Below are 57671 nucleotides of genomic sequence, written 5' to 3'. Positions count from 1 at the left end.
CTGTATTCATTCCGTATAGACGGCCATCTTCCAGCACTTTCACCATATTGACAGCGTTCATCATCCTTGCAGAAGTGTCAATTTCATCCAACAAATCGATAATAGCCGTCTTATGGGGAATTGTTACGTTCCATCCACTGCACCCTAATCTTTTTAAACTTTCGATCGCCTTGGATAGATCCTGCTCCCTTACATGAACAGGAATATAAGAAGCATCGATTCCGGCATCAGAAAACCACTCTTCATGCATTGCAGGCGACATCGATTGCGCAATCGGGTCTCCGATTACCGCATACCATTTTTTCATGAACGCTCCCCCTTAAATTAAAGATGGACGAAGAACGACATTCACCCCACGCGGCGCATGTACTGCGACGACTACATTAGGATGCTGAACTGTAATCCATCCTAATCCCGAAATGACGATATCCGTTTTCGGTTTTTTAATGGAAAACTCATGCCGGACGAGAGGAGGCAATTTTTCTAATGATTCACCGCTCGGCGGAGATAGAAGTTCTCCTAAATGGTTGTTATATAGGTCATCGGCATTTTCTAATTTTGTCCGATGGATTGGCAAAGCATTGGATACGTGGATAGTGAACGAAGAACGGTCACCTCGAATGAAATCAAAACGGGAGAGCCCTCCAATAAACAATGTTTGCTCTGCATTTAATTGGAACACTTTTGGCTTCAATTCTTTTTTCGGTGTAATTGCCTTCAAATCTTCTGTGTCCAAATAATGAGCAATTTGATGATCGTTAATAATTCCCGGTGTATCGTATATGGCTTTACCGTCCTCGAACGGAATTTCCACTAAATCTAAAGTCGTTCCTGGGAAATGGGATGTTGTAATAACATCGCCCACTCCGGTTGCACTTTTAATGATCCGATTAATGAAAGTTGATTTACCGACATTCGTGCACCCGACGACATAGACGTCTTTCCCTTTGCGATAAGCGTCGATCGCTTCCATTGCTTCGGGCATTCCCTGTCCTCTATGTGCAGATACTAATTTAACATCTACCGGCTTCAGCCCTAATTTTGCCGATTCGGCTTTCATCCAATGAACAAGTTTATTGCGATTTACAGATTTCGGAAGAATATCGGCTTTATTTCCAATTAGCAAAATGTCTTTATTGCCGACAAATCGATGAAGACCATTAATCCAGCTGCCATTAAAATCAAAAATATCAACGATTTTAATGATTAAACCTTCTTTCTCTCCAATACCATTCAAGATTGTCAGGAAATCATCGCCCGATAAAGAAACGGGCTGCAATTCGTTATAATTCCGAAGTCTAAAGCATCGCTGACATACGACATCCTCTTTTTCTAAAGAAGATGGAGGTGCGTATCCTTCTAATTTCGGATTATCCGTTTGGATTGGAATGCCGCAGCCGATGCATTTAAGTTGTTCCAAGCTTATTCCTCCCATTTGATCATGCCGCGTTTTTTCATTTTGCCCATGATCCTTCTTTCAATCATTCGGTTAAATTTCGTAACAAAACCGTCCGAGCTTGCGACAGGGACGACTAATATCGTGTGGAGGCCGAAACGGTTGCCTCCTAAAATATCAGTCATCAGTTGATCGCCCACCATGACGACCTCATTTTTTTGAAGTTTCATCATTTCCAGCGCCCGTTTGAACGACTTTTGAAGCGGCTTCCGCGCATCGCATATATATGGCGTATTCAGCGGGCCGCAAAACGTTTGTACACGTTCATTATTATTATTGGACAATATTGTCACTTGCAATCCCGCATCGTTCATCTGTTTCACCCATTCCGTTATTTCCGGCGTAGCCTCAGGGCGATCCCATTCAACGAGCGTATTGTCAAGATCGGTAATAATCCCTTTAATCCCTTTTTCTTTTAATTTTTCCGGTGAAATTTGAAATATATTTTTTACATACTCATCCGGCAAAAAATAATTATACACGACATCCACTCCGTTATCCGCTAATTCAAGATTGATTATAACATATCAGTATCCAATACACTCACTGTTCTCACTGATAGAAAATGGACAGCCTTTCGACCTTGTCCTCCGAAAAAACTAGTGATACGCCAAGCCCTGACCGCATATGCTGTCATACAACGACACAGGAGGTGGACCAATGAGCGGATTTGTTATGGCACTCGTCCAACTGTGGGTCGAAATTCCGGCAATGGTCGGTTACATCCGAGGGCAGGCTTTCCGGCGTCCGTTGTCCAAGGCAGAAGAAGCAGACTGCTTAAAACGACTATCTGAAGGCGATGAAAGTGCCAGAGATGAACTAATTGAGAGGAATATGCGCCTTGTCGCCCATGTTGTGAAAAAATTCCACCCTAAACACGAGCAGCTTGATGACTATATCTCCATTGGCACAATCGGACTCATGAAAGCAGTGAACAGCTTCACGCTTGATCGTAAAACAAAATTAGCTACGTATGCGGCTAGATGTATTGAAAACGAAATCTTAATGTATTTACGAACTCAAAAGAAAGTTCAAAAGGATGTATCCTTATTTGACCCAATCGGCACAGATAAAGACGGACAGTCCTTGCAAATTGCAGACCTTTTGCAAACCGAAGACGAAGCGCCGATTGAAACGGTTCAGCAAAAGGAACAAAAAGAGAGGCTTTATCGCCATTTAGGAAAATTGGACAGCAGAGAATTAGAAATTATTCAACGCCGTTATGGATTATTGGATGACCAGCCCATGACCCAGAAGGAAATTGCTAAGCAATTGAATATTTCAAGAAGTTATGTATCACGTATTGAGAAACGGGCAATTGTCAAACTGTACCAGCTTTTTAAACACGAATACAACGAATGATAGCCTCCTTACATTTTCCCCACCATTACTGCTCTCAAAACTGTTTGCAATTTCAAGTCGTTTACTAAATAAGAAAAAGGCGTCTCTGCCACAAGGTCAATCCCTGTGATAGATACGCCTTTTTGCTTGCATTTTAATCATCAAAAACATGCATATTGTATATAATGCATGTCCTTTGAATTCAATTTCATCATTATTCGCCAGCTACCTCGCGCGCAATAATCACCGCGATTACTGTCGTTGCAAAGAATACGCCTGCCATTAAATAGAACATTGAAGATTCCCTCCTTTGCAAGGAAATATACCCTTCTACTATTTTACCATAAACCAATTACAATTTCGATATAGCTTGTAAAACAATATCTGAAGAATGACGAGCCGCTAATGGCAGGAATTCGTCAAAGCTTATTGATGATTCTTTTCCTGCAATATCGGATAGAGCTCGAATAACAACAAACGGCGTGCCGAATTGGTGGCAAACTTGTGCAACTGCAGAAGCTTCCATTTCAGAAGCAATCATTTCCGGAAATTGCCCCTTCACAAGTGCCACTCTTTTGGGATCGCTCATAAAGACATCTCCAGAAGCAATCAAGCCAACAGCATAAGGATGCTTCCCAATTTCAATTACCGCTTCACGCGCCACTTCAATCAATTTCTCATCAGCCTCATATTTTGCCGGCATGCCTGGCACTTGACCAATAACGTAGTTGAATGCTGTCGCATCGACATCATGATGGCAAACAGCATCTGAAATGACAACAGTACCGACATCAAGTAAAGGATCAAAGCCTCCTGCTGAGCCTGTATTTAAAATAACATCCGGTTCGTACTGTTGGATTAAAAGCGCTGTCGCAAGCGCTGCATTCACTTTTCCAATTCCGCTTTTTACTACGATAACAATATGTCCGCTAACTGTCCCTTCAATGAATTCACACCCTGCAATTGTTGAAATTTGTGGGTCTGCTAACTTTCCTCTTAAAATTTCCACTTCTTGCTCCATTGCACCGATAATTCCAATTCTCATTCATACAACCTCCAACTGAACGTACCGTTCAATAATCAAAATCCAATGTGTTTAAAATATCCATTTGGACTGGCTTCCAGCCCTCACCATCCACCCATTCCAAATAAACACGATATTTTTCGGATTGATCTTTCGTCGAGACGATCCCTATCGATTTTTGTGGACCGCCACCATTTTTGATCTTCCAGAAAATCAAGTTGCTTTCAGGCACATTTGTCGCATAGGAAATTGCCTTCTTCTTCTCATTCCAATCAACAGATTCGCCATCATATAAAGACACATGCTCTCCAGTTTGCTCGGTGCCGATTGGCTCCCATGCCGTTTCAATAACGGTTTCCTTGACGATTCCGTCATCTCCTTCTGTAATTGTCACCGTGCCGGGCTCATCCGTGCTTTGCTCTTCATTGCGATTTCTTTCCGAATCATTTTCTTCGGATGCTCCGTCGGACGAAGCCCGCTCTTCACTTATATCGTCAGGTTCTTCTTGCTCTTCAGTTCCCTTTTCAGAGTCATCTTCATCCTGTTCCTCATCCACCACTAAATCAATATTATCATCTGATGCCGTGTCTTTATCGGCTTTATCGTCGTTGCCTCCGGAGATAATTGTATAGCCAGTTATTAAAATCAAGATAACGACTGCACCGATTAAAATATTCAACAATTGATTTGAACGTTTTTTCTTCCGTCCGACACGGGAAAATTTTGGATCCCGCTCTTCCATAGTACCCCCTCCTTATATGCGATTACGCGAAATCGACTACTCCATATTAATTCGGAATAATTTGCAGCAGTTTTTTCTGTCTATGAATCCAATGCTAAAACGCATAAGGTAGTCCATTTTCCGATACGTAGCCACAAAGTTCTTTCTTTTCGCATTGATGTATAATGTAGTTAGATAGAACTGGAACACTATTTCACCATGCATCTTAAGTCGAGATTCTAAAGTGCTACAATACCCAATCAAAGAGGAAAAGCCGCCTTCAGCTGAAAGCGGCCCCCAAAAGGTTACTTAATGTCTACGATCGTAACCGTCATTTCTCCCCCGGGTGTCATAATTTTCACTTCATCGCCTTTTTTGCGGCCAATCAAACCTTTGGCAATCGGTGAATCATTTGAAATTAATCCTTCGATCGGATTTGCTTCCGCAGATCCGACAATTGTGTACGTCTCTTCATCGCCGTCAGGCAACTCTTTAAATGTAACCGTTTTCCCAAGCTGCACCTCGTCATTGTTCATCTCATCTTCGTTAATGATAACAGAATTGCGGATCATGGATTCTAATGTTGAGATTTTTCCTTCAACAAATGCTTGATCTTCCTTAGCTGAATCATATTCAGAGTTCTCGGAAAGATCACCGTAACTGCGGGCAATTTTAATTCGTTCTACAACTTCTTTACGTTTAACCGTTTTTAAATATTCAAGTTCCTCTTCTAACTTCTTCTTTCCAGACAATGTCATTGGGTATTTTTTCTCAGATACCATTTTACAACACTCCTCATATTCCTGTTCATAAAAACACTATGTCGCTTCTATAATACGTATGCGACATAGTCTTATTTATCTTTTTTCAGCAGAAGACTCGAACCTCTTTTCGATGGAATTTATGTTCATATAGCGTTCAAATTCCTGCTGAACTAAGATAGAGCCTCCAGCGGGTGTCTCGGATTTTCGATAGATTTTTTTCGGACCTTACCCGAAAATCAGGACGCAATCAAATCTAAGGCGTTGATATTAAATTCTGACTTTATCATATTACAATTTCGTTCCATATTCAAGAATTGTTTTTATTTTCGTCACCATCAAGTCGATCGCCACTTCATTTTGACCGCCTTCTGGAATAATTATATCTGCATATCGTTTTGTCGGTTCAATGAATTGATTATGCATCGGCCGAACAACCGTCAAGTATTGCTCGATGACAGATTCAACACTTCTTCCCCGTTCGTTAATATCGCGGAGGATTCGCCGGATAATGCGAAGGTCAGCATCAGTATCGACAAACAGTTTAATGTCCATCAAATTGCGTAACCGTTCATCTTCCAGCACTAAGATCCCTTCAAGAATAATAACATCTTTTGGCTCAATTACAACGATTTCGTTCGAACGAGTATGGCGTGCATAATCATACACTGGCTTTTCGATCGGCTTTCTATTCAACAGTCTGTCAATATGGTCAATGAGCAAATCTGTATCGAAAGCAAGAGGGTGATCGTAATTCGTTAACAATCTTTCCTCAAACTCTAAATGAGATTGATCTTTATAATAGTAATCTTGTTCTATAACAACTACTGAGTGTTCTTTAAACTCATCATAAATTCGATTTGTTACGCTCGTTTTTCCCGAGCCAGAACCTCCGGCAATACCTATGACAAGAGGTTTTCTCATTTCCATTTCTTTTCCTCCCTTAAACTGAATTCAGCAGAATTCCCCCATTTCTGCAAGTGGGGGTATGAATAACTATGATCCAGTAAGGGTACAACCCCGGCTGAATTAATTTTTGCTCCGGGGATGCCATAAATCTTGAAAAAAATTAAGAAAAGAAGTCTATATGAACGTCATCCTGAAGGCAACTCGAACCAATAGTTGTCGTATGCAAAACAATTAATCATATGACTCCAACCTTCTTACTTCTTTTTCGCGATTAAAATGCCATCTCCAATCGGAAGCATTGATGCATCAAAATCTGGATGGTGCATGATCCATTCTGTAAATTCTTTTAGCTTCCGGATCATCGTACGATTGCGCTTTGGCACTTCCTCATCGCTTAAAAGAACAGCACCGTGCATAAACATATTGTCGCAATATATGATGCCATTATGTTGAACGAATGGGGCATACTTTTCAAAAAATCGTTTATATTGCCCCTTTGCAGCATCAATGAACAACGCATCAAATTTACGATGAGCAAATTCTTCATCATTCAATTCCAAAGCATCTGCATGAATCAACTGAATCCTATTCTCTAAACCGCTTCGTTGTATATATTCCAAAGCAGATTCATACCGTTCCGAATCTCTTTCGATTGTGACAACTGAAGCATCTTTCAGAGCGGAAACCATCCGTATAGCAGAATATCCTATTGCGCTTCCAATTTCAAGTATAGAGGTCGGCTGCTGTATCCGTAAAAGACTAATAAACGTGTTAATTCCGTTCTTTTCCATTATCGGAATTTTGTTCTCTTCTGCAAAGCGCTCTATCTCCGTAAATAAAGGATTCTCCTCTTGCTCAAAAGATAAAAGATATGCTTCATATTCATTCATTAAGTTCACTTCCATTCACAGCATCAATCGCCAGATAAGTATTTCGCCTGATTTTTCAAATGTTCTTCATACGAGTTGGTGAAGTGGTTATTCCCTTCCTTATCAGCTAAGAAATATAAATAATCCGTATCTGACGGTTCAACGACCGCATCGATCGATGACTTTCCTGCGTTGGAAATCGGTCCTGGCGGCAATCCCTTCACAACATACGTATTATAAGGGTCTTGAACTTCCAAATCCGAATAGAGCACTCTATCTTTATGCTCCCCTAAAGCATAGAGCACTGTTGGGTCAGTTTGAAGCGGCATATCGATATCTAACCTATTGTAAAAGACACTTGCGATCGTTTCACGATCTGTCTTCGCTGTCGCTTCTCTCTCAAGTAAAGAGGCGAATGTCAGTAGCCAATGGACAGATTTTTCCTGTTCTTGAAGATACGTCAAGTAAGGCGTCAAATTGGCCGCAGTTGCATCTAACATCGTTTCAACTACCGTCTCAACTGATGGATTCTCTTCGTAAAATGGATAGGTTGCCGGAAATAAGTAACCTTCTAAAGGATATTTAATATTTTCATTCCGGATTTCATCTGTTAAAATGTTCGGATATTTCCCCATTAAATCATCGATCGTTTTTTCATCTTCTACATAGCTCATGAATGCCTGTTCAGTAATGCTCGTTTTCTTCTCTACAATTTTTGCTATTTGTTTTAAAGTCAAGCCTTCGGGGATTGCGATTGTGAAAACAGGTTCGCGGTAAACTTTTCCTGTTTTCAAGCTTTGAATAAGTTCATCAAGCGTCATTGATTTTGATAATGCGTAAGTACCTGCCTGAAACTGCGACTCATTGTTGAACTTTGCATAGTATTTAAATATTTTCGCGTTACGAATAATCCCTTCATCCTCCAACGTTTCTGCAATCGAAGATAATCCAGAGCCTATTGGGATTTCAACTTCAATCGTTTCTTCGGAGTCCGGATCTACCGGCTGCAGCGATTCTGTTATGTATTTATAAACAGCCCGGCTGCCAACAAGACCGATTATCAAAACGACGAGTGCAATAGCAAATACAATCCGTCTGACAATCTTCACTTCTTTTTTCTGTTCAATCATTTTTTCGAACATAACATCTTTCTTTGAGTCTTTCCCCATCGATCTTTCACCTCAATTCAAGGAATGAAATCCTCTTTGCAGTGCTGTTGTACAGAAAAAAACGGAATGGCCTGCACCATTCCGTCCGTGCACATATGGATTATTCCTCGTCTTCGTCCTCTTCAGCTAAAAACGTATTTAGCATTTCTTCAATCATATCCCATTCTTCATCTGTTTCGATCGGTAGCAATTCGCCGTCTTCATTGTCTTCAGATGGAATGAATGCAGATGCATGGATTTCAATTTCTTCATCGTCTCCCACTTCATCCTCGCCTAAAATATGATATAGAACGTAAGATTTACCGAAGTCCTCCGAATCAAATGTAAAAATCACTTCACAAACATGCTCTTCACCGTGCTCGTCAACTACTGTCATTGTTTCCTGTCCGTGTTCCATGTTATCACCTCATCTATTTTTTGAATCAAGATACCCTTGAAGTATCATGACCGCAGCCATCTTATCGATCACTGACTTTCTTTTTTTTCGGCTGACATCCGCCTCAATCAGCATACGCTCCGCAGCCATGGTCGTAAGCCTTTCATCCCAAAGGACAACAGGATATCCGAATGTTTCTTTTAATAGTTCCGCATACTTCTCGGAAGCTTCTCCACGCGGTCCTACTGAATTATTCATGTTTTTTGGATAGCCGACGACGAATGAAGTTATTTCATACTCTGCAACCAATTCTTGAATTCTTGGCATGCCAAATTGGCCGGCGCTCTCATCGATTTTCACCGTTTCGATGCCTTGGGCTGTCCATCCAAGGGCATCGCTGATTGCGATCCCGACCGTTTTGGAGCCAACGTCCAATCCCATTACCCTCACTTACCGGAACCTCCGTTTTCACGGATATAGAACTTTACAAGTTCCTCCAATATTTCGTCCCTCTCCAGTTTACGAATTAGGTTTCTGGCTTCATAATGGCGTGGGATATAAGCTGGGTCGCCCGATAAAAGATAGCCGACAATCTGGTTGATGGGATTGTAACCTTTGTCTTCCAATGCCTTATGAACATGAAGCATGACTTGTGTCACTTCCTGCTCCATCGATTCTTCAGGAAAGTTGAACTTCATCGTCTTGTCGTATGAATCCATAGCCGACACCCCGCTTTCCAATCATCCGTCGCAAATCGGATACCTTTCCTACTTGCCTATACCCGACATATCATTCCTCTTAAACGGATTTGACATAATCATACACGGATTGAAGTGCTTCATCAAGTTTAGAAGCATCTTTCGCTCCGGCCATCGCCATATCAGGGCGCCCTCCGCCCTTTCCTCCGCAAAGAGACGCTACATGATTGACGATTTTACCTGCATGGAAGTTCCCGCCTTTCAAGTCTTCCGTTACTCCAGAAGCCAATAGTACTTTTCCATCTGATGCAGTTCCTAATACAATAATTCCTTTTGTCAATTTCTGCTTTAATTCATCAATCATTTGTCGAAGAGCATTATTATCCTTCACATCTACTCGAGCAGAAATGACAGTCATGCCGTCAATTTTGCTTGCACTTTCAATAATATCTGTCAATTGACTATTCCCCAATTTAGCGGATAGCGATTCGTTTTCCCGTTGCAGTTCTTTCATATCTGAAAGTGCCGAGCTCACCTTATTAACGATTTCTTTCGGATTGGACTTTAGCAATACAGCTGCGTTTATAAGCAAGCTTTCTTCCTCTTTAAACGATCGATAAGCCTGCTTGCCTGTAAATGCTTCAATTCTTCGCGTGCCTGCTCCGATTCCGCTTTCAGATTCGATTTTGAAAACGCCGATATTCGCTGTGTTGGAAACATGGCACCCTCCGCAAAGTTCAAGTGAATAGTCACCTACTGATACGACACGTACGACATCGCCATATTTTTCACCAAACAGCGCCATTGCACCCATCTCTTTTGCCTCATTGATCGGCTTTTGCTCAATTTTCACCGGAATCTCTTCCCAAATCTTTTCATTGACAATGCGTTCAATTTGCTCCAGCTCTTCTTTGCTCACTTGTCCGAAGTGGGAGAAGTCGAAACGCAAACGGTCCGGACCGACATATGAACCTGCCTGATTTACGTGCTCGCCTAACACTTCTTTCAAAGCTTTATGAAGAAGATGCGTTGCAGTATGGTTTTTGAGGATCAATTTGCGATCTTCTTTATTCACTTCAGCATACGCTTCTGCACCGACAGTAACATCACCGGAACGAACGGTTGCTGTATGCAAATGCTGTCCATTCGGCGCTTTTTGCACGTCTTTTACGTCTACGATGAATAAATCATTGACAAGTGTTCCCTTATCTGCAATTTGGCCTCCGCTCTCCGCGTAAAATGGTGTTCGATCAAGAATGAATTGAATTTCATCCCCCTCTGAAGCATGGTCCACTACCTCGCCGTTATGCAACAATGTTACAATTTTTGCATTGCAGGACAATGCATCATAGCCGATAAACTCACTTTTCTCATGCAGATTTCCTAACACTTCCGATTGCACATGCATTGAGTCAACGTCTTGGCGAGCCGCACGAGCGCGATCACGCTGATGTTGCATTTCTGCTTCAAAGCCTTCACGATCTACTGTTACACCAGCCTCTTCAGCAAACTCCTCAGTCAATTCGAATGGAAAACCATACGTATCATAAAGGCGGAATGCATCTGTTCCAGCTACAATTGAAGAACCTTCTTCTTTCGCCTTTTTAATGACACCGTTTAAAATCGCCAAGCCTTCATTCAATGTTTCGTGGAAACGTTCTTCTTCATTTTTTACGACTTTCCTTATAAAGTCCTGCTTGTCTTCCACTTGTGGATAAAAATCTTTCATAATTTCTCCAACGACTGGAACCAATTCGTACATGAATGGGCGCTCGATACCTAATTGCTTAGCAAAACGGACCGCGCGACGCAACAATCTTCGAAGGACATATCCACGTCCTTCATTGGACGGCAATGCCCCATCCCCAATTGCAAAAGCGACTGTCCGAATATGGTCTGCTATGACTTTGAAAGCAGTATCTTTTTCGTCATCTTTACCATAAGTTTCACCGGATACTTTCTCGATTGCATGCATAATTGGCATGAATAAATCCGTATCAAAGTTTGTCGGCACATTTTGAATGACGGATGCCATCCGTTCAAGCCCCATGCCCGTATCAATATTTTTCTTTGGAAGCGGCGTATACGAATGATCCGGGTTATGGTTAAACTCAGAAAATACCAAGTTCCAAATTTCTAAATACCTTTCATTTTCCCCACCAGGATATAGTTCTGGATCAGAGAAGTCATCACCATACGATGGGCCTCTATCGTAAAAGATTTCTGAGTTCGGGCCGCTTGGACCTTCTCCGATATCCCAGAAGTTTCCTTCGAGCCGGATAATGCGCTCTTCAGGAATTCCAATTTTATCTCTCCAAATAGCGTATGCTTCCTCGTCCTCTGGATGAACCGTAACAGACAAAAGTTCTGGTTCGAATCCAATCCATTGTTCGCTCGTCAAAAACTCCCAAGCACGAATAATCGCTTCTTCCTTAAAGTAATCTCCGATTGAAAAATTACCTAACATTTCGAAGAAAGTATGATGCCTTGCTGTTTTCCCTACATTTTCGATATCATTCGTACGGATTGATTTTTGAGCGTTTACGATTCTCGGATTCTCCGGGATAACACGTCCGTCAAAATATTTTTTTAGCGTTGCTACTCCGCTGTTGATCCATAATAAGGATGGATCATCAATTGGAACTAAAGGCGCGGATGGCTCTTCGCTATGTCCATGCGCTTTGAAATAATCCAAAAACATTTGCCGAATTTGTGTTGCTGTCAACTTTTTCATGAATATGCCCTCCTTATGATTTCACGATGAACGAAAATAAAAAAAATCTTCATCCCTATGAAGGGACGAAGATCTATTCTCGCGGTACCACCCTAATTTACCGGTTTGTAGACCGGTATCTCGGAAGCCTTAACGCGGCGAACGGCAAGGATTAGTTGCACTCTGGAGTAGCTTTCGGACAGATGCCAAGGGAACTCTTACAGCCAAGGAGCTCCTCTCTGTTCGTGGCAATCAGCTTACTTTCTCCATCAACGTGATCAATATGATACTTTGGATTATAGGGAAAGACGCTCCTTCTGTCAATCCATTCCCTCCAAAAAATCGTAAGGCGTTACATTTCCCATGCCGATCATAGGATCAATTCCGAAAATTGTTTGTTTGCTAAGGGTACATTTTTCAGCTTCAGCAAAATTTGCAACTGCTGGTTCCTCTATTTTTTGTGCAGATACAGATTCCTCTTTTTCAAGAACCGTTTCGTCCTCCATTGATTCGGCGAATCCGTCGCTTAAACGTTCTTTTAAAGTTGTTTGTCTTTTCGTCTCGTCAGTTCTTGAAACGCCATAGCTAAATTCCTCAGGTTCACCACAAAGGATCAAAAAGTCTTTCGCTCTCGTAATGCCTGTATAAAGAAGATTTTTGCGGAGCATTTTACGGTAGCCACGCACGATCGGCATAATGACGATCGGAAATTCACTTCCTTGGGATTTATGAATCGAACAGCAATATGCAAGTGTAATTTGATTTAAATCATTCCGCTCATATGTCACCTCGATGCCATCATACGACACGACTAATAGTTCCTTTTTATCGACTGTCTCTTTCGCTTTTATAATCGCAATGACTTCTCCCATGTCTCCGTTAAATACATTGCTTTCAGGCTGATTGACGAGTTGTAGTACTTTATCGCCAATTCGATAAACGGCATCTCCAAAAACAACTTCTTTCCGGTCTGGCCCAGGAGGATTGACAAGCTGTTGAATCATTTTATTAAGTCCATCGATGCCTGCAGGACCTTTATACATCGGCGCTAACACTTGAACATTTCTTATATGATGGCCTTTGGATAATGCATTTTTCATCACTTGCTCAACGACTTGCAATATTTGATTGCTATTCGCTTTTATGAAGGAACGGTCACCCGTCTTTTGCGTTAAATTATCTATATGTCGATTTTGTTTGATCATATGGGCCATTTCGATAATGGTGGAACCTTCACTTTGACGATAGATTTCTGTCAATTCAATCGTCGGAACTTTTTTTGAATCCAATAGATCTTTTAATACTTGCCCCGGTCCTACTGGAGGGAGTTGATCTTGGTCGCCTACAAACAAAACTTGCGTATCATTCGGAAGTGCCTTCAATAACTGATGGGCGAGCCACGTATCAACCATCGACATTTCATCGATGATAACTAAGCGGCCTTCTACTTCTTTGCCCTCGGCGTCTTCTTTTTCTTGGCCGGTGAATCCTAATAATCTATGAATTGTCATCGCGGGCAATCCTGTCGATTCCGACATCCTCTTAGCTGCACGGCCAGTTGGGGCAGCTAAGACGATTGGAAAAGGTTCCTGTTTTTTTGCATACTCTTTCGGCTCCAAAGATAAGCCATGCAATTCTGCATAAACCTCAACAAAGCCTCGGATCACAGTAGTTTTCCCTGTACCGGGACCTCCTGTTAAAATCATTGCGGGTGAATGCAATGCTTGTTCAATGGCCTGCACTTGTGTTTCCGCATAGCTAACACCTAACCGCTCTTCAACCTCTCCGATCGCCTTGCGAATTTCTGCAGCTGGAAATTGGTCCGCAAAATCATTTTGTAAAATACGGTCGATTTTTGTAGCAATTCCGATTTCCGAAAAATAGAGAGATGGAATATAGAGTCTTTTCCCTTCAGCGCAAAGTTTGCCTTCTTCTACACATTCAATAACACCGGCAGAAATGGCATCAAACGGTATTTCTTCCCGCTGGCTCGACTCCAAAAGCCGCTTCACTTCCGGAAGGACATGATCTGCTTCCATATAAACGTGGCCTGCTGATTGGACGGCTGTATTCATTGTGTGCAATATGGCAGCTTTCACCCTATCAGGATGCTTCCCCGTAATCCCCAATTGCTTGCCCAATTCATCTGCACGTTGAAAGCCAATTCCTTCGACCTCTTCAATGAGCCTGAATGGATTTTCATTCAACAGCTCAATGGCGTCTTCTCGATACGTCTGGTAAATTTTCATCGACAGTTGCGGTCCGAAGCCCCAATCAGTTAGCTGCACCATCGTCCGTTCCAACCCTAAGTTCTCTCGTAGCACTGTAATAAGCGTTTCTTTCCGTTCATCGGAAAGACGGGGAACTCGATCCAACACATTATCGTTTTCAAGAATTTGCTTAATTGCATCCTTGCCTAACGTCTGTACGATCGTTTCTGCTGTTTTCCTTCCGATACCCGGAAATAAATCACCTGACAAATAATGAATGATGCCAGTTTCGGTTTCGGGCATTTCTTTATTGAAGGTGTGCACATCAAACTGTTGGCCATATGTAGCGTGATTCACCAATTTACCAGTGAAACGGTACTCTTCTTCTTGATTAAGAGCAGGAAAATTTCCTTTAATGACAATTTCTTTTTCTGTATAGCCACAATTCGTCTTCAATATTTTCGTCTTTACGATGGAAAATAGGTTGTCAGGATTATGGAAGATCGTTACGACAGGTCTTCCTACTAAAAAAATTTCTTCTTTTGTAGTCGTTTCGTTTCTCTCTTCCATATCCATCACCTTTTCATTACTTTCTTTATTGCTCGCTACCCATTTGAATCATGTCATAAATATAGCGCGCCTGTGTATGTTCTGGCTCGACTGTAAAAGCTCTTTCTAAATGATGCAATGCATCTTCCTTGCGATCCGTAGAGACCGCATATAGTACACCTAAGTTATAATGTGCATCTGCATTTTCGGCATCTTTGCTGATGACAAAGCGCAGCTCTTCACCAGCTAACTCGAATAGTTCCAATTCGGCAAGGGCGATGCCGTATGCTAAACGAATTTCAAGATCTTCTGGAGATAATTCTGCTGCACGCTGAAAATATGGAAGGGAAAGCTTTTGTTGATCAGCACGCTTTAAGCTTTTCGCTAGCATGAAATAAGCATCCGCCTCATCTAACCCAGCACGTACAGCTTTTTCATATAGCTTAGCAGCTTCCCCATAGCGCTCGCTCGTGTAATAAAGATTGCCTAATCCGTATAATGCAGAACCGGCATTTTCATCTAAAGAAATCGCTTTTTGAAAAAAACGTTCTGCTCTTTCAACGTCTCCAGCAGAAGCAAATACGTTTCCTAAATTAATATAACCGACAGGATTATCCGGTTCTTCTTCCGCCGCTTTCATGAAAGCTTCAATCGCTTTTTCGTACGCTCCTTCTTGTAACGCCTTAATGCCAATTTCATTTTGTTCCATGTTGTAAACCTCTCATCCTACATAATCAAGTTGCTTACCATTTTTTATAACCGTGTCGATTGTTCCGCCTCCTAAGCATTCATCTCCATCATAGAAAACAACTGCTTGTCCTGGCGTAATCGCTCGAACCGGTTGTGCAAAATGAACAATTGCTCGATTACCTTCTTGCAGTTCAACTGTCACTTCTGTATCTGGCTGACGATAACGGAATTTAGCCGTGCATTTAAAAGTTGACGGCATTTTTCGGGCTGTCGCAAAACTGATATCGGTTGCTGTCAAGCTATCAGAATAGAGTGCATCATTATGAAAACCTTGTCCGACTAATAATGTATTTGAAGATAAATCTTTGCCGATAACGAACCAAGGTTCACCTGCACCGCCAATTCCTAAGCCGTGGCGCTGTCCAATTGTGTAATACATTAATCCGTCATGCTTGCCGACCGTTTCACCTGCCATCGTTTTCATCTTGCCTGGCTGAGCGGGAAGGTATTGGCCTAAAAATTCTTTAAAGTTCCTTTCACCAATAAAGCAAATGCCCGTTGAATCTTTCTTTTTCGCCGTTGTTAATCCTGCTTTTTCAGCAATTTCCCGGACTTTCTTTTTGTCAATATCGCCGATTGGAAACATTACTTTTTGCAATTGGTCCTGTGTCAATTGATTGAGGAAATACGTCTGATCCTTATTAGCATCTTCACCCCTCAGCATAGCGACACCATCTTCTGTTTCAACAATTCTCGCATAGTGACCAGTCGCTAAATAATCCGCACCAAGGCTCATCGCATGATCAAGGAATGCTTTGAATTTGATTTCCTTATTGCACATGACATCCGGATTAGGCGTCCTTCCTGCCTTGTATTCGTCAAGAAAGTAAGTGAAAACCTTATCCCAATACTGTTTTTCAAAATTAACAGCATAATAAGGTATGCCAATTTCATTGCAGACGCTAATGACGTCTTCATAATCTTCAGTTGCTGTGCAAACGCCAAATTCGTCTGTATCGTCCCAGTTTTTCATGAAGATGCCGATCACTTCATAGCCTTGTTCTTTTAAGAGCAAAGCAGCGACCGACGAATCGACGCCTCCAGACATTCCGATGACAACTCTTGTATCTGCAGGCGGTTTAATTGTTCTCATTTCAATCCATCCTTTATTTTTTCAACTATTAAGCCGTTTTACGATTTCCACAATTCTTAGAGCTGCTTCCCGAATGTCTTTCTCATCCAGTCCAAGACCAAAACTGAAGCGAACTGAATTTCTTAGCTTTGGCGAACTGTTCCCGAACATGGCAGATAACACATGTGAAGGATCCAATGAACCTGCTGTACAAGCAGAACCGCTTGAAGCGTTTATACCCGCCATATCTAAATTGACGAGCAATGACTCAATATCTGTATTAGGAAAGCTAATATTTAGGACATGCGGAAGCTTTCGTGCTCCATTTGCATTCACTTCGTACTCAATGCCGTTATCGTCAAAAACAGTGGTCATTATGTCCGCATATCGCTTATATTTCTCGCGATTTTCAACCATTTGGCGCTGAGCAATTTTTACGGTTTCCGCAAATGCGACGATAGCAGGAACGTTTTCAGTACCCGCCCTACGCTTACGCTCTTGTTGGCCGCCAAAAAAGATTGGGCTCGTTTGCAAACCTTTTCGCTGAAATAGGAATCCAATGCCCTTCGGACCATTCAATTTATGTGCAGATGCACTGAGTAAATCTACTTTTAGTTTCGTTACATCCAACTCTTCAATGCCAAAAGCTTGCACGGCATCGGTATGAAAAACGGCTTGATGGTCTTTCAGCAATTCACCAATTTCCTGAATCGGTTGAATTACACCGACTTCATTATTCCCGTACATTATCGTAACAAGAATTGTTTGGTCCGTTAATGCTTCACGCACTTGCTCCACTCGAATTAATCCATTTTCATCCACCGGCAAATAAGTAACCTCATAACCTTTACGCTCTAATTCCTTGCACGCATTCAAAACTGCATGATGCTCAATTGCAGTCGTAATAATATGTTTTCCTTTATCCGACATTGACATAGCTGTACCAAAAACCGCAATATTGTCCGCTTCCGTTCCGCCAGAAGTGAAGATCATTTCGGTAGGTTCTGCATGGATTGCTTCAGCAATGACTTTACGTGCATCATCGACCATTTTACGCGAATGACGCCCAACACTATGGATGCTTGAAGGATTTCCGAATACAGTTTCCATCATTTGCATATATACTGCGCTCACTTCCGGATGCATCGGAGTTGTAGCAGCATGATCAAGATAAATAGTTTCCATTGATAGTACTCCTTTATAAAATAAGGAAATTCCAAAACACGCTTTTATATATAAAACATATAGCCGTCTTGCTCGGGTTTACTGTCCGAAGCAACTAAATCTTCTATCGTTGTCGTATCAAGTACGCCCCTGATCGCCTCTCCAATTCGATTCCATAACTCTTGCTGTGGAACATCTGTGTCATCTATACCTTCGACAATTTGAATCGGCCCTTCCAATAAGCGGATGACATCTCCTGCGGTTATTTCAGTAGGCGCTTTTGCCAATTTATAGCCGCCATATGCCCCTCGAACACTTTTAACGATGCCGCTATTTCTTAACGGCGGGATTAATTGCTCTAAATAAGCTTCGGAAAGATTTTGCTCTTCCGCAATTTTACGTAAGGGCAATGGCCCTTCCCCATATTTTCTACCTAATTCAACAACAACCGTTAACCCATAGCGGCCCTTCGTAGAAATTCTCATCGTTCAACCAACGTCCTTTTCCTAAATTCCTTCAAGGTATTATATCATAACATATTAATCACTTCCTCCAAATGACTTGAACCTGACACTTGTGTATAATGGAAGAACGGATGTACGGAGGAGTGATTTTGTTGAACAATGAGCCATTGGCGTTTCGGATGCGTCCAAAAACGATTGATGAAATTGCTGGACAACAGCATATTATCGGCAAAGAAACGGCGCTATACCAGATGATCAAAAATGGACACGTACCGTCTATGTTATTGTATGGGGATCCCGGAATCGGAAAAACCTCTCTTGCGTACGCAATTGCCGGGACGAGCCGCCTTCCATTCATCGCATTGAACGCCACCGTATCAGGAAAAAAAGACGTCGAGCAAGTCGTTTCTGAGGCACGGATTTCAGGAAAAGTGCTTTTGTTTTTAGATGAGATACACCGTTTCAATAAATTACAGCAAGATACATTGCTTCCTCATGTTGAAAGTGGAGCAATTGTTTTAATTGGTGCTACTACTGAAAATCCATTTCACGATGTCAATCCAGCTATCCGTTCTAGATGCGGAGAAATACTGCAGCTAAAGCGGTTAGAAACCGAAGATATTAACGCTTTAATTCATCGAGCATTACAGGATGAAGACCGCGGACTCGGGAAGCTCACCATTGAAATGACCGATGAACAGGTTGAACGTATTTCTGAAGGAGTGAACGGAGATGCCAGGAAAGCTCTCACCTTATTAGAGTCATTAATATCAGCTAGTGACGAAGAAGATGGGAAAATACAGGTGGAAGATTGGCTCATCGATAATTTAATCGGCAGAATTGGTCTTGTTGGAGATAAAAAAGGATCCCATCACTATAATTTACTGTCTGCGCTTCAAAAATCAGTTCGTGGAAGCGATGTCAATGCGGCAATTTACTATTTGGCAAACCTTTTGGAAACTGGCGATCTAATCGCGGTTACAAGAAGGCTTTTAGTCATGGCGTATGAAGATATAGGTCTTGCTGCACCAGAAGTCGGCCCTCATGTTTTGGCTGCGACAGACGCAGCAATCCGATTAGGCATGCCTGAAGCAAGAATTCCATTAGCGAATGCTGTCATTGAGATGTGCTTGTCTTCTAAGTCAAATTCTGCATACAAAGCAATTGATGCCGCCTCAAGGGCTATTCACGAAGGCAATGCCGGGGATATTCCTCTTCATTTACGGGACGCTCATTATAGCGGAGCTGAACAATTGGGACATGTTGGTTATTTATATCCTCATGATACGCCAATCGGTTCTTTCGGAGGATGGGTTGATCAGCAATACTTGCCTGATAAAATAGCGCATATAGAATTTTATGAACCGGTCATTGCAGGAGAAGAGAAAAAAATCGCTAGCATATATAAACGTTTAAAAGAGTTTCGCAATAAATAAAGAAAACCGCCGTAAGAATTCCGTACGGCGGTTGTTTTATTATAAAATATATTGGTCCATTTTCAATACTAATTCAGCGATTTCTGGTTTGCTTACTTGATCGTTTGCACCGACACTTTCTCCTTTATGCTTTAGCTCATCAGTAATGAGTGAGGAGAAAATAATAACTGGCAATGCGCTTAAATCCTTGTTCTCACGAATACGTTTCGTAAAGTGGTGTCCGTCCATTTGAGGCATTTCGATATCCGTAATCACTAATTGAATTTCATCTGTAACAGTCTTACCATCAGCGACGATTGCTTCCAAGAAATTCAGAGCATCTTTTCCATTTTCGAAAAACTCGATATTGACATATCCTGCTTCAGATAATGTGTCACTCAGCAATTTTCGAAGCATTGGTGAATCTTCAGCGACGACAATTCGTTTATCAGATCGCTCTCTCTCACCTAACTTCTGCACTTCCTCTACACGAATGCCACTATCTGGATTAATTTCCATTACAATCTTTTCAAAATCTAATAACAATAGCATATCGCGTTCACGCTTAATGACACCGATCACTTGCGAAGCATCTCCGGAATATAGGTCTGAAGGCTTTTCGATCTGATTCCATGATATTCTATGGATTTGAGTCACTTCATGGACATGGAAGACGACTTCCTGTTTATTGAAAGCTGCTACGATATACTTTCCATCATTTGGTCCGATTGTTTGAGGAAGTCCCATCACTTTTTCCATATTGATGACAGGCAATACTTCGCCTCTCAACTGCATAATGCCTTCTATTGCAGGGTGAGCATGCGGGATTACTGTAATTGGCGTAGGAAGAATAATTTCCTTTACTTTAATTACGTTTATGCCATATCTGTTATGTCCCATTTCAAATTCGACGATTTCAAGTTCGTTCGTGCCGCTCTCCAATAAAATGCCATCCTGTTTTTTCATCGTTCCCAATCCTCTCATGCTCAAACTCTTTATACTATATTACTATTCTAAGCCCTATATAGTAGGTCAATTGTATCAGCATTATGTCATTATAACAAGTTGTATTCATTATTCGATTATGATTGTTTTATGAATTCGTCTATTTTTCCCCACTCTTATTCACTACGTTTTGTACATGTTTATTCTCTTAGTTCAAAATCGTACGGAGCAACGGTTACATGTATCCCTTTATTTTTACTTACAAAAGAGCTGTTCAAAAAGTCAGTGAAAACCAACCTTCTAAACAGCTCTATCCTCATATATTCGCTTTATCTTTCACCCGTTCAATCGGGATATCCTTGACGATATCATTCAACACATAGCTTGCACAAATAAGACCTGCAACAGAAGGTACATACGCATTCGATGCTGGTGGCATTTTCGCTTTTCGGATGTTTGCGTCAGGATTTCCTACTGTATCAACGACATCTTCCCGGACAACGATTGGGCTCTCGTCTGAAAAAACGACAGGAACGCCTTTTTGAATACCTTCCTTTCTCAGACGAAGACGGATGACTTTTGCAATCGGATCTGTATGAGTTTTAGAAATATCAGCAATTTGAAATCTTGTAGGATCTAATTTATTTGCAGCGCCCATGCTTGAAATAATTTTGATGCCTCGTTTGACACATTCTTTGATCAAATGAATTTTATAGCTGATCGTATCCGATGCATCAATGACATAATCAGGCTTGTAGCTGAAAATTTCTTCATAAGTCTCTTCCGTGTAAAACATATGCAAACTGATTACTTCACATTCTTTATTAATATCAGCAATCCGCTCCTCCATCACTTCCACTTTCGATCTGCCTATAGTCGATAGGCTTGCGACAAGTTGACGGTTGACGTTCGTAATATCGACTGAGTCTTTATCGATTAAAATAATGCGGCCAATGCCACTTCTTGCACAAGCCTCTGCAGCGAACGAACCGACGCCGCCAACACCTAAAATAGCAACCGTTTTTTGGCGCATCCGTTCTACGCCTTCTTTGCCTATCGCTAATTCATTGCGAGAAAATTGGTGCAACAAAATGATTCCGCCTTTCAAAATAAAATATGTCAATAGAAAACCCCTCTGCAATGAAGCAAGAGGGGGATTAAACTAAATTCATGTCATTTCAAATCAAAACAGTTACGAATCCCGAATGTGCCGTCTTATTCGTATCGCTTTGAACCCGCACTCAGCAGGTGGGTGTCTTCTCCATTCCTTTTGAAGTCCCCTTAAAGAAGGCATGTCATCCAGAATGAAATGCAGACTCCCTACGATCAATATGTTCGGTCAAAACTGATTAGTCAAAGACGAACACCTCAGGATTCGTATTACTTGTATACTACCATACATTTTTTTTCGGTTCAACGATTTTACTTTTGCCATTTTTACAATTTTACGAGAGTTGCGTTAGTGATTTTCAGTTGTTTTTACAGCAATACCTAACTCGGAAAGCTGTGCCTGATCAACTTCACTTGGCGCTTCAGTCAACAGGTCGCTTGCGCTTGCTGTTTTCGGGAATGCAATTGTATCTCGTAAATTAGACGAGCCGGATAATAGCATTACAATGCGATCTAAACCGAATGCAATACCGCCATGTGGAGGTGTTCCATAATCAAAAGCATCCAACAGGAAGCCGAATTGCTCCCGCGCTTCTTCTTGTGTAAAGCCTAATGCTTTGAACATTTTTTCTTGAACATCACGTTGATAAATCCGCAAAGAACCTCCGCCTAATTCGTAGCCATTCAGAACAAGGTCATACGCCTGAGCTTTTACTTCTTCAGGTTTCGTTTCAAGCTCCTCGACATTAGCCGGCATCGTGAACGGATGGTGGGCAGCATAATAACGGCCTTCCTCTTCGTCGTATTCGAATAGCGGCCAATCTGTTACCCAGAGGAAATTGAATTTCGATTCGTCAATCAAATTCAATTCCTTCCCTAATTTCAATCGAAGAGCGCCTAATGCATCTGCAACAACAGATTTTTTATCTGCTACAAATAATAAAAGGTCACCAGCTTCAGCATGTAAAGCGTTTTTCAATGACTCTGCAGTTTCCTCTTCAAAAAACTTAGCGATCGGGCCTTTCAAGCCTTCTGCATCCACTTTAAGCCATGCGAGCCCTTTTGCACCATACCGTCCTGCAAATTCACCTAACGCGTCGATATCTTTCCGAGAGTAATTGTCAGAAGCGCCTTTTACGTTAATTGCTTTCACCTGGCCACCTGCTTCAACCGCGCTTGCAAACACTTTGAATGAAGAGTCTTTCACAATTTCGGATAGATCGATCAATTCCATCTCGAATCTTGTATCCGGTTTGTCGGAACCGAAACGTGCCATCGCTTCATCATACGGAATACGCTTGAATGGTATTTCAATATCGATCCCCTTAACATCCTTCATCACTTTTTTCATTAATCTTTCATTCAACTCAATAATGTCTTCAATCGACATGAAACTCATTTCCATATCGATTTGCGTAAATTCAGGTTGTCGGTCTGCACGCAGGTCTTCATCACGGAAACAACGTGCGATTTGATAGTAACGGTCAAAACCGGATACCATGAGCATTTGCTTGAACAACTGCGGAGATTGCGGCAACGCATAAAATGCACCGTCATGCACACGGCTTGGCACGAGATAGTCCCGTGCGCCTTCTGGTGTCGATTTTGTCAAGATAGGCGTTTCGACTTCGATGAATCCTTCATCATCGAGAAAGTTTCGCACTGTTTTTGAAATATCCGACCGCATTTTAAAAACTTTTGCCAATTGTGGACGGCGCAAATCTAAATAACGGTATTTTAGACGGATCTCTTCATTGACATCCGTTTCATCTTCAATCATAAATGGAGGCGTCTTTGCTTCGTTAATGATTTTTAATTGTTCTGCGTGTATTTCAATAGAACCAGTCTTTAGCTTTTCGTTCTTTTGGTTCTCCTCACGTTCTACAACTTTGCCTCTCACTTCAATCACATATTCATTACGGATTTTCTCTGCCAACTCAAGCGCTTCTTGAGAGAAATCCGGATTGAAAACAACTTGCACGATGCCTGTGCGGTCGCGCACGTCAATAAAAATCAATCCGCCCAAATCACGGCGTTTTTGCACCCATCCTTGTAATGTTACTTGCTGACCGATTACGTCTTCAGTCAATTCTCCGCAATAATGTGTTCGCTGCATTGTTCATCAACCTTCCCTATTTCAACTGTTCTTTAATTTTTTCTAGGAGTAAACTATCTTTCACTTTTTGTTGTGTGCCATCTTCCATATTTTTTAATTGCACAACATTTTCTTTTACTTCGTCTTCACCAATGACAATTACTGTTTTTGCGTTAAACCGATCCGCCGATTTCATTTGAGCTTTCATCTTGCGGTCCATGTAATCCATATCCGCACGTATGCCCGCATTTCGCAAATCATTTAGAACCGTAAATCCTTTTCGGTGTGCTTCCTCATCAAGTGATACGATGTATACATCCAAATCCGGTTCATCTACGAACGTTTTTTCTTCTGCTTCAAGCGCTAATAATAGGCGTTCAATGCTCATTGCAAATCCGATGCCCGGTGCGTGCGGCCCGCCGATATCTTCTGATACGCCATTGTAACGACCACCTCCGCAAAGTGTTGTAATCGCTCCGAACCCTTTGGACGTGCTCATAATTTCAAATGCTGTGTGATTGTAGTAATCAAGCCCGCGTACTAAATTCGGGTCAAGCTCATACGAAATGCCGATGGCGTCCAAATAGCGCTTCACGTTTTCAAAATAAGCTGCAGACTCCTCATTTAAATAATCTGTTAATGAAGGAGCTGAAGCCATTAACGGATGATCTCGATCCACTTTACAATCGAGAATTCGCAATGGGTTTTTGTTCAATCTTGATTGGCAATCGGTGCAAAATTCGCCGATATGCGGTGCAAAGTGAGCGATCAAGGCTTCACGGTGTGCCTTTCTTGATTCCCCATCTCCTAATGAATTCAATACCAATTTCAAGTCTTTTAAGCCTGCGCGGCGATATACATCGAGAGCAAGTGAAATAACTTCTGCATCGATGGCAGGATCAGCACTGCCGATTGCTTCCACGCCAAATTGTACGAATTGACGATACCTTCCGGCTTGCTGTCTTTCATAGCGGAACATCGGTCCTGAATAATAAAGCTTTACTGGCTGATCTGGATAGCCAAACATTTTATGTTCTACATACGAACGTACGACAGATGCTGTTCCTTCTGGACGTAGCGTCATGGAACGGTTTCCTCTATCTGTAAATGTATACATTTCTTTTTGAACGATATCTGTCGTGTCTCCAACGGTCCTTTGGAATAATTCCGTCTGCTCAAACATCGGAGTACGAATTTCCTTATAGCGGTACAATTCACATACATCACGAATAATCGCTTCAACTTGTTGCCACTTCCATGATTCAGATGGCAAAATATCTTGCGTCCCTCTTGGCACTTTAAATTTCATAAGACTTCCCCTTTCTCCTGCATCGTTTTTCCGCGAACAATAGAAAAAGCTCCCATCCCTTGTTAATAAAGGGACGAGAGCTAGTAGCTTCCGCGGTTCCACCCAAATTGGCTTCGATTATCATCGAGCCCACTCGTATCCGGATAACGGCCGGTTCCGTCCACACCTAATAGAATGATTCGTTCAGCATGGATCCTCGATGGTGTTATTCGCTACTTCCGTCTGTAGAGTGGATTTCAGCCTCGTCCACCCCTCTCTTGTCAGTCTGCAAAGCAGCTACTTGCCACGTCATAGGGTTTTAATTGTATTGCCTTATATCGATTAGATTAACCAACATCTTAGCGATTTACTACAGAAGTGTCAACCTTTTTCATTTCATTGTAGTTTTTTATTCGAAAAAACACTACAATTATTCTTAAAGGAGAGTGATAGTTTGTCGAAAGTGAAGATTTGGACAATCGTCGCCGTTTTAACGTTAGCAATCTTTTACAATCAATCCGTCATAATTGCCAATAGCGGAACGGCAGTAGTAAATACGGCTTCATTGAATGTCCGATCTGGTCCCGGACTTACGTATCCAGTTATTGGCTCAATGAAGAGAGGCGAGTCCGTCGATATTTTATCTACTTCAAACGATTGGCTGGAAATTCGGTTAGGCGCAAGCACTGGCTGGATTGCTTCATGGCTCGTTACATCCGAAGAGTCTTTGGACAACCAACCAAAAAATATCATTTCTAAGGTAAATGCCTTAAACATACGGACGGAACCATCCATAAACGCTGCTATCATTGGTCAATTGAGTGCCGGGGAAGAAGCACTTATGACTGGACAAACTGATAAATGGGTCGCTATTCAGAAAAACGGAATAGACGGATGGGTATATGCCGATTATGTAACGGAATTAGTTCATCAACAAACTGAAAAAGAAGAAAAGATTGAAAGCGAATCGCGGGAAAAGTCTGTTGAGAAGATCGCATCTAATGTGGAACAAGATCAATTATTTACCGTTTCAGTTGATGCGTTGAATGTTCGAAAAAAAGCAGATCTAAAGGCAAAAAAAGTTGGATTGGTACATAAAGACGAATCGTATTCTGTAATCGAGTCAGATGGCAATTGGGTTCGAATCGACCTTGGAAAAAAGAAGTCTGGTTGGGTTTATTCTTTCCACGGATATCTAACTGGTAAAAAAGATGATTCCTTACGCCATGACAGTAAAACAACTGTAACCGTTTTGACGAATGGGACAAACATTAGATCTTCTGCAACAACGGCTTCTGAAATTGTAACTCGCGTCAATGCAGGAGAAAGACTTCCTGTCGTAAAAGAAGATGGTGATTGGTATGAAATCGCACTTGAATCTGGTGATACGGCCTTTATTGCAAAATGGGTCGTAACTACAGGTGACGAAGAGTTGCAGAAAAAAGAGCAACCGAAAAATACGGTTGCAAGAGCTGCCGGTACTTTAAATGGTTTAACGATTGTCATCGATGCAGGACATGGAGGCAATGACAGAGGAACGACCGGGTCGAGAGGGACCGATGAAAAAGATTTGACGCTGTTAACGACCGAATTGCTTTCAGCAAAGTTGAGAGCTGCCGGTGCCAACGTCGTTATGACGAGAGAATCCGATACGTACGTTTCGTTAAGAAAACGAGTTTCCATCGGCCACCAAGCTCAAGCTGATGCATTCATCAGCGTCCATTATGACGCTAACTTAGACAGCTCGGTTACTGGATTTACAACGTACTACACACAAACATCGCAAAAATCTTTAGCAGAAGCAATTAATAACGGCTTAGATGGGGCGATTAACATTAGGAACCGGGGTGCACAGCCTGCCGACTTTTTAGTTTTGAGGGAAAATAAGCAGAATGCCGTTTTAATTGAGTTGGGCTTTTTATCAAATCCTTCCGAAGAACGAATCTTGAAAACGGATCTATTCAGAGAACAGGCTACACATGGAATTTATCAAGGCCTCCTTGAGTATTTTGATGGGAGTCAATAAACAAGAGACGATCACCCCTCTCGCTCAGAGGAAAGTGATCGTCTCTTTTCAAATTTATTTTGATTCGACTATGATTGTTACTGGACCGTCATTCACAAGTTCTACGTCCATCATTGCACCGAAAATTCCTGTCTCTACTTGAAGTCCATAGCCCTCTAAGCATTCATTGAAATAGTGCCATAGAGGCTCAGCCTTTTCTGGTCTCGCAGCTTCAATAAAACTCGGGCGTCTCCCTTTTCTGACATCACCATATAGTGTAAATTGCGATACAGAAAGAATGGAACCTCCAACTTCATCAATTGATTTGTTCATTTTTCCATCATCGTCTTCCCATAAACGCAGGCCTGCTATTTTTTTCGCTATATACTCTACATCTTCTTTTTTATCTTCATGCGTCAATCCGACAAGCAATACATATCCTTTGTCAATCGAGCCAGTGATTTCTCCATCAACAGTAACACTTGCTTTGCCTGAACGCTGTAATACAACTTTCAATTCAAACACCTGCCTACTCAACTTGTTCACATGACCTTTATTAATTCACTATACGCTGGACGGAATAAATATCACGGATTTGTTTAATACGTTCAACGATTCGATGTAAATGGGCGATGTCTTTTATTTTGATCGTCATATTGATCTTCGCCAATTTATCGCGATCTGCTTTGCCACTTACTGCTACCATCGGCGTTTTCGTATCCGCGACAACCATCATCACTTCATTCAATAGGCCTTGTCGGTCAAATGCGGAAATTTCAATATCCACTTGGAAATCTTTCACCGCATTGCTTGTATCGACTGCCCATTCAACATCGATTAGCCGATCAGTATCTTCATCTGCATGGATATTTGGGCAATCCGAGCGGTGCACCGAAACGCCGCGCCCTTTAGTTATGAAGCCAACGATTTCATCTCCAGGAATCGGGTTGCAGCATTTCGATAATCGGATGAGCAAGTTTTCGATTCCTTTTACAATAACGCCAGACTCAGTCATAACCGGCTGCGTCGCCTTCATATCAGAAACAATTTTGTCGATCGTATCTTGCTGTTCACGTTCTTTACGGATCTTTTCAGCTAGTCGATTGACGACTTGCTGTGCAGTGATTCCATTTGACCCTACAGCTGCATACATATCTTCTTCTGATGTAAAGCTGAATTTCTCGATTACTCGTTGGATATTTTCTTGCGTAAGTATAGCTTTCACATCAAATTCTTGCAGCTTGATTTCCTTTTCGACCATCTCTTTGCCTTTGATGATATTTTCCTCACGCAATTGCTTTTTAAAAAATTGACGGATTTTATTTCTTGCCTGTGAAGTATTTGCAATTTTCAACCAATCTCGACTAGGTCCAAACGACTGTTTCGACGTTAAAATTTCAACGATATCTCCTGTGGATAGTTCGGTGTCAAGCGGTACCATTTTGCCATTCACTTTTGCCCCTATCGTTCGGTTCCCTACTTCGGAATGGACACGATAAGCGAAATCAATTGGCACCGAACCTTTTGGAATTTCTATCACATCTCCGTCTGGCGTAAAAACATAGACCATATCCGAAAATAAATCGAATTTCAATGACTCCATAAATTCTTCGGCATTCGAAGATTCATTTTGAAACTCCAATATTTCACGGAACCATTTCAGCTTAGAATCAATATTGCCCGGCTTTTCAGAAACCGTCTTCCCTTCTTTGTACGCCCAATGTGCGGCTACCCCGTATTCGGCTATACGATGCATTTCTTCTGTACGAATCTGCACTTCAAGTGGATCGCCCGCCGGACCGACGACAGTCGTATGGATTGACTGGTACAAGTTCTGCTTAGGCATCGCAATATAATCCTTAAACCTGCCCGGCATCGGCTTCCACAAAGTATGAATGATGCCAAGGACTGCATAACAATCTTTAATGCTTTTGACAATAATGCGCACAGCTAAAAGATCATATATCTCATTAAATTCTTTTTTCTGCAAAATCATTTTTCTATAAATTGAATATAAATGTTTCGGACGACCCGAAATGTCCGCATCGATATCCATTTCTGCTATTTCTTTACGGATCAATTCCATAACGTTTTGCAAATATTTTTCGCGCTCATCACGCTTACGCTTCATCATATTAACAATTCGGTAATATTGCTGCGGATTCAAATAACGAAGTGCAGTATCTTCCAATTCCCACTTAATCGTGGAAATTCCGAGACGATGAGCGAGCGGGGCGAATATATCCAACGTTTCTGCTGCGACCCTTCTTTGCTTCTCCTCAGGCACATGCTTCAACGTTCGCATATTATGAAGCCGGTCTGCTAATTTAATGAGGATCACTCGAATATCCCTCGCCATCGCAATGAACATTTTCCGATGATTTTCTGCCTGCTTCTCTTCGTTTGACTTGAATTTCAGCTTTTCTAACTTCGTCACTCCATCTACAAGCATTGCAACCTCTTCACCAAACTCCCGAACGATGTCCTCTCTGCTAACATCCGTATCCTCCACAACATCATGAAGGAATCCGGCAGCAACTGTAGCCGGGTCCATTTGCAGTTCTGCTAAGATGCCCGCAACTTGAATAGGATGCAGTATATATGGTTCTCCTGAGCTTCTGTATTGCCCTTCATGCGCCGCATAAGCTGCTTGATAAGCCTTTTTGACGAACGCGACATGTTTATCATTCATATAGGAGGCAACAATTTGAAATATATCATCCGCGGTCATGTCACGGTTTTTCGCCATTCTATTACTCCTTTCGACAACTTCAGCAATCATTTACGACTCTGCGTAAGTTCGTCCAGATTTTTAGAGTCTGCTTTAAGTACTCTTTCTAAAATCCGTGACATCCACCGGAGGCTTTAGCCAACAAAAATCTACAATCAATTAGGCACTGCCACATGGAGTGACCGCCTTAGCCAATTTGCTGCTAATGTTCAGCAAAGTAAGTGCAGCTGCCGAACCGAAAAATATTCATCTCGCCATCTATTAAGGTGGGCGTTTTTTGCTGAATAAAGTTAAAAAATAAAGATAATCTTATTGTATGTATAAATAGCTATGAATGTAAAGTATGAGAATGCAAAAGAACCCTCGCAAAAGAAGCGAGGGAACATTTTTCAATAAGTGATTAAAGAACGAATTTCATGGCCTACCAATTTTTCGCGGCCGTTCAAGTACGAAAGTTCGATTAAAAATGCACAGCCTGCAACGATACCGCCTAATTTTTCAACAAGCTCAACCGTTGCGCCAACCGTTCCGCCTGTTGCAAGCAAATCATCGACGATAAGAACACGTTGGCCAGGTTTAATGGCATCTTTATGAATCGTCAATGAATCTTTGCCATACTCTAAATCATATTCGACCGAAATCGTTTCACGCGGTAATTTTCCAGGCTTACGAACAGGAGCAAATCCGACTTCCAATGCATACGCGACCGGACATCCAATGATGAACCCTCTCGCTTCAGGACCAACGATAATGTCCGTACCTACTTCCTTCGCAAACTCCACAATTTTATCCGTTGCATATTTATACGCCTTGCCATCGTCCATAATCGTTGTAATATCTTTAAAGCTAATTCCTTCTTTTGGATAATCAGGTACAATCGTCACATAACTTTTCAAATCCATAACTGTTGTTCCTCCCTGTTGACAGCATTATCACATAATGCGTCAAACCATTGTTTCAATTCATGATAAGGTGCATAAACTAATTTTTTCTCAAGTTCAATTTGCCTTTCCCTCTCTTGATAAGAAGGAGCTTCAGACAAATCTTTTTTCCCAGCCGTTTCAACAAAAAGAGCAAGACCATTCTCTATCTTAACAAATCCTAACTCAGAAAACACCTTCGACATGAAATAAATTGTGTCTATCTTCCAACCTCTATGTTTAGAAAGCTCATGAATTTCTTTGCGTAAATCGAAAGAACCCCTTTTTTTCAATAAGCTATAAAACCATCCAAACTGTTCCCGTCCAGGAATTCCTTCAAAATAAATCGATTCTGGAACATAGAAGTGAAGATATACTCTCTTAGGATTAACAGATTGCATAATGCTTTGAATTTGCTTAGCCTCGTTTGGAAGATCTAACAATACAAGATGATCTGTTTCCTCAATCTGCTGTTGATCATACAATCGCATGTCCATTTCACCTAACACGGGTTTGAAATGTTCTATAGATTTTGCATGAAACGCAATGAACACAGTATTTTTCTTCGGTATCGATGAAAGCCATCTGCTTGGTTCTTGAACACCTCGTAAGTCGAACAGTTGCCGTTCAGTGACAGTTAGGTCTTCCAATAGCATTTGTGGCTTTTTCCGTCCGTTCCATTCATTCACTTGCAAATCACCCGTTACAGACATTTTCACTGCTGGACTCATGTCATCTGCAAGCTCACCTTGTCCGAACCCGATAACATCCAAACTTTCATCACCGGCAGTCAATTGCAATTTTAAATGATTTTTCGCTGCCCCAATTTTTCGGACAGATTCTGCATAAACATTTTCCAATAAAAAGATCGGTTTTTCGAATGAAACACCGAATGGACGTAAATTTTCCATTTGTTCCAATACGTTCACATCTATTTCTGACACTTCTATCGGAACATCAATATGTAGGCGAGGAGTGAGAATATCATCCGTCATAGACCGTTTGCCAATGTCATTTAAACGCTCTCTAAGCAACTCAACATGCTCAATGGATAAAGACATGCCTGCCGCCATTTCATGCCCGCCAAAATGCGGCAACAAGTCTTTTATTTTGGAAAGGCTCTCATACAAGTCAAATCCTGCAATGCTTCTACCTGAACCTTTCGCTATGCCACTCTCCTTATCAATCGATAGGACAATTGAAGGCCGATAATATTTTTCAGTCAATCTCGAAGCGACAATCCCGACAACTCCAGGATTCCAGTTTTCTCCCGCAATGACAATAACGTATGGAAGCATATCTCCATACAGGTCACCCATGGCTTTTTCAGCTTCTTCTGCAATAGAAGCGACGAGCGCTTGTCTTTCTTTGTTCAGCTCGTCCAGCTCTTCTGCAACTGCCATCGCCATCATAGGATCTTCCGCTTTTAACAGGTGGACCGCTTTGTCTGCACTGCCTAATCTTCCGGGTGCGTTTAACCGTGGTCCGATCATGAACCCAAGTGTCTCTTCCGACACTTTTGACTGTTCCGTGGCACTTACTTTTAGTAACGCTTGCAAACCAAGATGCTTCGTATGTCTCATTCGCCGTATACCTTCTTTGACGATGAAACGATTTTCATCTCTTAATGGCACAAGGTCTGCAACCGTTCCGATTGCGGCAATTTCATAAAGCTCTGCAGGTACTTCACCTAATAATGCACATGCCAATTTAAAAGCAACGCCAACCCCTGCTAATTCCCCAAATGGATAATTTCCATCAGGATGCCTTGGATGTATAATTGCATCCGCCTTAGGAAGCGCTTCGCCGATTTCATGGTGATCCGTAATAATAATATCCATTCCTAAGGACTTGGCAAGTTCTACCTCTTTAATACCGGATATGCCGTTGTCTACCGTAATAATAAGTGAGGTGCCCGTTGCATGGAGTTCCATGAACAGTTCACTGTTTGGTCCATAGCCATGTTCAAATCTGTTCGGTATGGCGTATTCTACATTGGCGCCAAGCCTTTCCAATGCCGTCGTTAAAACTGTGACACTCGTTACTCCGTCTGCATCGTAATCGCCATAAACAGTAATCTTTTCGGCATTTTCAATCGCTTGCTGTATGCGCTTCACCGCAATATCCATACCGTATAGCAAAAATGGATCATGTAAATTTCTTTCGGTCATATGTAAAAAAGCTTCGGCCTCGTCTAAATCGATAATCCCTCGTGAGACTAATATTTTCGCATGGATCGACGGAAGACCAAGCTTATCTATGAAAAGCTGCACAAGTTGCTCATCAGGACGGTTAATTGTCCACATTTTCTTTGATTCTATCAAAATGCTCACATCCTTGTCCTTATTATATCGGAAGGCGTGAGGGACATAAAGCGAAATCTCCCTTACTTCTCTCAGCACTTACGAATACCAAGAAAGAGGAGTCTGCCTTATTCCATAACGTACGGTCAAATCGTTATATACTTACGCATAAACAGAATAAAGAGCTCATAAACCCTTGTAAAACCTCATAATACAATCTGTATACTCATAATCAACAATAAGCATGATTAATGGTTTGGCGTATGTATAACACTGCTACAAAATGGCTTACATTTCCAATAGGATAAATATACTAATAAACAACAATAGCCCAAAATAAAAAGCATCTCTCAAACAAATTTTGAAAGATGCTCTAATTGCTTATTCATCATTATCTCTAATTCGTGCCCTAAAATCTTCACCATGCTGCAAAGCTGCAATTTCGTTTTGCTGCGAAGCGATCATTATTTCTTTTGCCGTCATTTCTTTTTTCAACTCATTAATTTGACGTGTCATATGGACGGAACGGAACATCCCGACGATGCCGCTTATAGCAGCTCCTAACAACGCCATAATTAAAATGACTAAGATAAGCGGAATTTGCGCTGTGCCAAATAAATAATTCACTTTCACTGCTTCGACGTTAACGATAGCAAATACGGCAATTACGATTGCAAAAAGAAGTCCTACTAATAAACCCCATTGAAACCGCATCATTCCACTCTCCTTCAAAGAAAAAACAGAGTATACAATATGTATACCCTGTTTCCTATGCGATTTAAACGCATTATACGACTGGTTCGTCTGAACCCCATTGCTTTTTCTCTTTGTTTACTTTCAGGCCGCCTTCTTTTTTCATTTCTTTCTTCTTCAAATCAAACCAGATTTGCGCGGAAATGAAAATTGAAGAATATGTTCCTGCAAGTAAACCGATCAATAACGCAACCGAGAATGGACGAATTGCCTCTGCACCAACTGCAATTAATGCAACAACTACAAAAATTACTGTCAATACCGTATTCACCGATCGTCCTAATGTTTGACGAAGCGATTTATTGACGATATCCGCCAATTGCTTTTCATCGTCAATTTTACCGATACGATGCAAGTTTTCCCGGATTCGGTCAAACGTAACAATGGTGTCATTGATGGAGTAACCGACGATTGTCAATACTGCCGCAATAAACGTAATATCCACTTCAAGCCTCGTTATACTAAAGACCGCAACCATGAAGAATGCATCATGCAGCAACCCGACGATGGCAGACAAGCCCATTCTCCATTCGAAGCGGAATGCTACGTATATAACAATTCCTAAAGCAGCAACCGCAAGTGCTTTAAACGCATTTTTCACCAATTCTTTTCCTACAGTATCCGAAACTGCAGATATATTTGGATCTACACCATAATGTGCAGATAAATCATTTTTAAACTTCGTGATCGTTTCTTGCTTGAATTCCTCTTTGTATCGGACAACCCCAATATTATTTGTATCCCCCGACAACACGATGTCTGAAGATGGATGGCCCAATTCTTCAAGCGTGCCCGAAATTTCTTCTGTCGTCAATGGTTGATCCGACATAATTTCTACGCGTGTACCACTTGAGAAATCAATCCCTAAGTTCAGCTTAAATATGCCTAACATGACAATGCCTGCAACGAGCAAAATAGTTGAAATAACATAGAAAATTTTTCGCGTGCCGACAAAATCAAAACGGTCAAACTTCGTTGTCAGATCTAACGTATCAACATTTTCTTCAGGTGCATGCACTTTCTTTTTCGATATGCCGAATAATCCTGGTTTACCGTCCAACACGCCGCTATGCACTAAGAGGCCAAGCAACAATCTCGATCCCCATACAGCTGTCAAGAAGCTGACTAAAATACTAATGATGAGCATTGTCGCAAATCCTCTTACAGAGCTTGTCCCGAAGATGAACAAAACGACTGCAGCCAATATCGTCGTAATATTGGCATCCAAGATAGCTGTAAATGCTGACTTAGCACCTGCAGCAAATGATGTTTTCACCGATTTGCCAACCCGCAGCTCTTCCCTGATCCGTTCATACGTCAAGATATTCGCATCGACCGCCATACCGACCCCTAACATGAGGGCAGCAATTCCAGGCAACGTCAACACACCATTAATTCTTGTGAAGACAAGTAATATTAAATAAATGTAAAACGATAGTGTGATAACTGCAACAAAACCTGGCACACGATAATACACTAACATGAATAAAAGAATTAAAGAAATACCTACAATACCTGCAAACACCGTTTTATCTAATGCTTGGGCACCGAATTGGGCACCTACTGAGGTCGAATAGATTTCCTCAAGATGTACTGGCAATGCACCAGCATTTAAAATGTCTGCTAAATTCTTCGTTTCTTCAACTGTAAAGTTACCTGAAATCTCTACATTCGAAGAGTTGATTGTTTGTTTAACATAAGGAGCTGAAATGAATTTAGGTTTTTCCTTTTTCATTTCTTCCTTGAATGAATCAACACCTTCTTCAAAGTCCATCCAAATGACCATGACATTTTCCGGTGCTTTACTTGCTACCTTCGCAGTTACTTCACCGAATTTATCCGGATCTTTCATTTCTAACGTAACGACAGGATTTCCAGTTTCACCGAAGTTCGCTTTCGCTTTTCCTTCTTTGAGATCATCGCCATCTAAAAGAAGATTGTCGTCAGCATCCCGGAATGTCAAATTTGCCTGTGTCGATAGCAATTCACGAGCAGTTTCTTGGTCTTCAACCCCCGCCAATTGGACACGAATCCGATTATTCGATTCGACTTGAATACTCGGTTCAGTAATCCCTAACACGTCAACACGTTTACCTAATGCAGAAGCCGTATCCGAAACGACTGATTCTGTAATCTTTTGGCCCTCTTTCAATGGCTGGACTTCATAAAGTACTTCAAAGCCCCCTTGCAAATCCAATCCTAATCTTACATCTTTTAAAATCGGATTTGTCGTAGTTCCGACTAAAGACCCCAAAACGACAAGGATCAATAAAAACGCGACAATCCGGCCTCTTGTTTTCATAAGTAAGTTCCCCCTCTGTACTCGGAGCGGCAAAATCGACTACTATGTACAGTTATTCAAAAAATACAACACTCCAATTATGAAACAGAGTATCCCATCTGTCAAATAGTTGAAGCATTACGATCCCCTACGCTCCTCTGATTTTCTTGGAGATAGCAACAGCTGCAATTCATCGCTGTTCAAATCTGAAAACCAATCTGAATCACGTTGTTCTTCAATCTGTGTGTACGTCATGAATTCGGCGGGTGTCAATTTTAGGATGCTATTCACAACTTCGTGGATGCGCATGGATGCTACATCTTTCTTTCGCCATTTTTTCTTTACGCAAAATGTCCAAATATCTTTTTCGGTCACCGTCGTATAGCCATACAAACGAAGCTCACTCTTTTTGCTTTTGATTGCCGGAAGCGCATGGTTGAAAATTTCCTCGAATTGAATTGCCATCATCCACCAACCCTCTCCTATTCAGTCGTAAATAACCAAATCACCGCATAGATTTAGTTTATACGAAATGATCGGAATTGAGAAGGAGTTGTTTGGGAATGTCCACTTTCATCCGAGGTACCGCCATACTCATGGTAGCAGTATTTCTGTCAAAATTATTAGGGTTCGTTTATCGGATTCAATTTATGCGCGTAGCTGGAGAGGAAGCAGTAGGCATTTATATGACAGCCTATCCCGCTTTCATCTTCTTTTTGTCCTTAGTACAATTAGGTGTTCCCATTGCTGTAGCAAAAGTGATCGCAGAATTAAAAGCAAAAGGCGAATCGACAAAACTTCCTGCCGTCATGAAAACCGCTACTGTCATTACAATTTTGACAGGCATCGTTTTCATACCGGCTTCTATTTTGTTTGTCCCCTATTTATCCGAAACATTATTAGGAAATGCAGCTTCATCGACTGCGCTCTATGTCGGGATCGCCATTATACCAATTGCTGCGATTTGCGGTTTGATCCGTGGATATTTCCAAGGGATTGTAAGAATTGAAGAGACTGCATGGTCACAAATACTTGAACAATCTTTTAGAATTGCCATGATTACTTGGCTATTGCCGAAATTATTAGTTGAAGGCGATAATGCAATGAATGCTGCATACGCGATGGGGATTACCCTTTTGGCCGAGGCAGTTTCCGCAAGCTATCTGCTCTTCAAATATTACCAGCATAAGCGCAAAGAGCCGAAACCAATTAAAAAAGCAGCAAAATATCCGATGGAACCGTTGCTGTCCATTGCGTTACCTTCCTCGGGAAGCAGGCTGTTCGGAACATTCACCTGGTTTTTAGAGCCGATCATTTTCATTCGAGCTCTCTCAATGGCAGGTGTAGGGGCAGTGGCCGCCACTTCTTTGTATGGCGTCATTTCTGGAGTATTGATCCCCCTGTTGTTATTTCCATCGTTCATTCCTTATGCACTTTCTGTCGTTTTAGTGCCTGCAGTGAGTGGTGCGGCGGCTTCCAGCAATAAAAAGAAATTGCAGGAAAGGATTCATCTTGCATTGAGGCTTTCTGCATTGACCGGGGCATTTGCCGCTGCCGTATTTTATATACATGGCCAAGATTTGGCGGAGAAGCTTTTCCATGTAAAAGAAGGTGCTTCTTACATGGCCATGCTCTCTCCGGTTTTCTTCTTTTACTACATTCAAAGTCCGCTCTATTCAATTTTGCAGGCGACAGGAGATGCGAAAGCCGGCATGATGAACTCCGTATATGGTGGCATTGCAAAATTAGGAGTCATGTTTGTACTGGCCTCCCAGCCTGGCTTGCAAGAAACTGGCGCCGTGCTGGCGATTGGATTCGGCGTCTTAGTAACTTCATTCCTCCATATTGCAACCTTGCGCAAAAACAAAGCAGCCGCAGCTGGATTTACAATGTTTGCTTTACCGTATGTTTCATTCATTTTAACGGTAGTCATCCGTCCAATCTTTTTACCTGTCGGAACGTTCGGCTTAATAGGGGAATGTATCGTTACGACAATCTTTTTACTGATCATTTTAATCTTGTTCGGTCAAGTGAAGAAAAATGATTTTGGTATGCTAAAAAGACTATTAAAAGTTTATTGATACTTTTCTTTCAGCTGAAAATGAAGTTTCCCCTGTTCAAATGAGCAATAAAAAACATATTCAGGATGTGATACGCCAACTGATTTCAGCTCAGAAAGAAGCCACTCCTCTGTTTTTCCTATAATTTGTATATGTCTTTTTTGAATGACGCCATCAGAAATAAGTGCCAATACAGGCTGTGTGTCCTCAATTGTAAAGACGGACAAATTGCCGGAGGGCTCCAAAAAAGCATAGGATACTTCCTGTATGGATCCGACTTGCTGCTCTCTCAGCTGCTGAAACAAATCATCCAAGTTATAACGCTGCTTTCTCATAGCTTGTTCTTCAATTTGTCCATTTTTTATGATCATGACGGGATCTCCATCTACGAGGTCCCTAAATTTTTTGCTTTTCAATGAAATATAGGACGTCAACAATTGAATCCCTAATAATATGAACAAGGGCAGCAATGAGTGGCTCAGTTTTTTATCTGGCGAATCAAGTGCAAATGCTACGACTTCCGCCATAATAACGAAGACGACAACATCTATGACGCTCAATTCTCCAACTTCCCGCTTTCCCATCACTCTTAGCACAACTAAAATGAGACAATATAGAAAGACAGTCCGTATCCCAATGATGAACAGATCATTCATGTTGCACCCTCCTTTATAAGAAGGATTCCTGTTCAACTGTTTTCTATACAATAACTTAAAAAAACGGCTACCCGAAATAATACAGGCGCCGTTCCATTATAATCATATTCAAGAAGCAGATGAATCCAACACTCGTCCAATCGCTTGACGATCGAACTGCAGTGTCGTGCCCTCTGAGACTTTTAAGTAAACAGATGACTCGTCCACCGCGTCAATCGTTCCGTGAATCCCACCGATTGTAATGACTTTATCTCCACGCTGTAGACTATCTTGCATCTGCTTTGTTTGTTTTTGCCTTTTTTGCGCTGGTCTGATCAATAAGAACCACATGATCGCAAACATCGCAATTATTGGCAATAAAGTTCCCAACAAATCTCCTTGCATTTTCTTCCCCCCTCTACTCTCGATTTATTATACAAGATTCAAAAGTTTTTTGCATTTGGTTTGTTGAATCCGTATTGTTCGAAAAACGCTTCCCTGAAATCACCTAAACGGTCTTCGCGAATTGCTTGTCGCACTTGTTCCATTAAGCGCAACAAGAAATACAAGTTATGATAGGACGTCAATCGAATTCCAAAGGTTTCATTGGCACGTATCAAGTGGCGAATATACGCACGGCTATAATTTTTGCATGCATAACAATCGCAGTTCGGATCTAACGGACCGAAGTCTCTTTCATATTTTGCATTTTTAACGACGAGACGTCCTTCGCTTGTCATTAATGTGCCGTTCCTAGCAATTCGGGTAGGCAATACGCAGTCAAACATATCCACACCGCGAATCGCGCCGTCAATTAGAGAATCCGGAGATCCGACGCCCATTAAATAGCGAGGCTTATCTGTCGGCAATAACGGTGTCGTAAATTCCAATACACGATTCATTACATCTTTAGGCTCACCAACAGATAGACCTCCGATTGCATAGCCTGGAAAATCGAGAGAAATGAGGTCTTTCGCGCTTTGCTTGCGCAGCTCTTCGAATTCCCCGCCTTGCACGATACCAAATAGACCTTGATCATTTGGTCTCTCATGAGCAGATAAGCAACGTTCTGCCCATCTTGATGTCCGCTCAACGCTCGATTTCATATATTCGAAAGTAGCCGGGTAAGGCGGACATTCGTCAAACGCCATCATGATGTCCGAACCTAATGCATTTTGAATTTCCATTGCTTTCTCTGGACTTAAAAATAGCTTGCTTCCGTTCAAATGATGGCGGAAATGAACACCTTCTTCTTCTATTTTACGAAATTCGCTCAATGAAAAAACTTGGAATCCGCCAGAATCCGTCAATATAGGACGATCCCAATTCATAAATTTATGGAGACCGCCAGCTTCCTTAATTATATCATGGCCCGGGCGCAGCCATAAGTGATACGTATTGCTCAAAATAATGCCTGCACCCATTTGTTTTAATTCCTCTGGAGACATCGTTTTTACCGTCGCTTGTGTACCAACAGGCATGAAAGCCGGCGTCTCAAAAGAACCGTGAGGCGTATGGACGATGCCAAGCCGCGCACCGGTTTGTTTGCAAGTTTTAATATGCTCATATGTGATTGCTGCCACTCTATTCATTCCTTTCTAATGGGCAAAACTTTCAGTTGCTTCGGTGCGGTCGGATGTACATTGCATCACCAAAACTGAAGAAACGGTATTCATTTTCTACCGCTTCACGATAAGCTGCTAATATATTTTCTCTCGTTGACAACGCAGAAACCAACATAACCAATGTTGACTTAGGCAAATGGAAATTGGTGATCAAACCATCCAAAATGCTGAACTTGTACGAAGGGAAAATGAAGATCGAGGTCCAGCCACTTGTTGCAACAATCTTGCCATCGTTTTCCGAGGCGATCGTTTCCAATGTACGGGCAGATGTCGTACCGACAGCGATGATATTTCCACCTTTCGCTTTTACTTCATTAATCGCTTGTGCGGCGCTCTCGCTCACTTGGTAGTACTCCGAATGCATCGTATGCTCTTCAATCTTATCGGAGCTTACTGGCCGAAATGTCCCTAATCCGACATGCAGTGTAATAAATTCAATGCCAACGCCTTTATCTTTTAATTGCTGCAATATTTCCTCAGTAAAATGCAAACCTGCTGTAGGTGCAGCTGCAGATCCTCGTTCCTTAGCAAAGACGGTTTGGTAGCGCGACTGGTCATCCAAAGTTTCCGTAATGTATGGAGGCAAAGGCATTTGGCCAAGCTCGTCCAAAATCTCATAAAAGATTCCAGAATAGGTAAATTTGAATTTGCGCCCACCTTGCTCCAAAACTTCGACACATTCAGCTATCAATTTGCCATCCCCAAACGTGACAACAGTACCAACTTTAACACGTTTCGCTGGCTTAACAAGTGTTTCCCATTCATCATTCCCTGTTTCTTTTAGCAATAGTAGTTCAATTGTCGCTTTTGTGTCCTGTTTTTCTCCAATCAAGCGTGCCGGCAACACTTTCGTATCATTTAAAACGAGCATATCGCCCGGCTGTAATTCATCGACAATATCTCGAAAATGCCGGTGTTCAATTGCGCCAGTCGTTTTATCCATAACTAACAAGCGGCTGGCCGTACGGTCCTTTAAAGGTGTTTGTGCAATTAGTCTTTCAGGCAAATCAAAATCAAAATCATTTACATCCATCGTATATGTAAACTCCTCTATCGTAAAATTAACTTTCGTTCAAGGAAAAATGGTACACTCCTTTGCCAAAACTGTCACTACTTCTGCTTCTCATAATTTCTGAAGCAAAAAGCTGGATTTATATTTCTTCAGGCATAGCATACCCAAAATGATCGTAAGCGAGGCGTGTCGCTACCCGCCCGCGAGGTGTCCTTTGAATAAAGCCGATTTGCAGTAAATATGGTTCATAAACATCTTCGATCGTAACCGACTCTTCTCCAATGCTTGCTGAAAGCGTATCGATGCCAACTGGGCCGCCACGGAATCTCTCAATCATACCGACAATTAGTTTATGGTCGATATGATCAAGGCCATGTGCATCGACTTGCAGCATTTCAAGCGCCTCTTTTGCGATTTGGACAGTAATATTGCCATCGCCCCGCACTTGTGCATAATCTCGGACGCGCCGCAACAGACGATTTGCAATTCGCGGAGTTCCACGCGAACGACGGGCGATTTCCTCTGCAGCAATATGATCGATATCGACATCGAATAGACGCGCGCTTCTTGTTACGATATCTTGCAACGGCTTTACATCATAGTATTCCAATCGTAAAGGAACCCCGAATCTGTCTCTTAATGGCGCGGATAAGGAGCCTGCACGTGTCGTTGCACCAATAAGCGTAAAAGGGGGCAAGTCCAAGCGGATCGATTTCGCGGAAGGCCCTTTCCCCACAACGATATCAAGGCAGAAATCTTCCATCGCTGGATAGAGAACTTCCTCAATTGCTCTGTTCAACCTATGAATTTCGTCGATGAAAAGAACGTCGCCTGGCTCTAATGAAGATACGACAGCTGCTAAATCACCAGGCCGCTCAATCGCCGGCCCGCTCGTCATTTTCACATTGACGCCCATTTCATTCGCTATGACAGTCGCCAAAGTCGTTTTCCCTAATCCTGGTGGTCCATAAAGCAATACATGGTCAAGACTTTCGCTACGTCCTTTTGCTGCCTCAATGAAAATGCTCAAATTATCTTTTACGGTTTCTTGACCGATATATTGACTTAAGGTTTGTGGCCGTAGCGACAATTCAAATCCTTCATCATAATTCGATTGTTCACTAGAAATAACCCGTTCCATAGTCGCTTTCCTCCTTTCCCAATCATATGACCTTATTCTACCCTTATTGCTGTTTCAATAATAAACGCAAGGCAAGCTTCATATAGCCTTCCGTATCAAGATCCTCTTTTTGCAATTGCGTCTTCACTTTTGTCAGTTCGCGCTGTGAATACCCCAATGCTTGCAAAGCTAAAATGGCCTCTTCCAAAGAATCATTCTCCGCCATTGACAGCAAAGTCACTTCTTCATCAGGCATTTCGATCTCTGTAAATAAATCGTGCAATTTCCCTTTCAAATCTAAGATAATTTGTCTAGCAGTCTTTTTGCCGACGCCAGGAAACTTTACTAAGTACGCTTCGTCCTCGCGTTCAATTGCTCCGACAACTTGTGAAGGAATGCCGCTCGCCAAAATCGCAAGCGCACCCTTTGGGCCAATACCTGAAACGGTAATGAGCTTCTTGAACAATTCCCTCTGTTCAATCGATTTAAATCCTAAAAGCAATTGTGCATCTTCCCTGACGTGCAAATATGTATACACTGTTTGCGGATCTTCAGTCATATGGAATGCGTATGGATTCGGCGTCATAATTTGCCAGCCAATTCCTCCGTTTTCCAAAGTGATATATTCTGGTGTTACCCTTGTAATCTGTCCTTTTATATAATCATACAAATATTTCTCCCCCTAAACTTTCCACCTCATTATAGCATACGAACGCGCTTTCTATCTATTCGTGAAATGAAGTGGCTCTCCATTCACCTTCAAACTTTTACTTGCTGTAAGGATTTATCCAGTGCTTGTATCTCTATGATCCATAAATGGCGTTCTTTGTCACTTCATTGCGGAGATACCGAAAGGATAAAGGTTTTATTCCATGAAAAACCATCGCACAGAAAATGCGATGGTTGTTTTGTACTGGTCACCCTTTTCGGGTGATTTTCTTCTATTTTACAAAACTACGAATGAGCTTATCCTTCTGATGTGCTCGCATTATGATACACATTTTGTACATCATCGTCATCTTCAAGCGCCTCAATCATCTTCTCAAATTGTTCGCTCTGCTCTTCGTTTAGTTCTGTATACATTGTCGGAACCATTTCAACCTCTGCAGCTATAAAAGACATGCCTTCATTCTCTAACGCTTCTTTGACTACCATGAAATCCGAAGGGGCCGTCAAGATTTCAAATCCGTCTTCAGTAGCCTCGATATCTTCCGCTCCTGCTTCCAGTGCCGACAACATAATAGCGTCCTCATCCATTCCTTCTGTCCGTTCGATGAACAGACGCCCTTTCCTGTTGAACATATAACTGACTGAACCGCTTTCGCCCAGACTGCCTCCATTTTTATTGAATGCTACACGTATATTCGGGGCGGTGCGATTGCGATTTTCCGTGAGGCAATATACTAATACCGCTACGCCATTTGGACCGTACCCTTCATAAATAACTTCTTCATAGTTTTCATCAGCACCTGCACCAGTTGCTTTATCAATTGCACGTTTAATGACATCATTCGGCACATTGAACCCTTTGGATTTTTCGATTGCGAGCCGAAGTGCAGGGTTCATGTCAGGATCGCCGCCTGATTTTGCAGCGACAAAAATCTCTCTTGACATCTTTTGAAACACTTTTCCTCGCTTCGCATCTTGTGCACCTTTACGATTCTGTATATTTTTCCATTTTGAATGGCCTGCCATTTGTTTCACACTCCTAATTCATGCTCCGTTCAATATCATACCATAACTTGGGCCATGAAGAGAGCGCTTCAACTGTAAAGGGAGCAAGCCGATCTGCAAGTTTTTCTTGGTTTTGACTTGGCAATGACAACAAATGCAGCCATTCCCTCAAAATTTCATTCGGGTAGAGCAACATCGTCTTTGCAGCGTCATCCATTTGCTGCAATATCGGCTGCTCAGCGAAAAGAAACGATACATGATAGCCAATATGAGGCAATACTCGATGCGTCCATAGCGCTAGTTCCAAATGTGCTGGTCCAATACATGACAAGTCAAAATCGATAAATCGGATAAGGCCATTTTGATCTCGAAAAATATTATGATGGACGACATCTCCATGCAATAAAGTCTGTTCTGCACAATCCCACTTCTTTTTCTTTAATGCGCTGAACGCTTCTTTGCCGAATAAAATAACATCGTCCACAAAAGTTTTTTCTATAAACTTTTCAATCGCGCGACGATTTTCAATAAATCTTTCTAAACGTTCTTCCCACTTATTCATTAATGGATAATAGTATAAATAAGGCGATGCTTCCCAATCTATCTGTTGTTTTGTATTGTGCAATGCTTGCAATGCCAATAATGAATCTGTTCGATCAATTCTCTTTTTAAAATTGACAGCTTTCGTCCCGGTAATCCACGGCTGCATAATGAGCAACGGATCACCGGTCGAAAGCATAGGAACGATATGCGGAAATTGCATATACTGGAGTTCCTGGTGGATGTGTCGCACTTTCCTTGCGGTCGCTTGAGAGCTATACCGCTTCAGTGAATAAGCCGCTCCGCCTTCGTCCAATTTCCAGACATTCTCTTTCACTTTCCTTATATTTTTATCTAACGTCATTCACTGCTCAACAGCCGCAGTCATTTTGAAAATCGGACGGGAATGGTTGCATATGCATTGGTGCCATATGCATTGGAGTTGCATGAAACGGCATCACATGCCCACCGCCATGGAACATCGGAAAACATGGAATTGGCGGGCAATAATTGTGCATAGGCATCATCATTGGCTGTTGGCAACCACAATCAAAATGGGAATGCGGGGCCATTCCGAAAGGACCTTGAAAAGCCGGCGCAACCATTTGAGGTATATATCCATGCTCAGGAGGACAATGAACCATATCTTCAAAATCCATATGATCATGCTCAAACCCTCGATGTGATGTAGATTCTGCCAATTCCCAGCCTTGTGTATATGGATACTGCGGTGGAGCTCCATGCCCCATTCCCGGATGGATCGGCATTTCCTCCGCTTCCTCTTGCACTGGCAATGACGGTCTAAATGGCATCATCGGTTCTTGATTCAGCTCCGGTCTAGGCATAGGCATTGGTAGAGGAGCCGGGGCTTGTGCTTGAGGCATTTGCTGCGGCCACATATGATGATGCGGCATCGGCAAGCAGTCAGCATCGTAAATCGGCATCCAATTGCAAGGTATCGTAAAAATCGGCTGAATAATTTGCGGTACCGGCATCGGCATTGGCATTGGTATAGGCTGTGGTTGCGGCTGTGGCTGCGCTACAGGTGGCCTATGAGTCTCCGGCTTGACTGGCGGTACTTGCGGTTCAGCTGGCGGCCTCGGTTTTACATGCTCTTCCTTTGGCGGCACCGGAATTGGCGCTGGCGGCCTTGGCATTGGCTGAGGTTTCGGTGCCGGCATAGGCGCCTTATGTTGCGGTGGTGTTGGCTTAGGTGCCTTATGCTGAGGTGGAGCAGGCGTCGGCGCTTTATGCTGCGGTGGTGCCGGTGTAGGCGTCTTATGCTGCGGTGGTGTCGGAACTTTATGCTGCGGTGGCTGTGCAGGTGCTTTATGTTGCGGCGGATTCGTGTGGCCAGGTTTTTTCGCCGGTTCATTTACCGGTGGCTTTTGGCCTGCTTTCTGAGCCGGCAAGAAAATCTTCATGCCCGGAACAATATAGTCCGGATTCGCCAAATGAGCGTTCACTCTTTTTAACTCTTCAAAAGGGATTCCGTACTGTCTGGCAATTTTCCATAACGTATCCCCTTTAACAACAACATGAACATCCACTAAAAATATCCCCCTTCCATCAATTCATCGTATGAACGAACGCCCGTCTATGTGACGCATTTTTATCAATTATGCATTCGCATGATTGTGCACAGGTTTTAGCAATCTACCCTATCCTTCAAGTAAAATTTTGTTCAGCAAATAACTTAGTAGGGAGAGTGAATTGCCGCCTGCACTTTACAAAAATGTTTCTTCAGAACCATATGATATTGGGCATCCTGTTCTACTATATATATTGATAGGAAGGTTTATTTATGATAGAAAATAGTACAGTTACAATCATTACATAAAATAAAAAAAGGGCTTTATGCCCTTTCAGACTGTAGACAAAGTATTTTTTCACTTTGTCTACAGTCTTTTAGAGGTTTTTAGTTATGGGATAAGTATTTGCCCAGCTTGGCTTGAAAACGCTTGCCACGTGGGAGGCAGTATAGGTGCGCGATGTCCGCAGTGCCTTAATTTCCGCAAAGAGCGAGTAAATACGGCAGATTGAACTCTTCGTAGTTCGAGTGACTGCATGACCTGCATCGTGCAGGCCCGCGCGAAGTCGAGCGAAGACCCGAATAGAACTTAGGTTCATGAGTGGACGAGCGAAGAAAAAGCAGCCTATGCAAAATCATAAAGGTGCCTTAATTTCTGCAAAGAACGCAGATATTAAGGCAAATCGAACCCTTCGTTGTTCGATTCGCAGTATGCGAGCGTTTGTCAACAAGCTGAAAGAGCTTTACGCCCTTTCACTTATTTCTTGATCGTATGTAAAGTAAGAGCCGAAAGAACGGATGCTGCAATTTAAAGCTGCCAATTCTTCCTTTGCACCAATCATCATTGGATGGTTTTCATCCTCTAACACATCGATGATGAAAAAATAATTTCCTAACCCCGTTTTCAACGGTCTAGACTCAATTTTACTCAAATTCAACTTCCGCCACGCAAAGACTGATAGTATTTGATGCAAAACTCCTGATCGATCCTCTTCCGGCAGTTTGACCATCAAAGTGGTTTTCGGTTTGTCAGAATGACCTTTTCTATCTAGGGAACCTTTGCGCAACGACAAAACAACAAACCTCGTATGATTGAAATGAAAATCATGAATATTTTCTTCCGCTATATGTAATCCATATTGTTCTGCTGCAAGCCGATTTCCAATCGCCGCAATGCATTGTTCCGGATGCTCTGATACATATTTAGCGGCAGCGGCTGTGGAAGTTGTTTGAAACAAAGGCACCTTGCGGTAATGGTACTGCAAAAACTTATGACATTGAGCCAATGCATGAGGATGTGATTGGACCGATTCGATTTGTGCAACCGCATTTTTCTGCTCTTTATGCACCATTAAATGTTGCTCAATCGGAATGGACATTTCTGCGTTGATAAACAATTCGCTCCCATGGAACAAATAATCAATTGTTAATGGAACAGAACCTTCTAAAGCATTTTCCAAAGGTACAATGGCATAAGCGACATGACCTTTTGCAACTGCTTCGATGCAGTCAGGGATTGTTGGAAATGGCCTCAAGCCCGTTCTGCCAAACATATAAGTTGCTGCAATATGTGTAAAAGAAGCTTCGGGACCTAAATAAGCAACTGTAGGTGTATAATCTTTTTCTGTCATGAATATCCCCCTATAACGTTAAAGTGCGCCGGAACTTATTAAATGGACGGATTCAATGAAAGTAGGCGCTTTCAGCCTTTGCATGAATTCCTCCATTTTGATTGGCATTTCTGTAACATCAAGCGACAGCGTAATATTTGCGCGTCCTTGTACTGGTATCGTCTGATGAATTGTTAGTACATTGCATTTCGCCTCTGAAATGATGCGCATAATAGCTGCCAATGAACCTTTCCGATCTTCCAATTGTATGAAAATCGTCAATACCCGTTCGCGTGCAATCGATTCAAATGGAAAAACGGTGTCTTTATATTTATAATAGGCGCTACGGGAGAGTCCGACCCGCTTTGTTGCTTCTTGAATCGTCCTCTCTTCTCCGCTTGCAAGCAGCCGCTTCGCTTCTAACATTTTTAACATAGATTCAGTCAGCACATCTTCTCTGACAAGATAGAACTGCCCTTCTCCAAGTGGCTTCATTGAATTCCCCCTGTGCCCATCATTGTACATAGCGGATCGCCGCGATTATTCGATGAATTCAAATTCGAAATTCAGAATGCGGACGGTATCGCCATCTTGCGCTCCCCGTTCACGTAGCGCCTGATCTACACCCATTCCTCTCATTTGGCGTGCAAATTTGCGTACGGATTGATCGAAATTGAAGTCGGTCATTTTGAACAAACGCTCAATTGTATAGCCAGATAATACGTAGGCTCCGTCATCATCCCTCGTTATTTCAAAATCTGGTGTCTCACTTTCATATTTATACAATACGGAACGATCTTCTTCATCCGTAATCTCCTCCATCGGGAACTCAGGCGTCGTTTCAAGCAAATCCGCAACAGCAAATAACATTTGGTCCAAGCCAACGCGTGTAATCGCTGAAATCGGATAAATTTGCGCATTTGGATCATTTAATTTTTCCTTAAACGCCTTAAGGTTTTCCTCTGCATCCGGCATATCCATCTTGTTGGCAACGATCACTTGCGGACGTTCCATTAACCGTAAATTATATTTTTCCAGCTCCGCATTGATTGTTTGATAATCTTCGTATGGATCACGGCCTTCAAGACCTGACATATCAATGACATGAATAATGACACGTGTTCTTTCGATATGGCGTAAAAACTGATGGCCTAATCCGACTCCTTCATGCGCTCCTTCAATTAAACCCGGCAAGTCCGCCAATACAAATGTTCTGCCTTCATCGAGTTCAACCATACCAAGGTTCGGCACCAATGTTGTGAAATGGTAATCAGCAATTTTAGGCTTTGCTGCAGAAACGACAGAGAGCAAAGTAGATTTACCGACACTCGGGAATCCGACTAGCCCCGCATCCGCAAGTACTTTCAATTCAAGCCCGACTTCTCTCTCAACACCTGGCTCTCCTTTTTCAGAAAGCTCTGGTGCAGAGTTTTGCGGAGTAGCAAATCGGCTGTTGCCTCGACCGCCTCGACCGCCTTTGGCAATGACAGCAGTCTGTCCGTGTTCAACTAAATCCGCAATAATATGTCCTGACTCCAAATCTTTGACGACTGTACCTGGCGGAACTTTTACAACAAGATCTTCTCCGCCCTTTCCGTGTTTATTTTTGCTTCCTCCATGTTCTCCACGAGGAGCTTTGAAATGGCGTTGGTATCTAAAGTCCATCAACGTCCTAAGCCCTTCATCGACGATGAATACAACATCGCCTCCTTTTCCGCCATCCCCTCCGGCCGGGCCGCCATATGCTACGTACTTTTCACGGCGGAAAGCGACCATGCCATCTCCACCGTCACCGCCTTTGACATAAATTTTTACGTGATCTACAAACATTAATTTTCCTCCTATCGTCCACTTACCATGAACGTCCATTGCTCGCTATCTATTGACTCGTGAATGGCGAAATTTCCTTCAATTTTTTCTGTAGGCCGTTTATCAATGATCGGACCTTTCAAATTTAAACGAATTTCCCATTCGCTTTCCGTAGCATTCACTTGGATCTCCATCATATACTCATGAAATGGGTCAACTGCCCTTGTGATATCACTGACCGCCTGTTCAAGCATTTGCGCCACTTTTTCATCATCTGCCAGACGTTTCCCGACAATAATGTCACAATGAAGCGTCTTTGAAAAAACAGTATGCACCCAATCGAATGTGCTAATCCACAATTCAGTCGCAGGCATTCGAAGCTTCTCCAATTTCGAAACTTGCTGCATCTTATCAGTTGCAGATAGCAAAGCATTTTTCGCTTCTGGCCATTTTCCAAGATCGATATTAAGCAAGATCAATTGCAGTTCATTCAAAAAGTCATGCCTTGAAAATTTCAACGCTTTTGCTATTGTCATTTTTTCGGTTTCCATTTTTTCACCGCCAACCGTTTCATACTAACAGTATAGCATCTTGCATATCATTTTCATCAAAAATGTTGTGATTTCAAGGCTACTATTCAAGAGAGTGAAGCTTCCATTCAGGCGTTCCGAATAACTAATGCCATCTCCGTTCGTTTTTCTTTAATATTCCCTTACAATCGATACCAGCAAATAAACAGAAACAAAAAAGAGAGAACTGCAATTATTCATGCAGTCCTCTCCGGAAAGTCCATTAAGCTTCTTGAGCTTCTGGATATACGCTAACTTTTTTCTTGTCGCGGCCAAAACGTTCAAAACGAACAACGCCGTCAACTTTTGCGAAAAGTGTGTCGTCACCGCCGCGTCCAACGTTTTCACCTGGGTGAATTTTTGTTCCGCGTTGACGATAAAGGATAGAGCCACCAGTTACGAATTGTCCATCGGCGCGTTTTGCACCAAGACGTTTCGATTCGGAGTCACGGCCGTTCTTTGTAGAACCTACCCCTTTTTTCGATGCGAAAAACTGAAGATCCAAACGTAGCATGTATGCCACCTCCTACCTTTTAAATATAAGGTTTATATGTTGCCCGTAATCTTGTTCAATCGTCTGTAATGAAACAATCATCGCACGAACGATCAATTGAATTTCCGTGTCCTTTTCCGTTTCCGGGAGAACCACTTTCAAATAACCGCCGTCTGACCCCATATCGATATCAGGCGTTATGCCAGTCAAAGCAATAATCGCATTAACGGCTCCAAAGGAAACCGCTGATGCGCCTGCACAGACAAGGTCTTTCCCATGCTCGGCAAAGTCAGCGTGGCCCGTCATCTCAAATGAGCTGATGCGGCCTGATGATTGTTCATTGATAATCATTTTGATCATGTCTGCTTACAGATTGATGCCTTCGATGACAACTTTAGTGTAAGGTTGACGATGACCTTGTTTTTTGTGGTAATTCTTTTTCGGCTTGTATTTGAAAACCGTGATTTTTTTGCCACGGCCATGCTTAACGATTTTACCTGTAACCGTTGCACCTTCCACGAATGGAGCGCCGACTTTCACGTCTTCTCCACCTACGAATAGAACTTTGTCGAATGTAACTGTTTCTTCAGCTTCACCAACTACTTTTTCAATGTAGATTTCTTGGCCTTGTTCGACTTTGATTTGTTTTCCGCCAGTTTCAATAATTGCGTACATACTTGCACCTCCTCTTTAGACTAAGACTCGCCTTCAAAGGTGATCCATTCGGATGCTTGTACCTTGTCAGTGCGGTTGTAGCACGGGTGCTACAAACAATAACATTAAAATATTACCACGGCAACTCTTTCACGTCAACCGATTTCTCATAAGATTTTCATACGCAAATTCATATTTTCGAAATCGAAATGCAACTATGTTTTGACTTAGCAAGAAAAGCGCCAACAATACGTATAGTAAAGATTGCGGGAGCCAGTAACCTATTATAATGATCACAGCAAGGAAAAATCCAATGGAAAAGAGATAATACGCAGAACGGATCCGATACGGATCATTGCTTTTTTCCATTAGCGCACAAATGGCTTGTCCACCGTCAAGCGGCAAAACAGGGAGTACATTCAAGCATAAAATAGCCATCTGTATTTGGACAACTTGATCATCCCCTACAAACGGAATCAGCTTAGCAGCCAAAAGGACAATTAAAGTTGCTATAGGACCTCCAATCGCGACGAAAAAACGGGCCTTTTTCGAATAAAGATACCGTTTTGCAATTCTCATCTCCCCTCCATAAGGCATAATGGTGACAGACCGCACAGACATTCCGTTTATGCGAGCTGCGATGATATGCCCCGCCTCATGGAGGAGTAGTGATATGAAAATGAGTGCGTAAAAAGCCAATCCACCAGTAAATGCCAAAAACAGGAAGAATGGCAATAATATTGGATGGAGACGGAACTTCATTGATTGCCATCCGAAAAATATGTGGATAGGAGCCCTGCATCCAAATTGACACCTTCACGCTTCACTTGCAAATAGATCGCTTCATCACTCATAAGAGCGAGCGTGTCCCCTTTTTTAACAGTCGAGTAAGGAAGCTTCTCAAAAGAGCCGACAAATCCGTACGTCACTTCATCTCCATTTTCATACATAACTGTGACGGTTTTCCCCGACTGTCTTGTAAAGCCCGTAAAAACAACGAGCCCGTCCCCTTGCGCTCTAATCGGCATGACATTCGTATATGAAAATAGGACGCCATCCATATACGGCTGCATAGATTCATATTCCGAAAATGGCATCTCTTCTACCGGATCGGCAGAAACCGCAATCGTGTCTTCATCTTTATCTCCTAACATAGAAGAGACCCATTTTTTCATGATGACAAAATCTTTCCCTGTCGTAATATATTGAGTCACTGGCTTCTTTACAATCCCCCGCTCTTCTAACTTAGCGAAGCTGAATACCGCAAGCACTAAAAAGAAAGCAGCTACCCACTTCGTTTTCCATTTCACCCCGCCACACCACCTTTTTTCTCAGTATATGACGGGAGAGGACCGAATATTATGGGCGATTGCCATACAAAATGGACAATGTTTGGGCAAATATGCATTGGGGCTCTCTTAAACTAATAGCTTCATATAAAAAATCGTCCGGAAATTTTTCCGAACGATGTGCTATCCTTTATTTTGCAAACAATGATTTCAACTTTCCAAAGAATCCTACCTTTCCCGCATCCAATGACATGAGCGGGACGGATTCACCCAAAATTCTTCGGGCAATATTGCGATAACCAATTGCAGCTGGATTGGACGGATCCATTACGACCGGTTCGCCCTTATTCGATGAAGAGATTACATTCTCGTCATCTAAGACGATCCCTAATAAGTCGATGGATAAATGTGTCGTAATTTCATTGACATCTAATGCGTCTCCATTGGATAATAGCTGAGCTTTAATGCGGTTAATAATCAATTTCGGCGGCTCGATGTCCTCTTGTTCCAACAGACCAATAATCCGATCCGCGTCCCGGACTGCTGAAATTTCCGGTGTCGTTACGACGATTGCGCGGTCAGCGCCAGCAACCGCATTTTTATAGCCTTGCTCGATTCCCGCTGGACAATCGATTAGGATGTAGTCATAGTCCCTTTTCAGCTCCGTAATCAAATCTTTCATTTCTTCTGGATTGACAGCATTTTTATCCGACGTTTGAGCAGCCGGCAATAAAAACAAACCATCTTCAAACCGTTTATCCTTCACTAACGCCTGATGAATTTTGCATCTGCCTGCAACGACATCGACAAGGTCATAGATGATGCGGTTTTCGAGCCCTAAAATGACATCCAGGTTACGAAGGCCAATATCGGTATCCACCAAGCACACTTTTTTACCTTGCAATGCCAAAGCGGTCCCTAAATTCGCAGAAGTCGTCGTTTTTCCGACGCCTCCCTTGCCCGATGTAATTACGATTGCTTCACCCATACCTATCTCCCTCCTTTGAATGTTGACAAATGTGGCCGGAGAATCCGAAGTTCCTGCAAGCGATCGATAGCGATGAACCCGTTCGGATGGATATAGGCGCATTCCATTTCCGGTTGTTCGGCAAGGATCGTCAGTTCATCCGTCATCGTTTCCATCTTATCCGCAATCATCAAATGGGTCGCTTCCAAGAAGGAAGCAGCGATGACCGCTTCTTCATTTCCTTCTGCTCCTGCATGGGCAATTCCTTTTAACCTGCCCAAAACGTATATATTACCAGCTGCGACAACCCGCCCGTTCGGATTGACGTCACCAATTACGACGAGGTCACCTTCCGCTTCCACCACCTGACCGGAACGGACGATGCCGATAAATGTTTCAGATTGATTTTCAACGACTCTCCGATTGCATTCTTCAATCGTGATCACTTCACTCTGAATCTTTGAAACTCGTAAATGCGGCGACTCATGCACCACATTCATAATTTCCTTCAATTCTTCTTCGTTGCAATAACGGTTTCCAATATGGATTTTCACTTCTGCGATTCCATCCAGACTGTTTTCGTTCACCTTGTTACGGAGTTCCGCAATCATGTCCGAATACGCGCATTTATCATCAAGTTTAAGGACAAGTCCGTCCTTTGTACCTTTAATTATTACATATTGCTGTTTCGCCATTTGCGTCCCCCACAGTTCCCACCATTATGACACGGCTTTTTGCAATCCGCTTTTATCGATAAGCGACTTGAATAGATAGCCGAACATACCGACAAAAATGGAATTGGCAATCATCGTCGGCATTAGCCTGCTTACAACAAACTCTTCAAAGCCGATCGTTGTTAATGAAATCAAACTCGCGAATAAATACGATAACATTTCTAAGACAATGATCAAACATAATGACAACATCATCACCACTAAAATGTGGCGGTGAATCTGCCGAATGATCAATACAGCAAGATAACATAACGCGGGATATAAAAACGTATATACTCCAATAATATCAATGTGATACATATCATACAAGAGTCCAAGCACGATTCCATAGATAATGGCACGTCGCCTGCTATAATATACCGCGATGAAAATCAAGTAGACGATGACAAATCGCGGCACTAACGTATACTGTACTCCTGCGATTGAAATAGGAGAGAAAAGACTAAAAACCGGTTCGAGGAAAAATAATATGACAGCAATAAGAGGGATAATGAATCGAATCATGATTCATCCTCCCCCTCATCGTCTTCGGCGACCACTCCATCAGTGCCGCTCGTAACAGTCGATGTCCGTTCTGCTACCATGACATGGTCTAACATGCCGAAATCCGCTGCCGGCTTGATATAGGCCAATTTTGTCAGCCCGAAATCATCGGTTGAAACTTCAGTCACTTCACCGATCAGCAGGCCTTTCGGGAAAATGCCTCCCAATCCGGAAGATTCAACTTTTTGCCCTACTTCAACTTCAAAGTTTGAATCGATCCGTTTCATGATCAATTCTCCTCTTTCAGTATCGTACCCTTCAATTAATCCGAAAACTGCTTCTTTCCCCGGGATAACAGCTGCTACACGAAAATTCTTATTTTCTGTCGAAAGAAGTTCAACAGTGGATGTCGTTTTTGATACAAGTACTACTTTTCCGATAAGACCGTCCGCTGTAATGACTGCCATATTCAATTCGACACCAGCAATTGACCCTTTATCAATGACAAGCTTCTCTTCCCATTGATCAGGATTTCGTGAAATAACTGTTGCGTGTATCGGATTGTAATTGCGTAAATTCTCTTCTTTGCCGATAATGGCACGCAGCCGATCATTTTCCACCTTTACATCTGTCAATTCCGTCTGGGTTGAAGCGTATTCCTTCAATCTCGCTTTTAAATGTTTATTTTCTTCGTATGTATTCAAAATACCGTCGATTTTATCCAAAGTGCCGGTAATATAACGTGCCGGCTTCGAGAAGATAGACTGTCCGAAGCCGACTACGTCTTTTACAATCTGTTCCGGCAAGTTGGCATGTTGCCGATCACGCAGAGAGAAGGAAATCAATGCCACAAGGACAATCACGCCCACAAGCAATAAAATCAATCGTTTATTCGAAAAAAAACGTGGCATTGCCCAAGTCCTCCCTCATTTACCTAACTTGCATCTTTTTAATCACTTCAAAATTATCAAGCGCTTTACCTGTTCCAATTGCGACACAATCAAGCGGATCTTCAGCTATGAAAACAGGCATATTCGTTTCATCAGAAATCACTTTATCCAAATTTTGCAGAAGCGCACCGCCACCAGTTAAAACGATTCCACGTTCCATAACGTCAGCGGAAAGTTCGGGTGGTGTAGCTTCCAATGTCTTTTTAACGCCTTCAATAATTTGGGAAATGGATTCTTTTAACGCTTCAACAATTTCATCCGAAGAAACTTCCAATGTTTTTGGCAATCCAGTTAATAAATCACGGCCTCTAATTTCCATCTTCTCCGCTTTGTTTGAAACTTTCGCGGAACCAATTTCAATTTTAATCGCTTCAGCCGTACGTTCACCGATTGTCAAATTATACATTTTTCGTATGTAGCTAATAATTGCTCCATCCATGGAGTCTCCACCGACGCGGATTGATTCGCTCGTTACGATGCCACCGAGAGAAATTACCGCAACTTCTGTCGTACCCCCACCAATATCGACGACCATGCTACCAGTAGGTTCCCATACCGGTAAATTCGCACCAATTGCTGCAGCAAACGGCTCTTCAATCGTAAATGCGTCTTTCGCTCCTGCTTGTCGAGCAGCGTCAATTACCGCGCGTTGTTCAACAGAAGTAATGCCAAAAGGTACACAAATCATGACATTCGGCTTTTTCCAAGCACTGCCGGCAGCTTTTGTCGCTTCTTTCATATAGTGCTCGATCATCGCTGTCGTAATTTCAAAATCTGCGATCACTCCATCTTTCATCGGACGTGTAGCCACGATAGATCCCGGAGTCCGGCCAATCATATTTTTCGCAGCGCTTCCGACAGCTACGATTTCATTTGTCACAGTGTTTTTAGCAACTACGGAAGGTTCCCTTAAAACAATTCCTTTTCCTTTAATAAACACTAATGTATTTGCTGTGCCGAGGTCGATCCCGACATCTCTTGAACCTAATCCAAACAAATTTGTTCTTCCTTTCTTCATAACCGCATGTATTGGTTTTTTATCAAAATGCCTCAGCGCAATTGCATCCAGATTTTTCGAGATAGCTCTTTCTAAGTCCTTCATCCTTCAATTTTATTTCCATAAAGGCAAAAGGCTCTCTGTTAACAAGCCATCTACCATAAAGGACGTCCTTTGACCGACGTTGTTGCAGGATGCGATGATTTTAATCGGCCAACGTCTATCAAGGATAAGCGGAATTCTACTCTCGTCTAAAAATCTTTGACGTACGCTTGAAGCTTTACCTAAATTCAGCCGATGGATGAGCTTACAATAAATGACAAGATCTTCGCATCTATCCGACCAGTTATGGCATATTATGGTCATCTGCTGGATTCAGATAAAATCATACAACACATTATAACGGATTGAAGAACAAAATCACAGTGTCACATATACCCTTTCTCTTTTAAACTGATGAATCGATGGTCACCGATAATAATATGATCCAATAAATCGATGCCGATAATTGACCCAGCTTCAACCAGTCTCTTCGTCACATCTATGTCTTCTGGAGAAGGGGAAGGATTGCCACTCGGATGATTGTGTGCGGCTATTATTGACGCGGCCGAACGCTTCACTGCCTCGCGATAGATTTCCCTCGGATGAACGATGGAAGAATTCAAGCTGCCGATGAAAATTGTTTGCTTATGAAGCACTTCATTTTTGACGTTCAAAAAAAGTACAACTAACTTTACACAAATACAAATAATTAATTCCATATATTAACAAACATAAACAGTCAGCCACCTTCTCATTTCGAGTTGGTGGCTGTTTTATTCATGTGG

The 57671-nt window shown here is 42.1% G+C and carries 56 protein-coding genes, 1 other RNA gene, 1 pseudogene and 2 other annotated features (1 of these 60 running past the window's edge); of the genes and pseudogenes, 4 read left to right on the top strand and 54 right to left on the bottom strand.

All coding sequences use genetic code 11. The features are described from left to right. The 3 genes in view from aroE to ACFQ38_RS18175 are tightly spaced (at most 12 nt apart) and all read right to left on the bottom strand, a layout consistent with a single transcriptional unit that may run on beyond the window. Positions 1-307: the 5' end (the start) of a shikimate dehydrogenase gene (gene aroE / locus ACFQ38_RS18185; protein ID WP_336822584.1), read on the bottom strand. The gene continues 524 nt to the left of window position 1, outside the view; the window shows 307 of its 831 coding nt (coding positions 1-307); the start codon lies at positions 305-307; its stop codon lies beyond the left edge, outside the window. A 12-nt stretch (positions 308-319) separates the two neighbouring features. Further along, positions 320-1435, bottom strand: a complete 1116-nt coding sequence (gene yqeH / locus ACFQ38_RS18180) for a ribosome biogenesis GTPase YqeH (protein ID WP_381482699.1) — start codon at positions 1433-1435, stop codon at positions 320-322. Continuing rightward, complete coding sequence (locus ACFQ38_RS18175; RefSeq protein ID WP_381482697.1) at positions 1423-1938, bottom strand: YqeG family HAD IIIA-type phosphatase; 516 nt, start codon at positions 1936-1938, stop codon at positions 1423-1425. Before ACFQ38_RS18175 ends, yqeH begins: the two co-directional genes overlap by 13 nt. Before the next feature lie 178 nt (positions 1939-2116). On the opposite strand from ACFQ38_RS18175, the gene sigK reads away from it, so the two are divergent. Then, complete coding sequence (gene sigK / locus ACFQ38_RS18170; RefSeq protein WP_336822581.1) at positions 2117-2818, top strand: RNA polymerase sporulation sigma factor SigK; 702 nt, start codon at positions 2117-2119, stop codon at positions 2816-2818. A gap of 331 nt (positions 2819-3149) precedes the next feature. Here the strand turns inward: sigK and mtnN are convergent, their stop codons facing one another. The 15 genes from mtnN to cymR form a co-directional block, all read right to left on the bottom strand. Further along, complete coding sequence (mtnN, locus tag ACFQ38_RS18165) at positions 3150-3842, bottom strand: 5'-methylthioadenosine/S-adenosylhomocysteine nucleosidase (RefSeq protein WP_381482695.1); 693 nt, start codon at positions 3840-3842, stop codon at positions 3150-3152. A 28-nt stretch (positions 3843-3870) separates the two neighbouring features. Then, positions 3871-4563: a YrrS family protein gene (locus tag ACFQ38_RS18160; RefSeq protein WP_381482693.1), complete on the bottom strand. Its 693-nt coding sequence runs from the start codon at positions 4561-4563 to the stop codon at positions 3871-3873. Positions 4564-4847: 284 nt separating this feature from the next. After that, positions 4848-5324: a transcription elongation factor GreA gene (gene greA / locus ACFQ38_RS18155; RefSeq protein ID WP_336824387.1), complete on the bottom strand. Its 477-nt coding sequence runs from the start codon at positions 5322-5324 to the stop codon at positions 4848-4850. Positions 5325-5594: 270 nt separating this feature from the next. After that, positions 5595-6233: a uridine kinase gene (udk, locus tag ACFQ38_RS18150; RefSeq protein WP_336824386.1), complete on the bottom strand. Its 639-nt coding sequence runs from the start codon at positions 6231-6233 to the stop codon at positions 5595-5597. A 233-nt stretch (positions 6234-6466) separates the two neighbouring features. Continuing rightward, a complete protein-coding gene (locus ACFQ38_RS18145) occupies positions 6467-7102 on the bottom strand; it encodes an O-methyltransferase (RefSeq protein WP_336824385.1) in 636 nt (211 codons plus the stop codon). Positions 7103-7125: 23 nt separating this feature from the next. Next, positions 7126-8250 (bottom strand): endolytic transglycosylase MltG, encoded by a 1125-nt coding sequence (gene mltG, locus ACFQ38_RS18140; protein ID WP_381482690.1) that lies wholly within the window; start codon positions 8248-8250, stop codon positions 7126-7128. A 100-nt stretch (positions 8251-8350) separates the two neighbouring features. Continuing rightward, the gene (locus tag ACFQ38_RS18135; RefSeq protein WP_336824383.1) at positions 8351-8647 is read right to left on the bottom strand and encodes a DUF1292 domain-containing protein; all 297 of its coding nucleotides are present in this window, start codon (positions 8645-8647) and stop codon (positions 8351-8353) included. Between the two features lie 9 nt (positions 8648-8656). Beyond that, on the bottom strand, positions 8657-9076 hold the full coding sequence (ruvX, locus tag ACFQ38_RS18130; RefSeq protein ID WP_336824382.1) for a Holliday junction resolvase RuvX: 420 nt from the start codon (positions 9074-9076) through the stop codon (positions 8657-8659). After that, positions 9073-9345, bottom strand: coding sequence for an IreB family regulatory phosphoprotein (locus ACFQ38_RS18125; RefSeq protein WP_336824381.1), 273 nt, complete (start codon positions 9343-9345; stop codon positions 9073-9075). The genes ruvX and ACFQ38_RS18125 overlap by 4 nt, the downstream gene beginning before the upstream one ends. A gap of 79 nt (positions 9346-9424) precedes the next feature. Continuing rightward, a complete protein-coding gene (gene alaS / locus ACFQ38_RS18120; protein ID WP_336824380.1) occupies positions 9425-12058 on the bottom strand; it encodes an alanine--tRNA ligase in 2634 nt (877 codons plus the stop codon). A gap of 299 nt (positions 12059-12357) precedes the next feature. Next, positions 12358-14817: an SF1B family DNA helicase RecD2 gene (gene recD2, locus ACFQ38_RS18115; RefSeq protein ID WP_381482685.1), complete on the bottom strand. Its 2460-nt coding sequence runs from the start codon at positions 14815-14817 to the stop codon at positions 12358-12360. A 25-nt stretch (positions 14818-14842) separates the two neighbouring features. Next, positions 14843-15505 (bottom strand): tetratricopeptide repeat protein, encoded by a 663-nt coding sequence (locus ACFQ38_RS18110; protein ID WP_336824378.1) that lies wholly within the window; start codon positions 15503-15505, stop codon positions 14843-14845. A 12-nt stretch (positions 15506-15517) separates the two neighbouring features. After that, the gene (mnmA, locus tag ACFQ38_RS18105; RefSeq protein WP_381482683.1) at positions 15518-16639 is read right to left on the bottom strand and encodes a tRNA 2-thiouridine(34) synthase MnmA; all 1122 of its coding nucleotides are present in this window, start codon (positions 16637-16639) and stop codon (positions 15518-15520) included. 21 nt (positions 16640-16660) lie between these two features. Then, entirely contained in the window at positions 16661-17803 is a 1143-nt protein-coding gene (locus tag ACFQ38_RS18100; protein ID WP_381482681.1) for a cysteine desulfurase family protein, read from the bottom strand. 44 nt (positions 17804-17847) lie between these two features. After that, positions 17848-18267 (bottom strand): cysteine metabolism transcriptional regulator CymR, encoded by a 420-nt coding sequence (cymR, locus tag ACFQ38_RS18095; RefSeq protein ID WP_336824375.1) that lies wholly within the window; start codon positions 18265-18267, stop codon positions 17848-17850. A gap of 131 nt (positions 18268-18398) precedes the next feature. Between cymR and ACFQ38_RS18090 the strand changes: the two genes are divergently transcribed. Further along, entirely contained in the window at positions 18399-19682 is a 1284-nt protein-coding gene (locus ACFQ38_RS18090) for a replication-associated recombination protein A (protein WP_381482678.1), read from the top strand. 39 nt (positions 19683-19721) lie between these two features. Here the strand turns inward: ACFQ38_RS18090 and ACFQ38_RS18085 are convergent, their stop codons facing one another. The 5 genes from ACFQ38_RS18085 to hisS form a co-directional block, all read right to left on the bottom strand. After that, positions 19722-20627: a chemotaxis protein gene (locus tag ACFQ38_RS18085; RefSeq protein ID WP_381482676.1), complete on the bottom strand. Its 906-nt coding sequence runs from the start codon at positions 20625-20627 to the stop codon at positions 19722-19724. Between the two features lie 295 nt (positions 20628-20922). Further along, positions 20923-21696 (bottom strand): tRNA threonylcarbamoyladenosine dehydratase, encoded by a 774-nt coding sequence (locus tag ACFQ38_RS18080; RefSeq protein ID WP_336824391.1) that lies wholly within the window; start codon positions 21694-21696, stop codon positions 20923-20925. Positions 21697-21800: 104 nt separating this feature from the next. Beyond that, a non-coding RNA gene (gene ssrS, locus ACFQ38_RS18075) (6S RNA) lies at positions 21801-21984 on the bottom strand. 81 nt (positions 21985-22065) lie between these two features. Beyond that, entirely contained in the window at positions 22066-23832 is a 1767-nt protein-coding gene (aspS, locus tag ACFQ38_RS18070; protein ID WP_336824372.1) for an aspartate--tRNA ligase, read from the bottom strand. 16 nt (positions 23833-23848) lie between these two features. Continuing rightward, entirely contained in the window at positions 23849-25120 is a 1272-nt protein-coding gene (gene hisS, locus ACFQ38_RS18065; protein WP_381482674.1) for a histidine--tRNA ligase, read from the bottom strand. 66 nt (positions 25121-25186) lie between these two features. Further along, positions 25187-25421: a binding site (T-box leader), on the bottom strand. 141 nt (positions 25422-25562) lie between these two features. On the opposite strand from hisS, the gene ACFQ38_RS18060 reads away from it, so the two are divergent. Continuing rightward, entirely contained in the window at positions 25563-27125 is a 1563-nt protein-coding gene (locus ACFQ38_RS18060; RefSeq protein ID WP_381482718.1) for an N-acetylmuramoyl-L-alanine amidase, read from the top strand. A gap of 54 nt (positions 27126-27179) precedes the next feature. Here ACFQ38_RS18060 and dtd read toward each other — a convergent pair whose 3' ends face one another. From dtd to ACFQ38_RS18025, 7 genes are all read right to left on the bottom strand, one after another. Beyond that, a complete protein-coding gene (gene dtd, locus ACFQ38_RS18055) occupies positions 27180-27620 on the bottom strand; it encodes a D-aminoacyl-tRNA deacylase (RefSeq protein WP_381482672.1) in 441 nt (146 codons plus the stop codon). Between the two features lie 40 nt (positions 27621-27660). After that, positions 27661-29853, bottom strand: a complete 2193-nt coding sequence (locus ACFQ38_RS18050) for a RelA/SpoT family protein (protein ID WP_381482670.1) — start codon at positions 29851-29853, stop codon at positions 27661-27663. A gap of 371 nt (positions 29854-30224) precedes the next feature. Then, positions 30225-30737: an adenine phosphoribosyltransferase gene (locus ACFQ38_RS18045; RefSeq protein WP_336824368.1), complete on the bottom strand. Its 513-nt coding sequence runs from the start codon at positions 30735-30737 to the stop codon at positions 30225-30227. Beyond that, on the bottom strand, positions 30728-33079 hold the full coding sequence (recJ, locus tag ACFQ38_RS18040) for a single-stranded-DNA-specific exonuclease RecJ (RefSeq protein WP_381482668.1): 2352 nt from the start codon (positions 33077-33079) through the stop codon (positions 30728-30730). The genes ACFQ38_RS18045 and recJ overlap by 10 nt, the downstream gene beginning before the upstream one ends. 360 nt (positions 33080-33439) lie before the next feature. Further along, positions 33440-33772 (bottom strand): LapA family protein, encoded by a 333-nt coding sequence (locus ACFQ38_RS18035; protein WP_336824366.1) that lies wholly within the window; start codon positions 33770-33772, stop codon positions 33440-33442. 73 nt (positions 33773-33845) lie between these two features. Then, a complete protein-coding gene (secDF, locus tag ACFQ38_RS18030; protein WP_336824365.1) occupies positions 33846-36113 on the bottom strand; it encodes a protein translocase subunit SecDF in 2268 nt (755 codons plus the stop codon). Positions 36114-36230: 117 nt separating this feature from the next. After that, a complete protein-coding gene (locus ACFQ38_RS18025; RefSeq protein ID WP_336824364.1) occupies positions 36231-36560 on the bottom strand; it encodes a post-transcriptional regulator in 330 nt (109 codons plus the stop codon). A gap of 95 nt (positions 36561-36655) precedes the next feature. On the opposite strand from ACFQ38_RS18025, the gene ACFQ38_RS18020 reads away from it, so the two are divergent. Continuing rightward, a complete protein-coding gene (locus ACFQ38_RS18020) occupies positions 36656-38173 on the top strand; it encodes a putative polysaccharide biosynthesis protein (RefSeq protein ID WP_336824363.1) in 1518 nt (505 codons plus the stop codon). Here ACFQ38_RS18020 and ACFQ38_RS18015 read toward each other — a convergent pair. From ACFQ38_RS18015 to radC, 24 genes and pseudogenes are all read right to left on the bottom strand, one after another. Then, positions 38167-38808: a DUF421 domain-containing protein gene (locus ACFQ38_RS18015; RefSeq protein ID WP_336824362.1), complete on the bottom strand. Its 642-nt coding sequence runs from the start codon at positions 38806-38808 to the stop codon at positions 38167-38169. The genes ACFQ38_RS18020 and ACFQ38_RS18015 overlap by 7 nt on opposite strands. Positions 38809-38916: 108 nt before the next feature. Next, the gene (gene yajC, locus ACFQ38_RS18010) at positions 38917-39192 is read right to left on the bottom strand and encodes a preprotein translocase subunit YajC (protein WP_336824361.1); all 276 of its coding nucleotides are present in this window, start codon (positions 39190-39192) and stop codon (positions 38917-38919) included. A gap of 38 nt (positions 39193-39230) precedes the next feature. Continuing rightward, complete coding sequence (gene tgt / locus ACFQ38_RS18005) at positions 39231-40370, bottom strand: tRNA guanosine(34) transglycosylase Tgt (RefSeq protein WP_381482662.1); 1140 nt, start codon at positions 40368-40370, stop codon at positions 39231-39233. A 31-nt stretch (positions 40371-40401) separates the two neighbouring features. Beyond that, the gene (gene queA, locus ACFQ38_RS18000) at positions 40402-41445 is read right to left on the bottom strand and encodes a tRNA preQ1(34) S-adenosylmethionine ribosyltransferase-isomerase QueA (protein ID WP_381482660.1); all 1044 of its coding nucleotides are present in this window, start codon (positions 41443-41445) and stop codon (positions 40402-40404) included. A 118-nt stretch (positions 41446-41563) separates the two neighbouring features. Next, positions 41564-42565, bottom strand: coding sequence for a Holliday junction branch migration DNA helicase RuvB (gene ruvB / locus ACFQ38_RS17995; RefSeq protein WP_336824358.1), 1002 nt, complete (start codon positions 42563-42565; stop codon positions 41564-41566). Positions 42566-42608: 43 nt separating this feature from the next. Continuing rightward, the gene (ruvA, locus tag ACFQ38_RS17990) at positions 42609-43214 is read right to left on the bottom strand and encodes a Holliday junction branch migration protein RuvA (RefSeq protein WP_336824357.1); all 606 of its coding nucleotides are present in this window, start codon (positions 43212-43214) and stop codon (positions 42609-42611) included. Between the two features lie 296 nt (positions 43215-43510). Beyond that, a complete protein-coding gene (locus ACFQ38_RS17985) occupies positions 43511-44239 on the bottom strand; it encodes a YebC/PmpR family DNA-binding transcriptional regulator (RefSeq protein WP_336824356.1) in 729 nt (242 codons plus the stop codon). Between the two features lie 13 nt (positions 44240-44252). After that, the gene (locus ACFQ38_RS17980; protein WP_381482657.1) at positions 44253-45122 is read right to left on the bottom strand and encodes a phosphotransferase; all 870 of its coding nucleotides are present in this window, start codon (positions 45120-45122) and stop codon (positions 44253-44255) included. Positions 45123-45129: 7 nt separating this feature from the next. After that, the gene (locus tag ACFQ38_RS17975; protein ID WP_381482655.1) at positions 45130-46308 is read right to left on the bottom strand and encodes a LysM peptidoglycan-binding domain-containing protein; all 1179 of its coding nucleotides are present in this window, start codon (positions 46306-46308) and stop codon (positions 45130-45132) included. Positions 46309-47032: 724 nt separating this feature from the next. Continuing rightward, on the bottom strand, positions 47033-47920 hold the full coding sequence (gene pheA / locus ACFQ38_RS17970; protein WP_336824353.1) for a prephenate dehydratase: 888 nt from the start codon (positions 47918-47920) through the stop codon (positions 47033-47035). A gap of 18 nt (positions 47921-47938) precedes the next feature. Continuing rightward, a complete protein-coding gene (locus tag ACFQ38_RS17965) occupies positions 47939-48394 on the bottom strand; it encodes an ACT domain-containing protein (RefSeq protein WP_336824352.1) in 456 nt (151 codons plus the stop codon). Between the two features lie 45 nt (positions 48395-48439). Beyond that, positions 48440-49729 carry a GTPase ObgE gene (obgE, locus tag ACFQ38_RS17960; RefSeq protein ID WP_381482653.1) on the bottom strand — a complete coding sequence of 430 codons (1290 nt, stop codon included), beginning with the start codon at positions 49727-49729 and terminating at the stop codon, positions 48440-48442. An 11-nt stretch (positions 49730-49740) separates the two neighbouring features. Beyond that, the gene (locus ACFQ38_RS17955; RefSeq protein ID WP_336824350.1) at positions 49741-50259 is read right to left on the bottom strand and encodes a Spo0B domain-containing protein; all 519 of its coding nucleotides are present in this window, start codon (positions 50257-50259) and stop codon (positions 49741-49743) included. A gap of 241 nt (positions 50260-50500) precedes the next feature. After that, positions 50501-50791, bottom strand: a complete 291-nt coding sequence (gene rpmA, locus ACFQ38_RS17950; RefSeq protein ID WP_336824442.1) for a 50S ribosomal protein L27 — start codon at positions 50789-50791, stop codon at positions 50501-50503. 12 nt (positions 50792-50803) lie between these two features. Beyond that, a complete protein-coding gene (locus tag ACFQ38_RS17945) occupies positions 50804-51130 on the bottom strand; it encodes a ribosomal-processing cysteine protease Prp (RefSeq protein ID WP_336824443.1) in 327 nt (108 codons plus the stop codon). Positions 51131-51136: 6 nt separating this feature from the next. Next, a complete protein-coding gene (gene rplU / locus ACFQ38_RS17940) occupies positions 51137-51445 on the bottom strand; it encodes a 50S ribosomal protein L21 (RefSeq protein ID WP_336824444.1) in 309 nt (102 codons plus the stop codon). 13 nt (positions 51446-51458) lie between these two features. After that, positions 51459-51532 (bottom strand) — a sequence feature (ribosomal protein L21 leader region). A 42-nt stretch (positions 51533-51574) separates the two neighbouring features. Further along, a complete protein-coding gene (locus ACFQ38_RS17935; protein WP_336824445.1) occupies positions 51575-52186 on the bottom strand; it encodes a metalloprotease in 612 nt (203 codons plus the stop codon). Next, positions 52183-52734 carry a M23 family metallopeptidase gene (locus ACFQ38_RS17930; protein WP_336824446.1) on the bottom strand — a complete coding sequence of 184 codons (552 nt, stop codon included), beginning with the start codon at positions 52732-52734 and terminating at the stop codon, positions 52183-52185. Before ACFQ38_RS17930 ends, ACFQ38_RS17935 begins: the two co-directional genes overlap by 4 nt. Positions 52735-52903: 169 nt before the next feature. Continuing rightward, a complete protein-coding gene (minD, locus tag ACFQ38_RS17925) occupies positions 52904-53701 on the bottom strand; it encodes a septum site-determining protein MinD (RefSeq protein WP_336824447.1) in 798 nt (265 codons plus the stop codon). A 2-nt stretch (positions 53702-53703) separates the two neighbouring features. Beyond that, positions 53704-54375 carry a septum site-determining protein MinC gene (gene minC, locus ACFQ38_RS17920; RefSeq protein ID WP_336824448.1) on the bottom strand — a complete coding sequence of 224 codons (672 nt, stop codon included), beginning with the start codon at positions 54373-54375 and terminating at the stop codon, positions 53704-53706. Between the two features lie 24 nt (positions 54376-54399). Continuing rightward, the gene (gene mreD, locus ACFQ38_RS17915) at positions 54400-54918 is read right to left on the bottom strand and encodes a rod shape-determining protein MreD (protein WP_336824449.1); all 519 of its coding nucleotides are present in this window, start codon (positions 54916-54918) and stop codon (positions 54400-54402) included. After that, positions 54915-55808 carry a rod shape-determining protein MreC gene (gene mreC, locus ACFQ38_RS17910; RefSeq protein WP_381482647.1) on the bottom strand — a complete coding sequence of 298 codons (894 nt, stop codon included), beginning with the start codon at positions 55806-55808 and terminating at the stop codon, positions 54915-54917. The genes mreD and mreC overlap by 4 nt, the downstream gene beginning before the upstream one ends. A gap of 19 nt (positions 55809-55827) precedes the next feature. Beyond that, positions 55828-56844 carry a rod shape-determining protein gene (locus tag ACFQ38_RS17905; RefSeq protein WP_336824451.1) on the bottom strand — a complete coding sequence of 339 codons (1017 nt, stop codon included), beginning with the start codon at positions 56842-56844 and terminating at the stop codon, positions 55828-55830. A gap of 428 nt (positions 56845-57272) precedes the next feature. Continuing rightward, positions 57273-57572, bottom strand: a pseudogene (radC, locus tag ACFQ38_RS17900) (RadC family protein); the annotation flags it as partial. Between the last annotated feature and the right edge of the window lie 99 nt (positions 57573-57671).

Origin of the sequence: Sporosarcina contaminans, from assembly GCF_042679045.1 — a bacterium.
Lineage (GTDB): Bacteria > Bacillota > Bacilli > Bacillales_A > Planococcaceae > Sporosarcina > Sporosarcina contaminans.
The sequence above is the reverse complement of the archived record's forward strand: the minus strand, read 5'-3'. Positions and strand labels throughout refer to the sequence as shown.

What these genes read in the sequence shown, in the direction of transcription:
- yqeH (WP_381482699.1), bottom strand. Translation starts at nt 1,435, where the DNA reads ATGGGAGGAATAAGCTTGGAACAACTTAAATGCATCGGCTGCGGCATT.
- sigK (WP_336822581.1), top strand. Translation starts at nt 2,117, where the DNA reads ATGAGCGGATTTGTTATGGCACTCGTCCAACTGTGGGTCGAAATTCCG.
- mtnN (WP_381482695.1), bottom strand. Translation starts at nt 3,842, where the DNA reads ATGAGAATTGGAATTATCGGTGCAATGGAGCAAGAAGTGGAAATTTTA.
- ACFQ38_RS18160 (WP_381482693.1), bottom strand. Translation starts at nt 4,563, where the DNA reads ATGGAAGAGCGGGATCCAAAATTTTCCCGTGTCGGACGGAAGAAAAAA.
- greA (WP_336824387.1), bottom strand. Translation starts at nt 5,324, where the DNA reads ATGGTATCTGAGAAAAAATACCCAATGACATTGTCTGGAAAGAAGAAG.
- udk (WP_336824386.1), bottom strand. Translation starts at nt 6,233, where the DNA reads ATGGAAATGAGAAAACCTCTTGTCATAGGTATTGCCGGAGGTTCTGGC.
- ACFQ38_RS18145 (WP_336824385.1), bottom strand. Translation starts at nt 7,102, where the DNA reads ATGAATGAATATGAAGCATATCTTTTATCTTTTGAGCAAGAGGAGAAT.
- mltG (WP_381482690.1), bottom strand. Translation starts at nt 8,250, where the DNA reads ATGGGGAAAGACTCAAAGAAAGATGTTATGTTCGAAAAAATGATTGAA.
- ACFQ38_RS18135 (WP_336824383.1), bottom strand. Translation starts at nt 8,647, where the DNA reads ATGGAACACGGACAGGAAACAATGACAGTAGTTGACGAGCACGGTGAA.
- ACFQ38_RS18125 (WP_336824381.1), bottom strand. Translation starts at nt 9,345, where the DNA reads ATGGATTCATACGACAAGACGATGAAGTTCAACTTTCCTGAAGAATCG.
- alaS (WP_336824380.1), bottom strand. Translation starts at nt 12,058, where the DNA reads ATGAAAAAGTTGACAGCAACACAAATTCGGCAAATGTTTTTGGATTAT.
- recD2 (WP_381482685.1), bottom strand. Translation starts at nt 14,817, where the DNA reads ATGGAAGAGAGAAACGAAACGACTACAAAAGAAGAAATTTTTTTAGTA.
- ACFQ38_RS18110 (WP_336824378.1), bottom strand. Translation starts at nt 15,505, where the DNA reads ATGGAACAAAATGAAATTGGCATTAAGGCGTTACAAGAAGGAGCGTAC.
- mnmA (WP_381482683.1), bottom strand. Translation starts at nt 16,639, where the DNA reads ATGAGAACAATTAAACCGCCTGCAGATACAAGAGTTGTCATCGGAATG.
- ACFQ38_RS18100 (WP_381482681.1), bottom strand. Translation starts at nt 17,803, where the DNA reads ATGGAAACTATTTATCTTGATCATGCTGCTACAACTCCGATGCATCCG.
- cymR (WP_336824375.1), bottom strand. Translation starts at nt 18,267, where the DNA reads ATGAGAATTTCTACGAAGGGCCGCTATGGGTTAACGGTTGTTGTTGAA.
- ACFQ38_RS18085 (WP_381482676.1), bottom strand. Translation starts at nt 20,627, where the DNA reads ATGAAAAAACAGGATGGCATTTTATTGGAGAGCGGCACGAACGAACTT.
- aspS (WP_336824372.1), bottom strand. Translation starts at nt 23,832, where the DNA reads ATGCAGCGAACACATTATTGCGGAGAATTGACTGAAGACGTAATCGGT.
- hisS (WP_381482674.1), bottom strand. Translation starts at nt 25,120, where the DNA reads ATGAAATTTAAAGTGCCAAGAGGGACGCAAGATATTTTGCCATCTGAA.
- ACFQ38_RS18050 (WP_381482670.1), bottom strand. Translation starts at nt 29,853, where the DNA reads ATGGCGAAAAACCGTGACATGACCGCGGATGATATATTTCAAATTGTT.
- ACFQ38_RS18045 (WP_336824368.1), bottom strand. Translation starts at nt 30,737, where the DNA reads ATGGATTTGAAAAGTTATGTGACGATTGTACCTGATTATCCAAAAGAA.
- ACFQ38_RS18035 (WP_336824366.1), bottom strand. Translation starts at nt 33,772, where the DNA reads ATGCGGTTTCAATGGGGTTTATTAGTAGGACTTCTTTTTGCAATCGTA.
- secDF (WP_336824365.1), bottom strand. Translation starts at nt 36,113, where the DNA reads ATGAAAACAAGAGGCCGGATTGTCGCGTTTTTATTGATCCTTGTCGTT.
- ACFQ38_RS18025 (WP_336824364.1), bottom strand. Translation starts at nt 36,560, where the DNA reads ATGATGGCAATTCAATTCGAGGAAATTTTCAACCATGCGCTTCCGGCA.
- ACFQ38_RS18020 (WP_336824363.1), top strand. Translation starts at nt 36,656, where the DNA reads ATGTCCACTTTCATCCGAGGTACCGCCATACTCATGGTAGCAGTATTT.
- ACFQ38_RS18015 (WP_336824362.1), bottom strand. Translation starts at nt 38,808, where the DNA reads ATGAATGATCTGTTCATCATTGGGATACGGACTGTCTTTCTATATTGT.
- yajC (WP_336824361.1), bottom strand. Translation starts at nt 39,192, where the DNA reads ATGCAAGGAGATTTGTTGGGAACTTTATTGCCAATAATTGCGATGTTT.
- queA (WP_381482660.1), bottom strand. Translation starts at nt 41,445, where the DNA reads ATGGATGTAAATGATTTTGATTTTGATTTGCCTGAAAGACTAATTGCA.
- ruvB (WP_336824358.1), bottom strand. Translation starts at nt 42,565, where the DNA reads ATGGAACGGGTTATTTCTAGTGAACAATCGAATTATGATGAAGGATTT.
- ACFQ38_RS17985 (WP_336824356.1), bottom strand. Translation starts at nt 44,239, where the DNA reads ATGGCAGGCCATTCAAAATGGAAAAATATACAGAATCGTAAAGGTGCA.
- ACFQ38_RS17980 (WP_381482657.1), bottom strand. Translation starts at nt 45,122, where the DNA reads ATGACGTTAGATAAAAATATAAGGAAAGTGAAAGAGAATGTCTGGAAA.
- pheA (WP_336824353.1), bottom strand. Translation starts at nt 47,920, where the DNA reads ATGACAGAAAAAGATTATACACCTACAGTTGCTTATTTAGGTCCCGAA.
- ACFQ38_RS17965 (WP_336824352.1), bottom strand. Translation starts at nt 48,394, where the DNA reads ATGAAGCCACTTGGAGAAGGGCAGTTCTATCTTGTCAGAGAAGATGTG.
- obgE (WP_381482653.1), bottom strand. Translation starts at nt 49,729, where the DNA reads ATGTTTGTAGATCACGTAAAAATTTATGTCAAAGGCGGTGACGGTGGA.
- ACFQ38_RS17955 (WP_336824350.1), bottom strand. Translation starts at nt 50,259, where the DNA reads ATGGAAACCGAAAAAATGACAATAGCAAAAGCGTTGAAATTTTCAAGG.
- rpmA (WP_336824442.1), bottom strand. Translation starts at nt 50,791, where the DNA reads ATGCTACGTTTGGATCTTCAGTTTTTCGCATCGAAAAAAGGGGTAGGT.
- ACFQ38_RS17945 (WP_336824443.1), bottom strand. Translation starts at nt 51,130, where the DNA reads ATGATCAAAATGATTATCAATGAACAATCATCAGGCCGCATCAGCTCA.
- rplU (WP_336824444.1), bottom strand. Translation starts at nt 51,445, where the DNA reads ATGTACGCAATTATTGAAACTGGCGGAAAACAAATCAAAGTCGAACAA.
- ACFQ38_RS17935 (WP_336824445.1), bottom strand. Translation starts at nt 52,186, where the DNA reads ATGAAGTTCCGTCTCCATCCAATATTATTGCCATTCTTCCTGTTTTTG.
- minD (WP_336824447.1), bottom strand. Translation starts at nt 53,701, where the DNA reads ATGGGTGAAGCAATCGTAATTACATCGGGCAAGGGAGGCGTCGGAAAA.
- minC (WP_336824448.1), bottom strand. Translation starts at nt 54,375, where the DNA reads ATGGCGAAACAGCAATATGTAATAATTAAAGGTACAAAGGACGGACTT.
- mreD (WP_336824449.1), bottom strand. Translation starts at nt 54,918, where the DNA reads ATGATTCGATTCATTATCCCTCTTATTGCTGTCATATTATTTTTCCTC.
- mreC (WP_381482647.1), bottom strand. Translation starts at nt 55,808, where the DNA reads ATGCCACGTTTTTTTTCGAATAAACGATTGATTTTATTGCTTGTGGGC.